General features: G+C 31.5%; 48 protein-coding genes and 1 pseudogene (1 of these 49 running past the window's edge). 6 read left to right on the top strand and 43 right to left on the bottom strand.

The window, feature by feature from the left end; all coding sequences use genetic code 11:
* The 6 genes in view from ribB to tpx are tightly spaced (at most 32 nt apart) and all read right to left on the bottom strand, a layout consistent with a single transcriptional unit that may run on beyond the window.
* On the bottom strand, positions 1-118 hold the start of the coding sequence (ribB, locus tag NHF47_RS13695; protein ID WP_252765464.1) for a 3,4-dihydroxy-2-butanone-4-phosphate synthase. Its footprint begins 1,016 nt before the window's first position; 118 of the gene's 1,134 nt are visible here — the first part of the coding sequence; its start codon is at positions 116-118; its stop codon lies beyond the left edge, outside the window.
* A gap of 9 nt (positions 119-127) precedes the next feature.
* A complete protein-coding gene (locus tag NHF47_RS13690; RefSeq protein WP_252765463.1) occupies positions 128-1,561 on the bottom strand; it encodes an LptF/LptG family permease in 1,434 nt (477 codons plus the stop codon).
* Positions 1,562-1,564: 3 nt separating this feature from the next.
* Entirely contained in the window at positions 1,565-2,209 is a 645-nt protein-coding gene (locus NHF47_RS13685) for an outer membrane lipoprotein carrier protein LolA (protein ID WP_232338097.1), read from the bottom strand.
* A 10-nt stretch (positions 2,210-2,219) separates the two neighbouring features.
* The gene (locus NHF47_RS13680) at positions 2,220-4,703 is read right to left on the bottom strand and encodes a DNA translocase FtsK (protein WP_252765462.1); all 2,484 of its coding nucleotides are present in this window, start codon (positions 4,701-4,703) and stop codon (positions 2,220-2,222) included.
* 32 nt (positions 4,704-4,735) lie between these two features.
* Entirely contained in the window at positions 4,736-5,110 is a 375-nt protein-coding gene (locus NHF47_RS13675) for a diacylglycerol kinase (RefSeq protein WP_252765461.1), read from the bottom strand.
* Between the two features lies 1 nt (position 5,111).
* Positions 5,112-5,609 (bottom strand): thiol peroxidase, encoded by a 498-nt coding sequence (tpx, locus tag NHF47_RS13670; protein WP_252765460.1) that lies wholly within the window; start codon positions 5,607-5,609, stop codon positions 5,112-5,114.
* A 143-nt stretch (positions 5,610-5,752) separates the two neighbouring features.
* On the opposite strand from tpx, the gene NHF47_RS13665 reads away from it, so the two are divergent.
* On the top strand, positions 5,753-6,319 hold the full coding sequence (locus NHF47_RS13665) for a fasciclin domain-containing protein (protein WP_252765459.1): 567 nt from the start codon (positions 5,753-5,755) through the stop codon (positions 6,317-6,319).
* A 41-nt stretch (positions 6,320-6,360) separates the two neighbouring features.
* On the opposite strand, the gene NHF47_RS13660 is transcribed toward NHF47_RS13665, so the two are convergent.
* From NHF47_RS13660 to NHF47_RS13605, 12 genes are all read right to left on the bottom strand, one after another.
* Complete coding sequence (locus tag NHF47_RS13660; RefSeq protein WP_252765458.1) at positions 6,361-6,972, bottom strand: hypothetical protein; 612 nt, start codon at positions 6,970-6,972, stop codon at positions 6,361-6,363.
* Between the two features lie 3 nt (positions 6,973-6,975).
* Positions 6,976-7,620 (bottom strand): alpha/beta hydrolase, encoded by a 645-nt coding sequence (locus tag NHF47_RS13655; RefSeq protein ID WP_252765457.1) that lies wholly within the window; start codon positions 7,618-7,620, stop codon positions 6,976-6,978.
* A 261-nt stretch (positions 7,621-7,881) separates the two neighbouring features.
* Positions 7,882-8,700 carry a peptidoglycan-binding protein gene (locus tag NHF47_RS13650; RefSeq protein WP_252765456.1) on the bottom strand — a complete coding sequence of 273 codons (819 nt, stop codon included), beginning with the start codon at positions 8,698-8,700 and terminating at the stop codon, positions 7,882-7,884.
* Between the two features lie 167 nt (positions 8,701-8,867).
* Positions 8,868-9,428 carry a ferritin-like domain-containing protein gene (locus NHF47_RS13645; protein ID WP_252765455.1) on the bottom strand — a complete coding sequence of 187 codons (561 nt, stop codon included), beginning with the start codon at positions 9,426-9,428 and terminating at the stop codon, positions 8,868-8,870.
* Positions 9,429-9,651: 223 nt separating this feature from the next.
* A complete protein-coding gene (locus NHF47_RS13640) occupies positions 9,652-11,943 on the bottom strand; it encodes a T9SS type A sorting domain-containing protein (RefSeq protein ID WP_252765454.1) in 2,292 nt (763 codons plus the stop codon).
* A 282-nt stretch (positions 11,944-12,225) separates the two neighbouring features.
* On the bottom strand, positions 12,226-12,408 hold the full coding sequence (locus NHF47_RS13635) for a hypothetical protein (protein WP_252765453.1): 183 nt from the start codon (positions 12,406-12,408) through the stop codon (positions 12,226-12,228).
* A gap of 11 nt (positions 12,409-12,419) precedes the next feature.
* A complete protein-coding gene (locus NHF47_RS13630) occupies positions 12,420-13,169 on the bottom strand; it encodes a hypothetical protein (protein WP_252765452.1) in 750 nt (249 codons plus the stop codon).
* Positions 13,170-13,193: 24 nt separating this feature from the next.
* Entirely contained in the window at positions 13,194-13,520 is a 327-nt protein-coding gene (locus NHF47_RS13625) for a DUF4870 domain-containing protein (protein WP_252765451.1), read from the bottom strand.
* A gap of 131 nt (positions 13,521-13,651) precedes the next feature.
* Complete coding sequence (locus tag NHF47_RS13620; protein ID WP_252765450.1) at positions 13,652-14,905, bottom strand: dihydroorotase family protein; 1,254 nt, start codon at positions 14,903-14,905, stop codon at positions 13,652-13,654.
* Positions 14,902-16,830 (bottom strand): VWA domain-containing protein, encoded by a 1,929-nt coding sequence (locus NHF47_RS13615; RefSeq protein ID WP_252765449.1) that lies wholly within the window; start codon positions 16,828-16,830, stop codon positions 14,902-14,904. Before NHF47_RS13615 ends, NHF47_RS13620 begins: the two co-directional genes overlap by 4 nt.
* Positions 16,831-17,417: 587 nt before the next feature.
* The gene (locus NHF47_RS13610) at positions 17,418-17,849 is read right to left on the bottom strand and encodes a DUF1456 family protein (protein WP_252765448.1); all 432 of its coding nucleotides are present in this window, start codon (positions 17,847-17,849) and stop codon (positions 17,418-17,420) included.
* Positions 17,850-18,034: 185 nt separating this feature from the next.
* Entirely contained in the window at positions 18,035-18,820 is a 786-nt protein-coding gene (locus NHF47_RS13605; RefSeq protein ID WP_252765447.1) for an alpha/beta hydrolase, read from the bottom strand.
* Here NHF47_RS13605 and NHF47_RS13600 point away from each other — a divergent pair.
* The gene (locus NHF47_RS13600; RefSeq protein WP_308219275.1) at positions 18,792-19,268 is read left to right on the top strand and encodes a TerB family tellurite resistance protein; all 477 of its coding nucleotides are present in this window, start codon (positions 18,792-18,794) and stop codon (positions 19,266-19,268) included. The genes NHF47_RS13605 and NHF47_RS13600 overlap by 29 nt on opposite strands.
* 56 nt (positions 19,269-19,324) lie before the next feature.
* On the opposite strand, the gene NHF47_RS13595 is transcribed toward NHF47_RS13600, so the two are convergent.
* Positions 19,325-23,506 carry a T9SS sorting signal type C domain-containing protein gene (locus NHF47_RS13595; RefSeq protein WP_252765445.1) on the bottom strand — a complete coding sequence of 1,394 codons (4,182 nt, stop codon included), beginning with the start codon at positions 23,504-23,506 and terminating at the stop codon, positions 19,325-19,327.
* Between the two features lie 272 nt (positions 23,507-23,778).
* On the opposite strand from NHF47_RS13595, the gene NHF47_RS13590 reads away from it, so the two are divergent.
* Entirely contained in the window at positions 23,779-24,213 is a 435-nt protein-coding gene (locus NHF47_RS13590; protein WP_252765444.1) for an Hsp20/alpha crystallin family protein, read from the top strand.
* A gap of 70 nt (positions 24,214-24,283) precedes the next feature.
* Here NHF47_RS13590 and NHF47_RS13585 read toward each other — a convergent pair whose 3' ends face one another.
* The 21 genes and pseudogenes from NHF47_RS13585 to uvrB all read right to left on the bottom strand — a co-directional run bounded on the left by NHF47_RS13585 (position 24,284) and on the right by uvrB (position 50,880).
* Positions 24,284-24,868, bottom strand: a complete 585-nt coding sequence (locus NHF47_RS13585; protein ID WP_252765443.1) for a hypothetical protein — start codon at positions 24,866-24,868, stop codon at positions 24,284-24,286.
* A 25-nt stretch (positions 24,869-24,893) separates the two neighbouring features.
* A complete protein-coding gene (locus NHF47_RS13580) occupies positions 24,894-25,790 on the bottom strand; it encodes a hypothetical protein (protein ID WP_252765442.1) in 897 nt (298 codons plus the stop codon).
* 176 nt (positions 25,791-25,966) lie between these two features.
* Positions 25,967-27,256 carry an OmpA family protein gene (locus NHF47_RS13575; protein WP_252765441.1) on the bottom strand — a complete coding sequence of 430 codons (1,290 nt, stop codon included), beginning with the start codon at positions 27,254-27,256 and terminating at the stop codon, positions 25,967-25,969.
* 17 nt (positions 27,257-27,273) lie between these two features.
* Entirely contained in the window at positions 27,274-27,765 is a 492-nt protein-coding gene (locus NHF47_RS13570; RefSeq protein WP_252765440.1) for a DUF6252 family protein, read from the bottom strand.
* 35 nt (positions 27,766-27,800) lie between these two features.
* Positions 27,801-28,829 (bottom strand): hypothetical protein, encoded by a 1,029-nt coding sequence (locus NHF47_RS13565; RefSeq protein ID WP_252765439.1) that lies wholly within the window; start codon positions 28,827-28,829, stop codon positions 27,801-27,803.
* A 130-nt stretch (positions 28,830-28,959) separates the two neighbouring features.
* The gene (locus NHF47_RS13560) at positions 28,960-31,860 is read right to left on the bottom strand and encodes a response regulator (RefSeq protein ID WP_252765438.1); all 2,901 of its coding nucleotides are present in this window, start codon (positions 31,858-31,860) and stop codon (positions 28,960-28,962) included.
* Between the two features lie 183 nt (positions 31,861-32,043).
* A complete protein-coding gene (locus NHF47_RS13555; protein ID WP_252765437.1) occupies positions 32,044-33,153 on the bottom strand; it encodes a hypothetical protein in 1,110 nt (369 codons plus the stop codon).
* 8 nt (positions 33,154-33,161) lie between these two features.
* Positions 33,162-34,427, bottom strand: coding sequence for an OmpA family protein (locus NHF47_RS13550; protein ID WP_252765436.1), 1,266 nt, complete (start codon positions 34,425-34,427; stop codon positions 33,162-33,164).
* Between the two features lie 4 nt (positions 34,428-34,431).
* The gene (locus NHF47_RS13545; protein ID WP_252765435.1) at positions 34,432-36,051 is read right to left on the bottom strand and encodes a T9SS type A sorting domain-containing protein; all 1,620 of its coding nucleotides are present in this window, start codon (positions 36,049-36,051) and stop codon (positions 34,432-34,434) included.
* A 16-nt stretch (positions 36,052-36,067) separates the two neighbouring features.
* Positions 36,068-36,844 (bottom strand): hypothetical protein, encoded by a 777-nt coding sequence (locus NHF47_RS13540; protein WP_252765434.1) that lies wholly within the window; start codon positions 36,842-36,844, stop codon positions 36,068-36,070.
* Positions 36,845-36,855: 11 nt separating this feature from the next.
* Positions 36,856-37,608: a hypothetical protein gene (locus NHF47_RS13535; RefSeq protein WP_252765433.1), complete on the bottom strand. Its 753-nt coding sequence runs from the start codon at positions 37,606-37,608 to the stop codon at positions 36,856-36,858.
* Between the two features lie 300 nt (positions 37,609-37,908).
* Positions 37,909-40,812 carry a response regulator gene (locus tag NHF47_RS13530; protein WP_252765432.1) on the bottom strand — a complete coding sequence of 968 codons (2,904 nt, stop codon included), beginning with the start codon at positions 40,810-40,812 and terminating at the stop codon, positions 37,909-37,911.
* Positions 40,813-40,945: 133 nt separating this feature from the next.
* Entirely contained in the window at positions 40,946-42,229 is a 1,284-nt protein-coding gene (locus NHF47_RS13525; RefSeq protein WP_252765431.1) for a hypothetical protein, read from the bottom strand.
* An 89-nt stretch (positions 42,230-42,318) separates the two neighbouring features.
* Positions 42,319-43,062, bottom strand: coding sequence for a leucine-rich repeat domain-containing protein (locus NHF47_RS13520; protein ID WP_252765430.1), 744 nt, complete (start codon positions 43,060-43,062; stop codon positions 42,319-42,321).
* Between the two features lie 4 nt (positions 43,063-43,066).
* Positions 43,067-43,555: a hypothetical protein gene (locus NHF47_RS13515; RefSeq protein WP_252765429.1), complete on the bottom strand. Its 489-nt coding sequence runs from the start codon at positions 43,553-43,555 to the stop codon at positions 43,067-43,069.
* Between the two features lie 4 nt (positions 43,556-43,559).
* Complete coding sequence (locus NHF47_RS13510; protein ID WP_252765428.1) at positions 43,560-43,715, bottom strand: hypothetical protein; 156 nt, start codon at positions 43,713-43,715, stop codon at positions 43,560-43,562.
* 146 nt (positions 43,716-43,861) lie between these two features.
* A complete protein-coding gene (locus NHF47_RS13505) occupies positions 43,862-46,618 on the bottom strand; it encodes a response regulator (protein WP_252765427.1) in 2,757 nt (918 codons plus the stop codon).
* 81 nt (positions 46,619-46,699) lie between these two features.
* On the bottom strand, positions 46,700-47,725 hold the full coding sequence (locus tag NHF47_RS13500; RefSeq protein WP_252765426.1) for a hypothetical protein: 1,026 nt from the start codon (positions 47,723-47,725) through the stop codon (positions 46,700-46,702).
* 236 nt (positions 47,726-47,961) lie between these two features.
* Positions 47,962-48,426, bottom strand: coding sequence for a DUF4375 domain-containing protein (locus NHF47_RS13495; protein ID WP_252765425.1), 465 nt, complete (start codon positions 48,424-48,426; stop codon positions 47,962-47,964).
* Positions 48,427-48,430: 4 nt separating this feature from the next.
* Positions 48,431-48,889 (bottom strand): YciI family protein, encoded by a 459-nt coding sequence (locus tag NHF47_RS13490; protein WP_252765424.1) that lies wholly within the window; start codon positions 48,887-48,889, stop codon positions 48,431-48,433.
* Positions 48,890-48,891: 2 nt separating this feature from the next.
* Positions 48,892-50,880, bottom strand: a pseudogene (gene uvrB / locus NHF47_RS13485) (excinuclease ABC subunit UvrB).
* 161 nt (positions 50,881-51,041) lie between these two features.
* Here uvrB and NHF47_RS13480 point away from each other — a divergent pair.
* A complete protein-coding gene (locus NHF47_RS13480; protein ID WP_252765423.1) occupies positions 51,042-51,623 on the top strand; it encodes a C40 family peptidase in 582 nt (193 codons plus the stop codon).
* Positions 51,624-51,701: 78 nt separating this feature from the next.
* Positions 51,702-52,880 carry a M28 family peptidase gene (locus tag NHF47_RS13475; RefSeq protein ID WP_252765422.1) on the top strand — a complete coding sequence of 393 codons (1,179 nt, stop codon included), beginning with the start codon at positions 51,702-51,704 and terminating at the stop codon, positions 52,878-52,880.
* A 27-nt stretch (positions 52,881-52,907) separates the two neighbouring features.
* Here NHF47_RS13475 and NHF47_RS13470 read toward each other — a convergent pair whose 3' ends face one another.
* Genes NHF47_RS13470 through NHF47_RS13460 form a run of 3 tightly spaced genes read right to left on the bottom strand, consistent with a single transcriptional unit; the run spans position 52,908 to position 56,808 of the window.
* Positions 52,908-53,570: a thiamine diphosphokinase gene (locus NHF47_RS13470; protein ID WP_252765421.1), complete on the bottom strand. Its 663-nt coding sequence runs from the start codon at positions 53,568-53,570 to the stop codon at positions 52,908-52,910.
* Between the two features lie 42 nt (positions 53,571-53,612).
* The gene (locus tag NHF47_RS13465) at positions 53,613-54,437 is read right to left on the bottom strand and encodes a DUF4249 family protein (protein WP_252765420.1); all 825 of its coding nucleotides are present in this window, start codon (positions 54,435-54,437) and stop codon (positions 53,613-53,615) included.
* Between the two features lie 4 nt (positions 54,438-54,441).
* A complete protein-coding gene (locus tag NHF47_RS13460; protein WP_252765419.1) occupies positions 54,442-56,808 on the bottom strand; it encodes a TonB-dependent receptor in 2,367 nt (788 codons plus the stop codon).
* A 141-nt stretch (positions 56,809-56,949) separates the two neighbouring features.
* On the opposite strand from NHF47_RS13460, the gene NHF47_RS13455 reads away from it, so the two are divergent.
* Positions 56,950-57,630, top strand: coding sequence for a hypothetical protein (locus NHF47_RS13455; RefSeq protein ID WP_252765418.1), 681 nt, complete (start codon positions 56,950-56,952; stop codon positions 57,628-57,630).
* Positions 57,631-57,671: the final 41 nt, after the last annotated feature.

The raw sequence follows: 57,671 nt of genomic DNA, 5'->3' as shown, positions 1-57,671 counted from the left end.
CTGCGAGAAAATCACCTTCGTTTTCTCTATCTTCATCATCTACGACTATAATTACTTTTCCTTGACGGATATCTTCTATAGCTTCTTCAATAGTGTTGAGTTGTATGTTGTTAGACATGGTAGTTTTTTAGTTTTTTGAGAATCTTGAAAAAAGTTTTTTTATAGGATCAATTAACCAATCAAAATTAATCATAATTCCTATGTCGTTTGTGGCTCTATATGTTAAAAATAAAGCTAAAGGGGTTAAAATAATGGAAGACATCCACATTCCTAAAGCAACAGGAATTGTGTCTTCTTCTGCAATTTTTTTACCAAATGTATTCATGAAATGAAAGGCAATAAAAATGACAATAGCAAAAACAATAGGTAAACCAATTCCTCCTTTTCTAATAATGGCTCCTAAAGGTGCCCCAATAAAAAACATTAAAAGGCAAGAGAAGGCAATAATAAACTTTTCATGTACAACTACCCAATGTGAATTGATATTTTTCTTTTTGTATTCCAAGTCATTTTGGCTATTTTGAATACTGAATTCTGTACTCGAAGTATTACTAATTGCCATTTCTAAAATTTTTTGTTTTTCAGTATTTGAGAAAACGGTCAATATATTGTCGACTTTTTTTTCTTGATCAATATTTTGAACGCGATTTAACTGAAATACATAATCGTTTCTTTGAACTGTATTTTCAGCAAAAGAAACAATATCTTTATTGTAGTTATTTTGAAGGGAATCAATAGTATAATTTAATTCGTTTAATGTCAACATTTTCTCAGAAGTGATGTCTGCATTATCTCCCGTATTTTCATTTAATTTGGTTAAATCAATATTTAAGATATACTTTTTAAAACTACTTTTTGCAAAAGGTTGTTTGTTTCTTTCTTCATATTTTTTGGGTATTACATTTTCATAATAATTCCCATCAAGTAATTCTAATTGCAAATAGTTCGAATTTTCATCACTTCTTAAAACGCCATTTTTAGCCTTGATTACTGTATTGGCACCTAATCCTGCACTAGTATTTTTAATGTGCATGGTTACATCTTCTAAAAATTGACCATTGGCACCTGTTTTTTTCTCTACTTTTATATTTATGGCTGGGCCAATTGGATTAAATTGTCCTTCTGCAATAGCCATAGCAGGTCGTTGCTGAATAATAGTTTTTCGTAGATTTAAAAATTTATATTGTGCTTTTGGAATCACATTATTAGCAAAAATAAAAGAGATAATGCTTAATCCAAAAATAAATAGGGTAAGCATTCTCATGGCGCGTTGCAAAGAAATACCAGATGATTTCATAGCAGCGAACTCATAATTTTCAGCAAAACTCCCAAAGGTCATTATCGAGGCTAATACAACTGATAGAGGCAGCACAAGTGGAACTATGGTAGGTGCATAAAAAGATAAAAATTTAATTATCGTAAAAAAATCTAAGTCTTTACCTGCTAATTCAGAAATAAAAAGCCATATTCCTTGTAAAACGAATATAAAAAAAAGGATTACAAATACCGAAGTAAATGTAATCGTAAAAGATTTAATAATGTATTTATCTAAGATTTTCACCTTTTAGTCTAGTCTATTGATATAATAATTTGGATATTTTGACTCGGTAAAGGTAAAATGATTATCTGATAAAGGTTGGTTTGTTTTAAAAGAATTAACAGTTAATGTAGTTCTTGTTCCATTTTTTCCAACTTCGATAAGGTTATATATATTTTTGGTTTGAACATCTATACCTAAAAGGATTTCTTTTCTTTGGTCTTTTGAACTGATAGGAATCAATTTTATATATTGAATTTTTCTTCCTTTTATATCTTGTAAAATATCCCAAGAATATTTGTATCCCGTATTAAAAAAAGTAAGCATTTTTGATGGTGTTACTGCATTTTCATCTTTGTCATCAAATTTAGAAATTGATATTTCTTCATCTTCTGGAACAATAGTATATACTTTCTTACCATCAAATATTTTAGTAACTCCCATAAAATTTAAATTGTATAAATTTCCTTTCAAAGTTACGTTTCCTTTACTTTCTTGATTAATGTTTTCACTAGGGTTGTTTAAAGCATACTTAAAATCAATAACTATATTTTCATAAGTTTTAACTTTAGCCGAAACTTCATCTAAAAGACTTTTAGCTTTTGCTGCATCCTGCGCTTGAATTGAAACACTTACTAAAAGAAAACATACTAATTTTAAAATTTTACTCATCTTATTTAACTTAATTATTGTTTTGTTCATTGTTTAAAAAATGTTCGAGAGCTACTAAATCAGCAATTAAAACCGATCGGGCTTTACTACCTTCAAAGGGTCCAACAATACCAGCGGCTTCTAATTGATCAATGATACGACCCGCTCTATTATAACCTAATTTTAATTTTCTTTGAATTAATGAGGCACTACCTTGTTGTGCAGTCACAATTACCTCGGCTGCTTCTCTAAATAACGTATCTCGATCCGAAATATTAATATCAAGAGTCGTGCCACTTTCTTCACCTACATACTCTGGTAATTGATACGCTTCAGGATAGGCTTTTTGACTACCAATAAAGTCACATACTTTATCTACTTCAGGAGTGTCGATAAAAGCACACTGAACACGAACCATATCGTTGCCATTAGTGTATAACAAATCTCCTCTTCCAATAAGTTGATCTGCACCACCAGCATCTAAAATAGTTCTTGAATCGATTTTAGACATTACCCTAAATGCAATTCTGGCAGGGAAATTGGCTTTAATCATACCCGTAATGACATTTACAGAAGGTCTTTGTGTGGCAATGATGAGGTGAATACCAATTGCACGTGCTAATTGTGCTAAACGGGCAATAGGAGTTTCTACTTCTTTACCAGCTGTCATAATTAAATCCGCAAATTCATCAACTACTAGTACAATATAGGGAAGAAAACGATGACCGTTTTCGGGGTTTAGTTTGCGTAGTTTGAATTTCTCATTGTATTCTTTAATATTACGCACCATTGCATCTTTTAATAAAGAATAACGGTTGTCCATTTCAATACATAACGAGTTTAGGGTATTAATTACTTTGGTATTATCAGTAATAATAGCATCTTCTGTATCGGGTAGTTTGGCTAAATAATGTCTTTCAATTTTATTAAATAACGTTAGTTCCACTTTTTTAGGATCGACCAATACAAATTTTACTTCAGCTGGATGCTTTTTATAAAGTAAGGATGCTAAAATGGCATTTAAACCAACGGATTTTCCTTGTCCTGTTGCTCCAGCCATCAATAAGTGAGGCATTTTTGCTAAGTCAACTACAAAGGTTTCATTGGAGATTGTTTTTCCTAAAGCCACAGGCAATTCCATTTCTGCTTGTTGAAATTTAGGAGAACTAATCACACTCTTCATGGGTACTAAAGTTGGATTGTTATTTGGTACTTCAATACCAATAGTACCTTTTCCAGGAATGGGAGCAATAATTCGGATCCCTAAAGCAGCTAAAGATAAGGCAATATCATCTTCAAGATTTTTAATTTTAGAAATACGAATTCCAGCATCAGGAACAATTTCATAAAGCGTAACAGTAGGTCCAACGGTTGCTTTTATTTGAGAAATACCGATACTGTAGTTTTTAAGTGTTTCTACAATACGGTTTTTATTTTCTTCTAATTCAGCTTGATTAATAGTTATTCCACCTGTTGAATATTCTTTTAAAAGATCTATAGGAGGGAATTGATAATTGGATAATTCTAATGTAGGATCAAATTCTCCAAAATCTTGAACTAATTTAGCAGCCAAATTACTGTCAATAATTTCTTCTTCTGCTGCTGTTTCAATGACGAAATCATTATCGTCTGAAATAATGGTAGTTTCAGGCTGACTTATTTTTTCAGTAATGCTAAAATCTTCTTTTTTAGGTTTAGGATCTAAATTGAGTTCGGAAGGATTTGAAATTGTGGGTTTTAAAGCTTCTTTGTTGATTTCAAAAGGAGATGTTTTTAATTCAATTTTAGAGATAGCTTCTTCATCTTCTCTAATGATAAAATCGTCATCATCGGCAACTGTAATCTCCTCTAAAGTATTTACAGGGGTTATAGTAGGTTCTTTATCAACTGCTTTTTCTTTTTGTAAGTCCTCATGGAAAGAAGTATTGGATTTTTCGAAAGCTTGTTTTACTCGATCTGGAGAAACTTTTATTTTAAAAATAAGATAAATAACGATGCCAAAGAATAACGTTAAACCTGTTCCGATTTGACCAATATAATCTTGTACATACGTGTTAATTTCAAAGCCAATAGTTCCCGCTAATTCGGGTAAATAGTCCCAAAAAAATCCAAATAGTACAGAAAGAACTATAATGAGATATAAATCCCAAAAAAGGGTCTTTTTAAGTTTTCCTAAACTCAAATCTAAAATAAGATAAGCACCGGCTAAGAATAAAATACGTACAAAAACAAAAGAGGCTACTCCAAATCCTTCATAAAGAAAGAAATGGGCTAAATAAGCACCAAATTTACCCAACCAGTTTTTGGTTTGGATACTTCGGTCTAAGACATCGTTCACTTGACTTTGATCATAATTTCCCGTTAAGAAATAAGAAATAAATGATAGTAACAAAGCTACAGCAAGCAAAACAAACAAGACACCAATGGTGAATTTTTGCTGCCTTGACAGTCGCCACGATTTCTTTTCTTTTGTAGTTGTCTTATTTTGTGATTCTTTTTTGTCTTTTTTAGCCATGTAGCAAACACTATTTTACAAAAATAGAGAATTTAAAATAAATATGGTATATATATTATACTTCCAATAACGATTGCGGTTAACGCAGCAAAAAATACGGCACCAGCAGCAATATCTTTAATAAAACCAATTTTTTTATGATAGTCAGGATGAATAAAATCTGCAATTTTTTCTACCGCTGTATTCAAGCCTTCAATCCCTAAAACCAATCCTGTTGCAAGTGTTTGAATTAACCATTCTTCTTTGGTAATTTTAAAATAAAAACCTGCTACAATTAATAACAATCCAATACTTAACTGGACCATTACGCTATGTTCTGTAGTGGCTAATTTAAAGGCTCCTTTTACAGCAAATACAATACTTTTTAATCTTCCTTTTACGAAAGTATTATCTTTTTCAAAACTCATTTTATAATGACGCTAACGCAGATTCATAATTAGGTTCGTCTGCAATTTCAGCAACTTGTTCTGTGTATTTTACCGTTCCGTTTTCATCTAAAACGATAACCACTCTAGAATGTAACCCAGCTAAAGGACCGTCTACGATTTCTAAACCATAGTCTTTTCCAAAACTTCCTGTACTAAAATCAGATAAATTAATTACATTTTCTAAACCTTCTGCACCACAAAAACGTTTTTGAGCAAATGGTAAATCACGTGAAATGCATAACACTTTGGTGTTTTCTAATTGGCTTGCTTTTTGGTTAAAAGCCCTAACAGATGCTGCACAAGTTCCTGTATCTACACTAGGAAATATATTTAATACTAATTTACTTCCAGCAAAATCAGCTAAATTAATCGTGCTTAAATCTGTTTTTACTAATTTGAAATCAGGTGATTTTGATCCCACTTTTGGTAATTCTCCTGAAGTATGTATTGCGTTTCCGCCTAAGGTTACTGTAGCCATAATTTGTTTTTTTAATGAAGTTCAAAAGTAATAAATTATATTGAAATGCTATTTATATAATTTTTCTTTTGCATTTTTTTATGTTTTTTAAAACCAAAAAAACATTTTTCTCGTAAATGACATTATAACATAAAATATAAAACATGAAAACCAGAAAAAAATTAGCTTTTGCATTTGTTCTTATTACTTTTTTATCAGGAATTGAAATGAATGCCCAAAAAGAAAAAACAGTCGAAGTAGGTGGTGCTCCTATGTATCCAAGTAAAAACATAGTTGAAAACGCAGTAAACTCTAAAGATCATACAACTTTAGTGGCAGCCGTAAAAGCAGCTGATTTAGTAGACGTTTTAGCTTCTGATGGACCTTTTACTGTTTTTGCACCAACGAATGCAGCATTTGAAAAACTACCTAAAGGGACTGTAGAAACTTTATTACAACCAGAAAATAAAGCCCAATTGCAAACCATTTTGAAATATCATGTAGCTGCTGGAAAATGGAGTGCTGCAGCTATTGTCGCAGCTATAAAAAAAGGAAATGGAAAATATAGTTTTCAAACGGTTAGCGGTGGTACTTTAACCGCTTGGATGAAAGGGAAAGATGTCTATATTACAGATGAAAATGGAAATAGCTCGAGAGTTACAATTGCTGATGTGAATCAAAAGAATGGCGTTATACACGTGGTAGATACGGTTTTACTACCTCGTACATAGTTGTTTAGTTTTAGTTTGTTTTTTTGGGGAAGGCGCTACTGTTAAGTAGCGCCTTCTTTTTTATTTAAAAGTATTTTTTCAATAACTGAAAATAAAACTGCAGTATTCCAATCTTCGTTATATTCAAAAAGGCAATAATCATTCTTATTGGATTTTGATGCGATACTGTACTTGGTAAAATAATTTTTAGTATATAAATCTTTCCAAAGAATTGTTTTTTTGTTTTTTAATTCAACTCCTTCAGGTTTGATTTTAATTGGTCCAAAATTAAATTCTTCTTTATTTTGATATAATTTGATAAACTTTTCAGCTGTAGGAATAAAATATAAATCTTGTAAAGAATTAATTATAGATGCATATTTTTGAAATAATTCTTTTTTTCTTATTCCATAAATTGATTTTAATTTGAGTCGTAATATTTTACCTTCTTTATTTCTAATTTCAATTAAATATATTCTCCCAAATGTAAAGGCATAACCCTTAATCCATTTAACTCCATATCTAAATGAATCAATATCTTTTGTTTCAAATTTTGTATTTGATCCATTAGCTAAATCATTATCTTCAAATTCAATATAATTTGGTGATAGAATTAGTTTTCTTTTACGGTCATAAAAACTAGATTTGATACTATATTCAATTGGTTGTTCCATTAATTACTTCGTACTTTCCAACCAATTTTTAAAGTCGTAAAAGTTTTGAGGAGAAACGCCATGGCCAATAGGATATTCTTTGTAAGTTACTGAAAAACCAAGATTTTCTAAAAAAGGTTTTGCTTTTCGTGCCCAATCTACAGGAATCACTTGGTCAACCGTACCATGTGAAATATAGAATTGTAAATGTTGGTTTGCTTTCTTTTGATACTCAGTAACCAATATGTTTTCGTTTAAATAACCGCTTAATGCAACAACACGACTAATTTTTTCTGGGTAACTCAATGCGGTTGCATAACTTAGAATACTCCCTTGACTAAAACCAATTAACGTTACTTGTTCTTTTGCTATAGGATATTTTTCCAGTACTTCATCAATAAAGGAAGCAATTAAATCTCTGGATTGTTGTGCTTGAACATCATCTGAGAATTTATTTTCATCCGCATCAAAATGGATGGCATACCAAGCATGACCATATGGCTGTAAATTATAAGGTGCGCGTACCGAAATGACATAGTATTCCTCAGGTAGTTCACTGGCAAATGAGAACAAGTCTTCTTCATTACTGCCGTAACCGTGTAATAATAGTAAAAGAGGATTTTGTGCTTGTATGTTTTTTGGTTCTCTAACGAGATAATGTAAATTCATGGTTGTGTATTCTGATTATTGGATGTCAAAAATAGCACTAATATTTATTTTTCTGGTCTTAAATTGAAAAAGTTGTAGGTTAGCCCCGATAATAGTGGCATCCTTTTTATTTTCTTTTTTTCCTCTTTTAGGTGAAAGAAAATAAAAAGATAGAACGAATAGCGGGAGGATTTTGCTGCGAATTCGATTTAGGTGCTCCTAAGAGTTCTCGATACACCACAATTGAAATTGAGACACTCGAAGTGAGGATTTGATTTTTAATTATACCAAAGATTCGATGGAGAAGAAATCGATTTTGGATTGTTTGAAATTTCGGATTCTATTGAGTACGGCATTACCGTTGCTAGAGCCATCTGCATTGGTATTGCCTTCAATGGTTTCGATAGTATCACCTTGCACGCTAATTACGATACCCGTGTGAAACCAATCGTAAGTAGATTTTTGCAAAAGAAACAGGTCACCAGGTTGAATTAGACTAGGGTTGGTTCTGGCAGTTTGATAGCGTGTCAAGATTTTCTTTTGCAATCCGGTTGTACCAATGGTGTCGCAACTGTAGGATAACGGCATGAGGGTTTTGAAATTTTTTCCTACTATAGAAGCGGCTTGATCAATTATGGTTTGTGCAAACCCCATGCACCAATACCAATACGTGCCTTCGTTGCCATCCATATAAGCACGTACCCAAGGACCTGAGTTGCTCTGATTTCGAATGATTAATTCGAATGGGTTGTATTTGGCGTGATTTTTTGCCGTGTTGATTACTAATTCTCTTAAGTTGTTACCCGTAATAGGAGCTTCAAATGCATTTTTAAGAGGCGCTGTTAGTTGCGCAAACAAGTGGGTATCTACAATTCCTGTGGGTCTTTCCCCAATTGCCGTTTGGAAGTTCATGACGGCTTTTTCAGTAGCGGGACCAAAATCGCCATCGATACCAGTAGCTGTTCCAGCGTTTGGATTTTGCATGGCAAAGAGGGTGAGCCACGATTGAATTTTTTCAACATCTTTTTTAATCTTAGTAGTTCCAAATCGTTGTTGGGTACTACTAATGCTGATTTCTTTAAGGTATGATTTTTTTTGCATGATTCGATTTTTTAGATACTAAAAATAATCATACTTAAAGAGGTGATTTCGGGGAAAAAGCCTGTTTTCTTTGGGATAAATTTCCTGTTTTTTTGGTTTAAATAAAAAACCTGCTTTATAAATCAATATAAAGCAGGCATCAAAAAAAAATAACTCACGAGGGGTTTTTATTCTTCTTCTTCTTCTTCTTCTTTTGCATCAAAATTGATAGAATTGTACGCGGCATCTGTTAAGGCATAATCTGCGTCTTTCTCTTCTTTAAGCGTTTCTAATAATAGTTTTAATGCTTTTTCTTCTTTTAGAGTTTTGGCAAAAGAAGCAAGTGTACCATAAGTTGCTATTTCATAATGTTCAATCTTTTGTGAAGCTGCAATTATTCCCGCATCTCTAACAGCTCCAATTTCCGTTTCCTTTACAATTTCTTCTCCTTCTTTGATTAAACCATCCATTGCTTCACATTTCTTAGCACTTGCTTTTTCGCCAATACTTTCAAAGACTTTTTCTAGTCTTTCTATTTGATGATGGGTTTCTTCTAGATGACTATCTATGGTTTTAATTAATGTTTTGCTTGTTGCATTTTTAGACATTTTAGGAAGTGCTTTAGAAAGCGCTTTCTCCGCCCAATAAATGTCTTTTAGAGAATCGATAAATAAGTCTCTTAATCCTTCCGCTGCATTTTTTTTAGGAGTTGCTTTGGTTGTTGTTTGTTTTTTTTCTTTGGTTTCCATACTGTTTATTTTTAGTAATTATTAGTAGGATAAAGGTAGTTGCAGTTTATAACGAAGGAGTTATAGGATTTGGAGAAGATGTTATATAATTATTGGGTTTTGAAAATTAAAGGTTTTGAAAAGGGAATATGAATTACTAATTTGTAGCGTATTGTTATATAAAAAAGAAACCAGAGATTCTTTTTCTCTGGTTATACTTTTTATGTTTGTTATAAGTTAAAGATTAGTTTTTAACTATTCTTTTAACCAAAACACTTCCAGATTCATTATCTATGATGTTTACAAAATAAATCCCATTGGGATAAGAATTTAAATTTAAACTGATATGATTTTGAACTTTTTCATATTTTTTAGAAAAGACTTCCTTGCCTAAAACAGTATTAATACTAATATTTAAATCTAAAGTTTTTACTCCAAGGTAATTTATATTTAAGATACTTGTTGTAGGATTTGGGTAAACATTAAAGATTTGATTATTGCTAAAATTGTTAGCGTTTAAAGCGTCACAGTCTGATCCAGAAAGCCTAGTTACTGATATTGGATTAGATAAATCAAAACAACCATTTAATTGACTAACGTTTGTAGCAGTTCCTAAGCCAATATCACCATAATAGCTTAAATACCATATATCACAGTTTCCTGGAGGAGCAGTTTCTAAATTAAAAGGTCCTGAAGCAGGTGTTGCCAGAATATTACCTGTAGCTTGATCTGTTATAACAAAAGTATAATACTCTCCATTCAATAGGCCAGTATCTACGAATTCAACATCAATTAAATCATCCACACCTTCGCCTACGCAAATAGTTGTTGCAGTCTCGGTTGTCCCAGTAATTTGTAGCGTCCCTGCTTCTGCAGTTACTGGATTTATTGTAGTTATATTACTACTTATTACACAAGAACCATTAGTAATGGTAACGTTGAATGTTGTTGTTGCGGTTATTAGACCTGTTGTATATGTGGTTGACGTCCCATTTTGGACACTACTTCCATTAACGAAAAACTCGTAATTTGAATATCCTGAAATAGGAGTAATGTTTAGTGTTGAATTTGAACATACCGTACCATTAATGGATGAGTTTGCCACATCAAAGCCTCCGAAAGTAAATGTAGCTTCAATCATTAAATAACCAAGTCCAGAACCTACAGGATTTGGAACTCCACCATTTAATCCGAATGTAGCAGCAGCGTTAGGGTCTACATACGAATTATTTTGGTTTGCAAAAGGAAAATATCCTGAGGTTGTATTTGCAACTTGTCTAAAACCAACATAGATGGTTTGTCCAGCAACATTTATATTACCATTAATAAAGTCAAAATCTTGTTTTGTACCTAACATTGCTGGAGTTATTGTAATTACTGCAGTAGAATCTATTTTAACACCATTTGTGTCAAATAATAGTCCTTTTATTGTATTACCAGAGTTATTTGCTGTTACCGGAAAATAATTTGAAACCGTTTTTACATAGGTTTCAATTGTATTAGGAATTTCGTGTTTTACGGCAATCACTCCTGCACCTGTATTGAATCCAACGGCACCTGTTTGTGTGGTACCTTGTGTATATCCAATTTTATCGCATAGCACATTTTGATTGAATGTCTGACTGTTATTGGCTGGATTTTCATCAGAAGGAATAGAAACTGTAATGGTTTGTGTACCAAGATTTATTGTAGGTACATTAGTAAATAACAATGTAATCGTTTCACCAGCATTAATAGTTGGAATACTTTGACTTGTGGTATACGGATTTGCACCTGTAATTGTTAACGTTACTGGAATATTTGTTAATGTTACAGATGAAGTATTTTTAATAAGAGATGTTACGGTTTGATTTTGACTTATTGTATTGTTGAAAACACCTTTTTCTCCTGCAATACCAGTAACAGCTAATTCATTTGTAAAAGGGTTATCGTATGAAAAACGAATTGAAGGTCTAAACGAAGAAGATTGCGTTAATGTTGCTGGGGGTGTTGTTGTAGCACTTACATCACCTTTCCATCCACCAGAAAGAGAATTGTTTGCACTGTATATACCTCCTGTTGTTGTAAAAGTAGCTCCTAAGTAATCATAGGCTACATAAATAGATCCTCCAGTATATACAAAAGGGGTGGTTAAGGTAACATCAACCGAGCCTGCTACAGAAGGGATAGTATAGGTGCCATTGTACACACTAGTCATTGTAGAAATAGCGGTTGCCCATGTTGTTGATTTTAGATTGGTCACATCGGTTGTGTTTTGAAGATACATTTGTATGTTTCCTCCAGATGGGCCTGGTGTTGCAGCAGCAGATAAAATAAAGCCTAATTTTGAAATTGTTGTTCCATTAGGAATTTCAGCTAGTTCGGCTGCGGTTACAATGATAACACCACGTACGGTTGTATGAGCCGTTGTTCCATTTGGAGCACGAAGCCCAGTTGTGGAATTTGCAGATGGAGCCGTTGTGGTTAATTCTGCTTGAGAATAACCCATGATTAACCCTAGAATAAGAGTTAATAGCGTAAGTAATTTTTTTGTCATAATTTATACGGTTATATAACTCAAAGTTAAATAAAATTTAACTTGAAATTACATACTTGTAAAAATTAGTTTTTTTGTTTTTAATTTGAATTATTTGTTGTAAATCAGTTGATTATAAGTGTGTGAATGTTTTTTTTAATAGGTAGCTCTATATTTGAAAACTGTTGTTATTTTTTCAAAAGTTACCGATGCTTTTTTGCATTTGTACGATAGGTTTTTGAATTCTTCCCATTGGTTTTTGAAGAATTGCGGTAGGTTATTTCAAAGGTTTTAGAATTCCTTTTAGTTGTTTTTAACGTTATTTACGTAGAGGGTTAATCCAAAATAAAAAACAGTAGTAAGTATGATTTTCAAAATAAGATACGATTGTGTAGTGTCGTTATCTTTTACAAGTAGAGAGATTACCATATTTGCGGCAAAAAAGCCTAATAGGATTCTTGTGAATGTAATTTTAAGGTATTTCATTGGGTAAGAATTTAATGTTTATAAACTAATTTTCCATAAAATACGGTGGGTAGTAAGGTCATCCAAATCGAATTGGATGCATTTACTTTTTGTATTTGACACAGTTCTTTATTGATTTGATAGAACCAAAAGAGTCGTAAAATGGGTATCATTAAAATAAAAATCCAATAAATGGGTAATTTACAAATTCTTAGAATGATTATGAAGTCGATTACAGGTAGTAAACTTAAATAAGGATTTTTATGATTTTCTTTAAAAATCATAAAAAGCGAAAATTTAAAAAATACAATAAAGCTTATAATGTATGGAGAAAAGATAAATCCTGAAAGAGACGAAAACGTATAATTCTCAAAAAAATCTTTAATACAATAAATTGGAGCTTCGAATAAGTAATAAAAATTCAAAGTGGTTGGAAAGGGACAATTAGTCATTTGGTTGACTAAATTTATCAAGCCATTTTCGTTTGCATTATTTGTTTCTTGTGAGCAAAAATGAATAAAAATTGAACCTAAACCGAATTGAATAAATTGAATTAAAATAGGATACATTAAAACGACAAGAAGAACAAAACTATATTTTACTTTAGTTAGGTATAACTCTTTTAAAAGGAAAATAAATAGTATTAACCGAACTAAAAGCAGTATATATGAAAATTCTAATTCTAGAATTGTTGCAGGAATTATTAGTTTTAGTATATCCAATAAAAGTTCAAAGCTTATAAAAATAAGTAGGAATTTTAATAAAATTTTTTGTAAGCTCATACAATGAAATTTTTGTTGTTTGTTTTACAAACTCTTAAACAAATTCTGATAGAATTCACCCACTAAAGGAACCAATTTCTTTTCGCCATTTAAAGCTCCTAAAAAACCATATATCCATAAGATAAAAATAAATAACCAAAAGGCTGAAGTGACCATCCAACTATTGAAATAACCAATTGGATAACCTAGTAAAAAGAAGGTTAAAAATATGCCTAAACCTTGGCGAATATGAAAGCTAGCAAATTCACTTTTGTTTTCGTCTTGATTCATAAAAATAGCAATTACACTACCAATAATGGTGATGTAACTTACGATAGCTGTGTTTTTTCCTTTTTCGATATCGGTATTCATTTTTGTTTAAAAGTTTAAAGTTTATGGTTTAAAAGTTTAATGGTTTAAAAGTTTAAAGTTGTTGACTGTTAACTGCTATTTGTTATTTGTTGAAGGTCTTTTTTTACTTTTTCCTTCTTTCTTCTTAATTTCTAGATTGCCAATTTCCCGTTGTTGTAAATTCCGTAGGCTTTTCCTTTTACTTTTTGTCCTAAGAACGCTGAATTTTTGGATTTGGATACGATGTTTTCTTTAGTAAACGTACTTTCGCCTGTTGGTGTAAAGAAAGTTAATTCGGCTGTTGTGTTTATTTCAATAGCCTGTTTTGGTAAACCAAAGATTTTTTTTCCTGCGGTTAATTTTTCGAGAACCACTTCTAAAGGTAAAACCGTAAGTAAGGTTCCAAAAGCACTTTCTAAACCAATGGTTCCGTCTTTTGCCATATCAAATTCCAATTTTTTATGTTCAATATCCAATGGATTATGGTCGGAAGTGATGCAATCTATCGTATTGTCTAAGACCGCTGCTATCAAAGCTTTTCGAGTAGCTTCATCGCGTAAAGGTGGTGCGACTTTGTAGCGAGAATCGAAGCCCGTTAACACCTCTTCGTTTAATACTAAATGATGTACCGTAACACTACAGGTAACCTGCAAACCTTTGGCTTTGGCTTCTTTAATCAAAGCAATTGATTTTTGAGTGGAGATGGTAGGGATGTGTAGTTTACCACCAGTATATTCTAATAAAAATAAGTTGCGAGCGATATGTAATTCTTCCGCTAAGGTGGGTATTCCTTTCAAACCTAATCGGGTAGAAGTGATGCCTTCATTTACAATTCCTTTTCCTTTTAAGGAGTTGTCTTGGCAATAACTAATAACCAATCCGTCAAAATCTTGAACATATTGTAGTGCAATTTTTTGAATATTGGCATCTTGAATGGCTTTGTTGTAATCTCCAAAAGCGATGGCACCTGCATTTTTCATATCGAACAGTTCTGCTAAATCCTGTCCTTCGCTATTTTTGGTTAGTGCGCCAATAGGAAACAAGGAAGTTGCTTGCTCTTTGGCTCTTTCCAAAACAAATTTTACTTGCGCTTGATTATCGATAACCGGAGTTGTGTTTGGTTGTAATGCAATAGCGGTAAAACCACTTTTAGCGGCTACTTGTAAACCGTGAGCAATAGTTTCGCGATCTTCATAACCTGGTTCACCCAAGGATACAGAAGTGTCGAACCAACCTGGAGATACATGTAGGTTTTCTTTTTCTACTACTGTTGCACCTTCAGGAATGGCTATGTTTTTTGCCATTTCTGTAATGGTTCCGTTTTCAATTTTAATATCTACGGTTTGGTTGTGGAACGAACTGTTTTGATCTTGTATAGTTGCTTGTTTAATTAAAACGGTTGTCATTTTACAAATTTTTGTATTAGTAGTTCAATCAATAAAAATAGGAGAGTTCCTAGAATAAACCATTTCCATAATGCGGTATCAGTTCGTTTTGATTCTAAATCGTTAAGAACTGTGGTTACATCATTTACGCTGGTGGCTTTATCAAATAGTGTGTTGTTTTCGTTGTTTAAATCGCTTTCTGTACGTGCGTAATTAAAGCTAATTTCTTGAATATCGTTTTCGGCTTGCTTTACCGAGTAATTTCCTCCTTTTTCAGGATAATCTCCAAAAGAAAGTTTCACTTTTGCGCTTATGATTTGCTGTCGCGGAATAAAACTATACGTAGCATTGGTTACGCTCACTACTTCATCTTTGGATAAAGCAGCCTCAATTACTAAAGTTTCATTTTCGCCAATAGTAAAGGTATTTGTTTTCGAATTATTCTTGGCTTGTGCCATGTTATAAATAGTAGGTACAATTAAAGGAGAATTCTGAAAATTAGAATTTTGCTTGTTTAAAGGTGCTGTAAAAACATATAAGTTTCCTAAAGTATTGGTAACCGAAAAGGCAAAATTAGCTTGATCTTCCAATTGTAAAATAGGCAATCCTTTCCCAGAAGAAGGAAAGTATTGGTTTACTTTTGGATATTGAAAATTAGTGATTTTCTTTTCAAAAACATTCTTATATAACGGATGATTGAAACTGATTTTGGTAATTTTTTTTTCAGTTTTGTTGATTGGAGCCAACTGTAACGAACCAAAATTTTTCAAAAAATTATTGCTGTTTTGAACATTGGTTTCTTCAGAAGGAATGAAAATGATAGCACCACCTTTGGAATAAAAAGAAGCTAAAGTAGTTGCTAGAGCTTGCGGAATTTCTTTGATTTCGTTAAGAATGATGGTTTGTTGGTTTTCAATGGCATTGTAATTCAGTTGTGTTAATTCGGTATTGTTTACTATAAATTCTTTATCCGTTAGTATTTTATTTAAGAATTTATTTTTTTCGGGAGTACCAATGCAAATTACATTTTGTTTTTTGGGTTGGGAAATACTAAAATAATAAGCATTGTCATACGCTAGGCTGTTATCTTCTAGGATTACTTTGCCGTGAAAAGCCGCTTTAGGAATATTTATTTTTATTTCTTTTTCAGATGTCTCAAAAGTCACTTGTGATTTTGCTATTACATTTTCTTGATTATATACGGCTACAGAAATAGGTTCTGTGTTTTCACCGTAGGATTTCAGCGCAATTGTAATTTCATAAAAAGTTTCTAAAACTTGTGATAATGTTACTTTTTCGATACTAATATTGTTTTTATTTTCCGCTTTCGGATGCATAAAATACACTTCGTTTTCAGCAAGCACACGTTCCATTTTTTTAGATCCAACCCCTACAGCATCTGTAATAATGATAAAATCTTTTTTAGTATTGGGTTTTTTAGTAGCCACTTGTGTGAGTAAATAATCCAATTCAAAAGGTAAAGCCGAATAGTCTATTTTTTGAAGTTCCGTTTGGATAGTTTTCCGATCTACGTCCCAAAAAGCAGTATTTGTAGTAAGAATTGAAAAGGTTTGATTTTCAGGAAAAGCTTCTAAAATATCTTGAATGCTTCTTTTCAACAATTCACCGCGACTTCCTTTGGCTTGCATGGAAAAGGAATTATCTAGTAAAATAATGAGTTCGTTATCTTTACTTTTACTTTCTTTAGCGGTAAAAAAAGGTTGGGCAAAAGCCAAAATTAAAAATGCTAAAAGCAGTAAACGCGTTGCTAGCAGCAGCCATTTTTTTATTGTACTGCTTTTTCGAGTTTGTTGTTGGAGTTGTCGCAGCAGTTTTACATTGGTAAAATATTCTTTTTTAAAGCGACGTAATTGAAATAAATGGACTAAAATTGGTATCACCAATAGGAACAAAAAGTATAAAATCTCAGGATGTTTAAACTGCATGTATGTTAGGTTTATTTCAGGACCATCAATTTACGGTGTTCAAAAATACAAAAATGAAATGGTTTTTAATGAAAAGAGTTTATTGATGTTTAATTTTTATGATACTTTTTCTTTAATAAATTCTTTAACAGTATTTAGTTCTTGATTTTTATTTTTGAAGTTCAATTCTATTTCTGTTGTAAATTTAATTGGTTTTTCTATTATGGTATGAAGCTTTATTTTGTAATTGCAATATACTACTCTTACAAGTTGATGATTTCTTAAGACACCATTATACTTCTTTTAATTTTCATTAATTGATATTTGTATAATGGGTCGGTATAAATTTATTAAGCCTCCTAGATAAGATATTTTTAATAAAATAAATATGCTGTCTTCAAATAAAATAATTTCGGAACAATAAGTTCCCCAATTTACAGTTAAAAGATGTTTGGAAAATGTTTCCGTCTTAATTTTTTTTATTTCTATATAATTTTTGATAGGTAAAGCATAAAAAAAATCTTTTCTATTCTTTTTAAACAAATTATTTATGCCTAGATTAACGATTAGAAATATAGAGAAAAATAAAATAAAAACTGTAATAATCATTACTCTTTCGACTTATTTTTTCCGTTTTTAAAGCGTACTTTTTCAACTATAGGTTCTTTTTTAGGAAACGGTTTTTTCTTTGGTTTGGGTTTAAAACCCGTTTCTGATTTCTTAAAATTTGTTTTTTTGGGTTGTTCTTCAGTTTTTATGGAGCCTTCTTTAGGAGGCGTATTTTTGTGGCTTTTGATGACCTCCATAGGGTTTTTTGGGTTTTCTTTTGTGCCTCTTAAATGAATGACTAAACCGTTTAGGAAGTTACGTAATAATTGGTCACCACATTCTACATAGTTAGGGTGATCTTCATTTCTGAAAATGTTACCCAGCTCTCCTTTAGACACTCTAAAGTCTACCAATTGTAATATTTCTACAATTTGGTCGTCTCTTAATTGTAGGGCTACGCGTAGTTTTTTGAAGATATCGTTATTTGTCATTTTAATTATTTTTATTGTTTAATTTAAGTTCTCGATACATTTTTTATTCCATTTCATTCCATAAAAAACACTCGAACTGACGCATGTTGTTATGAATATAGTATTTTCTCTTCTATTTATTATAAAAAACACTCGAACTGACGAATGAATATCCCACTTAAACTAATTAAATTATATTTTTTTATTTAGAAAAGCCAAAGATACGCTTTTGCAAATTCTTTTGACCAAAGTTTTTCATTGTGTTTCCCGTTTGCGACAATTTTAGTTTTATGTAGGTGCAAACAATCGCATCTTTTTTGTCGGATAAGGTGAATCATTTGATTCATATCGTCGACCATAGTTTCACTTTCACTGTCACCACACATAAAATAATATTTGGTGTCAATTTTTTTAGTTTGTTCGGTAAGGGTGTATATGTCATTGGTAAACCAAAAAGAAGGCGAAAAAACACCCACTTTCCCAAAAACATCAGGATATTTTAAACTCGCATAAAAGGAAACCAATCCGCCAAGTGAACTTCCCATTATTCCTGTATTTCTTGAATTTGTTTTGGTGCGATATACCGAATCGATATGTGGTTTTAAAGTGGTAACGATAAAATCTAAGTAGTTATTAGCGTTGCCACCACCATATTTTTCATTTTTATAAGGGGTGAGTTCGTCTATTCTTTTTTCATTACCGTGTTCAATTCCTATGACAATAATTTTAGCTTGTAAACTATCTAAGGTTTCATCGACTTTCCATTCTCCTGAAAATGCTTTTTTTTCATCAAAAAGGTTTTGCGCATCGTGCATGTATAAGACAGGATATTTCTTTTCAGATTGATTGTAATCTAAGGGCAAATAGACCCAAATACGTTTAATGGTATCGAGTTGAGGTGCTTTAATTTCAAATTGCGTATATCTTTTTTGAGCCCAAAGTGATACGGATGTTAAAAAAAAGATACTGAAAAGAAAGCCAAGTTTTTTCATTTTTAGTTATATTTGGATTATAAAACTTAATAAAAGTACTGCTTTGATGGAAACCTACCAAGAAAAAATAAGTTTGTTGCAAGAAATGATAGCCTTTGCCTTAGTCGATGGTGAATTGCATGATAGAGAGTATGATTTTATAGAGATGATTTCTCTTGAATTAGAAATTGACAAAGAAACGTTTCATAAATTATTTGAAAATAGATCGGAAGTTAAGGTTATAAAAGATGAATTCAATCGTATTTGTCAGTTTTATCGTTTGGCTTTATTGATGCATGCTGATGGTGTTTTGCACGAAAGAGAGCAAATAAAAATTAATGAAATAGGTATTAATATGGGCTTGAATCCCTATGCCATGAAAAGGGTATTGCATATGATGAAAAAGTCACCCAATAGAATGATTGATGGTCAAACCTTATTATCTGTTTTTGCAGAGCAACATAACTAAAAATAAAAAAGCCTTATTACAAGGCTTTTTTATTTTTGAAATCATTTCTGATTCCACTAGAAAATTATTTTTTTCGTAGTTACTTGGTTCTGGTAATCTGTTACTTTTACAAGTACTACTTGTGCATTTTTGGTTATGCTATTCACCACAAAAGTTGATGCATTTACATTTTGGTTTTGATATAATGTTTTTCCTACTATATCATAAATCGTGATGTCTTTAATTTTTTCTGTCGACTTTACATTAATTCCGTCATTGTCAGAAAAGATAGTAATTGAATTGATTGAAGTTACACTACCATTTGATAGTAGTGTATTTCTATATACAATTTCGAAGCGATCTTCAAATGTTCCTGAATTTGAATAGAACGTGTAGGTGTTGTTTTTGATATCTGTAAGTGTATTCAACAGCTTGTCTTTAACAAAAATATCTTGAGAGTTAAATAAACCTTCTACATTTTCTAATGCAATAGTGTAATTACCTGCATCGATTACTTTATAGCCTAAAGGAATTATATCTTCTTCATTGAAAGGCAATCCTTTACCTTGGATTACATATTGCGTTTGATTAATAATACTATACATTGAAGGTTTAGACGTGTCAATCATTTTTCCATCGATAAGATTGTCAACGCCATCTGTAGCACCATCTGTATATCCAATTAAGAATTGGTTATACGAAACGTTTTGGTCATTAAAATTGAGTCTGTAAAGATGTCCTTCTGAAGGATTTTGATTCAATTTAAAAAATTGAGTTGAAACGGATGCATTTACTCTTTGTGTATTTCTAAAGAAACAATCTTGATAAGCTGTAGACTGTACATAAAACCCTTGTCCTGTTTGAATGGTTCCATTTGGTATTTTAGCACTACCAAAAGCAGCCACACCACCTAATTTAGTATAGGAAGCAAAGTTGTTTTGAGGGTAAGCACCACCAGTAGCTGGAGTTGTATTTGTCCAAAAATAAAGTGTACTAGCATTTAAATTATCATCTAAAAAAGTGTCTGCGCTTATAGGTGATGCATAAGGGTTACCTAAAACATTGAAGCCCATACCCACTCTTTGTGCTACATCACCATTAAACGGAACTCCTTCAAATTGGCCATTATACGCTGCTGGAGTAGAAGAGGACCAATTGTTATCCACTCGTATCATGTATCCTTTTCCTTTTTGGAAGTTAGTATTAGGATCTACAGATTGATATGCAGTTGGAGTTGTTGTACCTGTATACAAATATTCGTAAAAACGAGATGGTATTGTATTTGGAGAAAAAGCCAATAGTTGTTGGTTAGCTACTGGAGAAGACCATGCGGTATAGTCTTGTCGAATCATAGGAGAAGATGTTCTTTTTACTACAATAGAACCAGAATTATCGTCTTTATTTATTTGTCGTAAGGCTGCATTGTTTTCGATAACGAGGTTTGCACCAGTATCTACCGTTAGACCACCTCCAATAATAAAGGTATGACCAGCATTAAAAGTAACCGTTGCATTATTGGTGATGGTTACTGTACACGCTTCTAAATTAGCTGTTGAGTTATAATTTCCGGTAAAAATGGCTTCTCTTGTTGCAGTTGGAACTCCATTTGACCAAGAAGAACCATTCCAAGTTGTAGAGATACCATCACAAAGTGTAATTTTCGATTGGTACATTCCGTTACCATGCGTTCCAATTAGTAGTGTACCATCATTATGTCTATACGCTAAGGAACTTACTAGAGCATATCCAATTTCATTAGCGCCTTGTCTTACCCAATCGGTAGTTAAAGGATTGGTAGTACTATAAAGTCCTCTTGCCGTTCCGACATAAAATAAAGTTTGACCATTAACTTGCGTAATAGCTGCAGAGCGAATGGAATGACTTGCAAGATTTCGTTCTACTAGCGTCCATGTTGGTGAAGCAGCTGTTGCATTGGCGGTATAAAAAATACTTTGCGTTCCATAATTTGAATAGGTTGCCAAAACAATATCCCTGTTTGTTGGGTGAATGGCTAAGCCTGTTACAATTGAAGGGAAAGCAATAGTTGCTCCTGGAGGCGTAATGTCTACTGCTGCTGAAAAGCTAGTAGCATTTCTTGGGTCATTCAATCTATAGATGTGACCTTCATCTCCACCTAATAGCAAATAACTAGTTGCGGCATTATAAGTGCCTCTAGTGGTAGAAAAAGTTTGAAAATAATCGTTATGTCCTTTTAAAGCAGTTGAGCCCATGTTAGTCCAAGTACCTGAAGTTACAGTAGAAGAGTTATTTGTTTTCCAAAGGACGTTTTGACCTGCATAATATAAATTACTATTGTTATCTGGATCTAGATAGAAATACGTTACGAATTCACTTGTAGAACCAGTAGGTGTTATGGTTGCTGCCGTAGGGCAATCGCGATAAATTCTTCCACCTTGAGAACCCATGAAGAAAGGTACACAAGCATTATCTCTTGAAATAGCAGCGGCTACACCATCTCCACTAAAGACACTACTCATATTAGTTAAATTGGTTAAACCAAATATGGTTCCTCCAGCTGTAGTTCCGTTGTCTTGTGCTCCACCGATAACGCCATCAGATCCTGATTGAGGATCCATATTTACATGATAATATTGATAGGTTTGGTATTTGTTATTTAGGTTTATCCAACTAACAGAAGCAGCATTAATATCATTTGTTTGATGAATTCCTCCGTCCGTTCCAGACAATAAGATGTTTGAATTGTTAGGATTAAAGACTAGCGTATGTACATCAGGATGATGCGTTACACCACCCACATTCCATTGTGCATAATTATTAGGATTTCCATATCCACCAATTCGCACAAAAGATCCTGTGTTAATGTTGCTTATTTTGTAAGCATTAGTACCACCAATTACTACAAAGTTCTCATTATCAGGTTTTACATTGACTACTAAATCATAAGCGCCTTGAGAGTTAAATGGGTCATTTCCAGCACTTCCGCCCGGTTCATCGGGAATTTTTGATGAAAAGTTGGTCCAAGTAGTAGAAGCTTGATTCCATCTCCATAAATCACAATCGCCAGGTGAAGGTGTTGTGCCTGTTTTTAAATATAAGGCATATAAAATATTTTCATTAGATGGGGCAAGACCAAGGACAACTCTGCCACTCATAGACCATCCTGTTGGAGTACCATTGTCTGCTATTCTCGACCAACCACCAATACCTGTTGCAGAAGACCATATTCCTCTGATAGAAGCATCGGAGTTACCAGAGAAAGCACAATACACTCTTCCTGTTGAAGTAATAATAACATCTACTAGTTTATTACCAGATGCAGTAGCATCATTTCGTTCTGCTGTCCAAGTAGTTCCATTATATCGCGCTAATTGTCCAACAATGCCTGCATATACATCACCTGTAACTGGATGAACTGCGAGTCTGTGTACAAAGTCAAAACGGTTGTCAAATGTTTCTTGAACAGAGTTAGAGCTAGCTATTTGCGTCCAAGTTAAACCACTATTTTCCGACTTCCATATTCCTCTTCCATAGTAAAATGCACCGTTTAAAGAAGCACTATTCCCTAATACTTCTCCTGTACCATAATACCAAATATTTTGAAAACCAGGTCTAGGATCTTGTGCGATGGTAGTTACATTATGAATTTCATCTTGAGAAGATACTTTTGTCCAGCTTGCTCCTCCATTTGTAGTTCTAAATACGCCACCACTAATCGCTCCAGCTAGGATGGTATTACCAGTTGGGTCGCTTTTATCATAAACCAATGCTCTTGTTCTGCCTCCGAGGTTTCCAGGGCCACGATTAACATAATTTGGTGCAGAAACTCTTGAAAGGTTACTGTCATCTGCTAAGGGTACATTTTTAGATTCTTCTTTTTCTAATTCTTTATCTCTTACAGAAATTCTACCTGTATTTGGGTTTACTTGTCTATAAAATTCATATAGTAATCGACCCTCATTAAACTGAGCTCTTTCTTCTAAGGTTTTCTTTTTTCCTTTTTTAGTAGCGTTAATAACTTTTCTAACTAGTTTAGGTTGGTTACTAGCCAATTGATTTTTGGAAACACTGTTAATAATTTTTGTTTCTTTTTTTTCAATTTCCTTAGTCTTTTCAGTGCTGTTGATTACATCACTTGAAGTTGTTTTGTTTTTAGAGTTGCTTTGTGGTGTAGCAATTTCTTTTTGTATACTTTCTTGGGAATTGTTATTTTTAAAAAAGTAAAAAGAACCAACGCAAATACTTAAAAACAAAAGAAATACGAGTATATTTTTTTTCATTGAGTGAAAGTTTATTTTTACAAATATATAAATATCTACTATTTATTACTTTTATTTCTTGTTTTGACGCTTACAAAATTCCATAAAAAAAATCAGATCTTGTATCTTTAAAATTAAAGAGCTGAAATTTAGTCAGTTAATTTGCAAATAAAATCTTAAATATAGGTCAAATTGTCTTTTGAAAACGTCCATTTAAAGACATTTTGGCTTTTTTTTATTTTGGAATAAATTTTGAATTTTATGGAGAAATGTTTAATCAAAAATTTAAAGATATGAACTTAGTAAAAACAAATCCAAAGTTATTTTTCCCATCAGTAATGGAAGATTTTTTAAAACCCGATTTTATGGGAGGCGTACAAAGTTTTTCAAATACAATTCCTGCCGTTAACATTAAAGAGACCGAAACGGATTTTACCATTGAGTTAGCTTCACCAGGATTGAAGAAAGAAGATTTTAATATAGAATTAGATGAAAATGTGTTGACTATTTCCTCTGAAAGAAAATTAGAATCGGAATCTAAAAATGAAAATGGGAAATATACTCGAAAAGAATTTAGTTTTTCTTCTTTTAAACGTTCTTTCAATTTACCAGAAACGGTTAAAGAAGAAGCTATTAAGGCCAATTATGAAAATGGAGTTTTACAGGTAATGCTTCCCAAAAGAGAAGAAGCTTTACCAAAGCCAAAGCGTTTTATTGAAATTGGTTAATTAAGATGTAAAAATTAAAAAAAGCCTAATGGAAACATTAGGCTTTTTTTGTAAAAAACTAACTCAAATTTTAATTTGTTATATTGAAGAAGTCACATATTTCATCGTAACTCATATTAGAATAATCCATAGAACTATTTCTGCCTGCACTTACACCACCAGGAATTATTACGTATCTGAATTTAGCTCCTAAAGCTGGACTTATTTGTTGATCAATAAGACTACCACTAAGCGCTTTAGCAGTAATGTTAATGTCTGAGGCAGAGATGCTTCCGCTACCAAAGCCACAGGTAAATTGAGCACCTCTAAAATCTAAAACGGGTAATTGGTAAACATTTCCATCTCCATAACCAGTAAAATAAACGATGATAGTATGTGTGTTTTTAATACTAGAAGCAGATGGCATTCCAGCAGGAAAATCAATGCCCATGTATTTTACAGAAGTAGAAGTGCCAGTAAAGTTTGCAGGAATCCAATTGGAGTAAATTACATTTGCTGTTCCAGCTGGACCTTGTGGTCCTGTAGCGCCATTAACCCCATCAATACCATTTATTCCATCGACACCATCGATACCATCCTTTCCATCTTCTGCTGAGCAAGAAAGCATCATAATTACTACTAATAGAGACCAAATTTTTAAAATTGTTGTTTTCATTTGTTTGATTTTTATTTAATTAAAGTTATTTACGAGTATAAAAAAAGTTTTGTGAGTAAGTACCACCGTCTTCATCGGTAATAATTACTTTAGTAGGTAAGCCATCTTCGTTGTAGGTATATTCGTAAGTTGCATTACTAATTTCTCCAGAAGCAGACACAATAGTAATATGCGTAAGATTATTATTGCAAGTCCAATTTAAAGCATAGGCCGCGAGATAATTGAATTTAATGGTTTCAAATAGTGAAAAAGGGTAAGATGGGCAGAGATAAAAATTTCCAAACGAAAGCAGCTCAATCACTTTTTTTAGTGGATTTACTTTTGAATCATAAGTGTATAATCGAGTTTCTAAAAGATTATAGGTGCTATTATCTGAACTTGAACTGAGGTTCGATTCTTTTATATTATTTTGCGAATCATAGCTAAGATTATACTTGTAATACTCATTAATAGAACTACTTACGATATGAATGATAATTTTGATAATCCTATTGTTAGAATCATATGTTAGATTTTTTGTTTCTGTAATACTACCACTAAAATAGTTAGTTCTTTGATTAATCAGTCTTCCAGAAGTATCATATTCTAGTTCGGTTTGTCCATTTCCTGTACCATCATTTATAGAAGCAATTTGTTTTAATGAATTGTACGTAAGAGTTGCGTTACCAATACCTGTTACGACATTATTATTTCTAGTAATTTCATTATTCACTTTAGTTAACTTGGAGCTACTAGGATCTACTGTTTCAAAGCCTGTTACTTGATTTTCTGAATTGTATTGCACCTGAAACTCTTCTGTACTGAAAGAAAAGTTATAACTGGTTAAGTAGTTTGAAGGGGTGCTATTGTCATCGTCTTTACTACAAGAAATTAGACTTGTGAGTAGTATTAAAAAAACGATTATTTTATTATTTTTTTTCATATGCTCCATTTTATTTTTTTTTAAAAGTTGTTTTTGTTAAAAGCTTATTTTTATGAATAATATTTAATTCATAGTCTCCTTTTTCTAGGTGATTGATATTTAAATAAATTTTTTTGGAAGGGATATTTTCAATTTTTGCCTCATATTTTGTAGGTTTTTTAGGCATATCACTTTTGCTATTTAATTACCATAAATTCAACTCTTCTGTTTTGTTTTTTACCTTCTTCGGTATCGTTACTTGCAATGGGATTGCTTTCTCCTTTTCCTTCTGTCAGCATTCTTGATTTTTCAATGCCAAAATTCGTACTCAAATAATTTTTCACACTTTCTGCTCTTTGTGCTGATAATTTTTGATTATCTGTTTCTTTTCCATCGCTATCTGTATGTCCTGTAATTTTAATTTTTACGGATGAATTTTCTTGTAATGCCTTTCCTAAATCTGCTAAAACTGTTTTGCTTGTACTTTTAATGGTAGATTTATTGGTATCGAAAAGAATTTCGTTAGTTGAGAAAGTACCTGTTTCAATAAGTTTATGACGTGTATCTGCACCCGCTTCAGCTAATTTTAAGTTAGAGATATAATATTTATCTTCAGGATTTCCATACGTATGTAGGTAAAAAACAATACTGTTGTAAGTCACGTCTTGAAAAGCATTGGGTAAATCCCAAATTTTCTCGCCATTCACATACATTCTGAGTCTGTTTTTTTGTCTCCAAAATTGTACTTTTGCGGTGTTATTATCGTTATTAAAAGATTTTAAATCCACATTGTTTTCCGTGGCAAGCGCATGATTGGTGATTATTTTGAAGCCAGAAACACCTATTTTCCTACTTCCTGCTCCTTGTGGATGAAGGCTAACAATGACACCTTCTTTTCCGCTTTTAAAATCTCCCCATTGGGTATAATCTGTTTTCTTTTGGGACGATACAAAGGCGATACTTAAACCACTAGAGTAGAATGAAAAATTTTCGGTGCTGTAAATGTCTACTTCAAAAGTGCAATTTTCAGGAAGTTTTGAAAAGTTTACAGGAGTATAGTTGCCTTTATCACTTAATTGCAACCATTTTTCATTGGAATCGGAAAAAGTAACTACTTCACCACTGCTGTTTGTGTTCCAATTTACGGGAAAATCGCCAATAGCATCCTGATTGAAATTTTCAGTAGCGATTATTTTTGTTCCTGCTATAAAATCTTTAGCACTAGTAATTGTTGTTTTTTTATTTCCTGTTTTTGAATTCGTTTCTTCAGTTTGTGAATTATTTCCCTTTGTTTTTTTCTCTTTCTTTTTTTTCTTTTCAAAAACTTTATCTATCGATTCATCGGTTGTTTCTTCCGATTTTTTTTCTACACGTCTTTCTACAGTTCGTTCTGCCGCTTTTTCTGCTTTTTCACTTAATTTTTTAAAGAACTGTGCCTGGGATGGGGTTACCAATAAAAGTAAGCCAATGGTTAGTATAAATTTCATATAAATAGTATTTTATATTATGGAAAAGTAATTTTAAAAGACCCTTCAGTTATGGCTTTAGTTGAAGGATTTAAACATGATTCTGACATAGAACTTCCTGTAAAACTAAATGTACCTGTAACCGTTTTGCCATTTATAGAAGTAATGGTTAAAGTCCCATTTGAAACAGAACAAAAACCGCTTGAAAAATTTTCACCAGTTAATCGGTAATTTAATCTACCTTGAGTAGTAACATTTGAGGAACTAAAATTGTAAGTGCCTTGTGACACATTTCCAATGATATAAAAATCCATACCTGTTCCGTTGGTATCTCGACTGTCAATATCTAATCCTTCTTCATCGAAACTTCCATGTAATCCTGAACCTGTGGCTTCGTAAGAAACACCGTTAATTTTAGCTCTAATAAAATTATCATTTGTAGTTGAATTTGAAGAATCATCATCACTACTACAAGAAAATGATGTTACTATAAAAAGTAATATCATAAATGGTTTCATAATTGTTTTCATATGTTCTTTGTTTTAATTGTTTTTACGAATTTCTTTTATTTGATGAAAATAGAATATACTTGTTGGTCATTTAAAATGGATTCATCAATAGCAGTTGCAGTACTATTTTTCCAGAATTTTGCTGCATTTTTTGTTCCGTTAAATTCTGAGCCACCAACATAAATATCTGTTTGAGAAATGAATATGGAAGAAGCATATGCATTATTTATACCATCCGTTAAATTGGTTGCTATTCCATTTTTCCAGACTTTTGCAATATTTTTTGTGCCATTAGACTCATAGCCAGTTACATACACATCATTATTAGATACAGCTATAGAATTTCCATAGGAAGTATTTATACCATCTGTTAAAGTTGTTCCGATACCATTTTTCCATACTTTAGCGACAAATTTTGTCCCATTAAAAGCATATCCGCATGCATATATATCTGTACCCGATATTGCAATTGAAGAAACGGAATTATCATTGGAGCCATCACTTAAATTAATGGCAGCGCCATTTTTCCATATTTTTGCCACTTTTTTGGTGCCTATTGTTTCATAGCCACCTACATAAACATCAGTTTCATTTACAAGTACACAACTAGCTATAGCAGATTTTGTTCCGTCGGTTATATTTATTGCAGTTCCATTTTTCCAAATCTTGGCTACATTTACGGTTCCATTGGATTCAAACCCTGCGACATAAACATCTGATCCGGAAACTGTAATAGAATACGCATAAGCAAATTCACTACCATCGCTTAAGTTAGTCACAACACCATTTTTCCAAAATTTAGCAATTCTAGAAAGACTGTTTTCTTCATAACCAGCAACATACACATCATTACCAGAAACAAAAACAGATCGTGCTATGGTATTTCTTGTGCCATCTGTTAAATCGGTGCCTATTCCATTTTTCCATACTTTTGCTATATTATAAGTACCATTAGATTCTGTGCCACAAGTATAAATATCTCTATTAATAGGATTTTGAATCACATTACTATCATCATCACTACTGCAAGAAAATAATGCGACTATAAAAAGTAACATTAAAAATGGTTTCATAATTGTTTTCATATGTTCTTTGTTTTAATTGGATAAGACAAATTTGAACATAATCAAACAAAGGTGATAGGAGAATTGTAACAAGGGCTATGACATATGTAACACACTTTTATATGTCAGTAAAATAAAGGGTTTAAGAGGGTTATGCGTTTTTTTCAAGATATTCAGAAGGCGTGCAATGATACATTTCTTTGAAGCATTTTGAGAAATAAGACACATCATTAAAACCAACGGAATAGGCAATTTCGGAAATATTTCCATTCCCTTTTTTGAGTAATTCAACAGCAGTTTTTAAGCGTTCTGTTCTTAAAAATTCGGTGGCACTAACACCTAAAAGTGATTTTAATTTACGATGTAATTGCATGCGACTCATACCTACAGCTGATGCAAAATTATCAGATGAGAAATCGGCATTTGCTACTTCTTTATGTAAAATTTCTTGTAGTTTTTCTAAGAATTTTTCATCTACGGAATTAATGACGATGTCAACAGGTTTTAAAACCAGTTCTTGGCTGTAACGTTCTTGGAGCTTTTTTCTTTCTTTTATAAGTTGGGTCACCGTAAGTTTTATAATTTCGTGGTGAAAGGGTTTGGTAAGAAATGCATCGGCGGTACTTTGTAAACCTTCTAAATGAGCTTCTTCAGCTGTTTTGGCTGTAAGTAAAATTACGGGTATGAAGGAAGTAAGTTCATTCGATTTTATCGCTTTGGTAAATTCATAGCCATTCATTTTGGGCATCATAATATCCGAAATAATACAATCTGGAATCTCCTTTTTAGCAATTTTTAGCGCGTCTTCACCATTTTCCGCTTCCAATATTTGAAAATCTCCATTTAATAAATCTTTTAAAACCGTTCGTATATCAGCATTATCATCTGCAATTAAGACAATTGGTAAATCATTTTCTTGAGTTTGATTTTCTATAATAGGAGTGGCTTCTTTGGTCACAACCACAGCATTTTCAGGAAATTTTTCGAGTGGAAGTAAGATTGTAAATTGAAGGTTTTGATTGGTAACTTGTGTTTGTATTTCCCCTTCGTATAATTCAATTAATTCTTTAACCAATGCCAATCCTATACCAACTCCTTTTTCGCTTTCATTTTTTTGATAAAAGCGTTCGAAAAGTTGGTTTATCTCTTCTTTCTTTAAGGAAATCCCAGAATTACTACATATTAATTTTAACTTTTTATTTTCGATGAACGAATGAAACTCTATTTTCTCTCCAGAAGGCGTATATTTGAAAGCATTGGATAAAATATTGGTTACAATTTTTTCGAGGATATCTTTATCGAAATACTGATGGGTTGTATTTTTTTCAATGTGGGTTTCAAATTTCAAATTGTTTTCTTTGGCTTGAAATTCAAATGGTTCTGTTAGAGTATGTAAGAACGAACTAACATTTCCTTCTTTCAGTATTAATTTCAATTTGCCACTATCTATTTTGGAAAGCGCTAATAATTGATCCACCAGTTCTAACATTCGATTGGCATTTCTGTCAATAAGTTGCAATTGTTTTTTTTCATCCTCATTAGAAATAACTTTTTGCAGACTTTGAACAGGACTTTTTATCAGGGTAAGAGGAGTTCTAAATTCGTGAGAAATATTAGCGAAAAATTTAGACTTTAAGGTGTTTAATTCTTTGATTTTTTGAGCTGTTTTTAATTGGTTTCTATATATAAAAAATAAAGTAAAACCAACTAGAAAAAGGAATCCAGCTAAGCCAATGTAAATATATTTTTGCTTTTGGGCTAATTTGTTTTCGGCAGATAATAGTTTAATTTCTTGTTCTTTTTTTTCCGTTTGAAACTTCTTTTCTAATTCGGCAACACTTACATTGGTTTTCTCATCGATGATGCTATCTCTGTAAGTATAATATTTTTTTTGAGCTTCCAAAGCCGCTTTATAATTGTTTTGTAGTGTATACGCTTTCGTAAGATTTTTATAAACTTCAGATATATTTGTTTTACTGTGAATGGCTTCACTTATTGTTAAAGCTTTATTATAATACGAAATGGCTTCTTCTGGATTTTTTTTCAAAGCTACTAAATGCATTCCTATAGCTATATAACGAAGTGCAAGCAAACTGGGATTGTTGTTTTTTTCTTCTAGTATTTTTACGGCTTTTTTTTCAAATTCGATTGCTAAAGTTCTGTTTTCAGCATCGCTAGCAATTAAGGCAGAAGTCATATATGCTTGTGCTATACGGTCTTCATTTTTGGATAATTCTGCATATTTGACACATAATTCTTGATATTTTTTTGCTTCTTTAGCATCAATTTGACGGTACAATTGACTCATGTTGCAATATCCTAAAGCTAGATTATCAATATCGCCATGTTTTTCCCTGTAATAAATCGATTTTTTAGCATATTCAATCGTTTTGTCATTATCTTTCAATCGGTAGTAAACTAAAGATAAGTTGTTATAAACGACTGCTAATTCTCCATTATACATTTCGGGAAGGCTTTCGTATATTTTAATTGATTGGATCAAGCACTTAGTTTGATTAATTAAGTCATCTTGTAATCCATACGTGTAACCAAAATCATTATAGGCTAAGGCGGCATGATAGGAAGGATGTTGATCAAAATAATTTTTAGTACATTTTTGAAAAAGAGGAATTGCTTCATTCATTTTATTTTGATACATTTTTATTTGAGCTGTATGTAAGGTAGCATAAGCAATGATTTTTGAATCATTCAGTTTTTCTCCAAGTGCTGTTACTTGTTTGTTTATAATTTCTGCTTTATCTAATTCATCATAATTGATAAAAATATCTTCTTTTTTAAGTAAAGCATGAGCATAACCTATTTCATATTTTTTTTCTTTAGCTAATTTTTCAGCTTTAGTGGTATAAAATACAGCCGAATCATATTCCGAAAGATTATAAAAATCTTCTGCTTTTTGGATATAACTGAATATTTTTATAGAGTCTTTTTTTGTAAATGTTTGTGAATGAAGTGTAACTGGTACAACTAATAGTAAGCTAAATAAAAGGAAATAGCCATATAAAACAGCTCGGTTTAGTCGTTCTTTTTTCATAGTTTGTTTACTTGTTATGTAAATTTAGACAATTATAATAAGAAAAAACTTTTTTTTATAAAAGTATTGTAACATAGTTTGTTACATGTTTTTCAAAAGTATTATAAAAATAAAAGTACAAAAACAGCATCCTTTATTTTAGGCTTGTTTTTGTACTTTTTAAATAACTTATAACAAAGAAACTTACTTCATGGGTGGCATCATTTGAGTTGCTAATTCTTGTGCTCTCGAAGCAATTTCATCTTGTACTTCCTTAATTCTCTTTTCATAATTTTTTCTACAATCGCTTCCAGCTTGATGAGAGGGACAGTTCTTTCTTGCCGCTCTTAATTGGGCGATTTCATCTTGCTTCGTTTTAAGCCAACTGACCATGTTTTCGGTTTTAGCTTTACCAGTTGGTAAATGAAAATCAAAAGATAGTATTTTATAACCGTCTGTATTAATTCCCCATTCTTCAATTTGTTCTAAATGTAATAATTTAGAAACGCCATCTTCAGCCTCGGTTACCGCTAAAAATTTTTGTTTTTTTTCTAATACATCTTTAAAAACACCGACTCCAAATCCCATTAGAGGAATACCTGTTGGAATTTGAGCTTCCTCTTTGGCAAACCAAAAGGTAATTCTTTTTTGTGAACCATCATTATCTGTAAATGTACCTCTGTAAGGTTCTAGCGGACTAGTATTGGTAATGGTGTTTGCATTCGCTTTGGCACTATTTAAAACTTCCAAACTTTTACTGTAGGTATCTGTAAATACATTTGAAAAGGTAAAACCAGAAGGCATTTTAATACAGATTTTTCCTTTTTCCTGATGCTCTACAAAAGCATACCAATCATTTTGAGCATTACGAATGATAAAATTAATTTTATACTGCTGCACATACGGATTGTTCTTTAAAGGTTGGAACAAGTCATTGTTTTCAATATCTGTTCCGTGAATGTACATGGAGTTATCATTACTATTTACCTTATACGTAAAATTTCCAGATTGATTATTAATAGCAATGTATTGCTCCATTTCATAATCAAATTTAAAAAAACCGTGAGGTTCAATAGGATTAATGGCAATTTTTGCTTTTAAATCAAAATATTTAGAATCGTCAAAAGGAGTTCCTTGTTCTATAGTTGGAATGGATTGCTGTTTTCCATCGTAATTCCATACCACTTTCATTTCGTGTTGTAAATGGAGTGGAACATCTGTAGGTGTTTCAAAAGGGTTTGGAATAACTCCAATAACCATTCCTAATGCAGCTGTTGCACTTAAACCGAGAATAATTTTGACAGCTAATTTCATTTTGGAGATTATATTTTTTGAAACTCTACACGTCTATTTTTTGCTTTTCCTTCTGCAGAATTATTTTCAGCAACGGGTTCATTTTCACCTCTACCTTGAAACATAAAGCGAGATTTGTCTAATCCTTTGTTATCAATAAAATAGTTCATTACTGAAGCTGCTCTCGATTTAGATAAAGTCATATTTTTTACCGAATCTCCATCACTATCAGTGTGACCAATAATATTCAAACGAAGGGTTTTGTCATCTTGTAATACTTTTGCCATTTTATCTAAAAATTCATACGATTCTTTTTTGATTTTATCCGAACCAGAATCAAATAAAATTTTTGTAGTTGAGAAACCTCCTTTTAGAATTAAGGAACGCAAGTCTTCTCCTTCTTCCGTTATTTTTACATTCGCAATAGCTGCAATATGGTTTTCTTTTGGATCCGTTCCTTTTAAATAAAATTGAATGTAGTTCCCCAAATTATTACTTAAGAATGAAGGTAGATCAATTGCTTTTTCATTATCAATAAAAACGCGCAAACGATTCCCATTTACAACTACTGTAAAATGTGTGGTCGTATTGAATTTTTCTTGCATTTTAAAGGGAATGTTATTGTCAATTTTGGCATTTGTTTTTCCCCAATTTTGAACGTTTATTTGATTGCATATGTTAGAACCTTTCCATAGAGAGAAGCTGAATTTACCACCGTTTTTTGGTCTGTTTAGAGTTTGTTCACTGGAAAAGTTAATACCAAATTGAGAACCGGATAGCCCTTTGTAATCCAAATTTTCTGTAACCAAATCAAATTCTAAAGCATAATTTTCTGGTAATTTATTTGTTTTAGCAGCATAGGTTCCGTTTGGATTTAATTTGAAAGCCTTGTTTTGCCCCACTTTTATAATTTCTCCACCCGAATTCGTGTCCCAATTCGCTGGGAAATCACCAAAATTATCTTGGTTAAAATCATCAGAAAATAGGATATCTCCATTTGGGAAAAAACTACTTCCTGTAACGATATCTTGCCCTTTTTTAGTTGAAGAAGATGAAGAAGATCCGGAACTTTCTTTACTTGATTTTTTTTCTTTTTTAGTCTTTTTTTTATCGGATCCAAAAACACTATCCATAGCTTGATCTGTCTTTTTTTCCGTTTCTCTTTCTACTCTTCGCTCAACTGTTCTTTCCGCTGCTCTTTCCGCTTTTTTCTTTAACTTATCGATCAATTGTGCATTACAAATATGGGTACCTAAAAGAAGCAGCAATGCGATACTACAATTTTTAATTTTCATAATTCTAGATTTTTAAGATTTTATATGTTTGTTTTTTTTGTTGTTTAATGGCTTGAATTTGAATATAGTAGACTCCTTTTGAATACGCATCAAAAGGAATGGTTACTTCGTTAGAAATTAAGAAGATATTCTCTTTTGAATACACCAAGTTTCCCAAGGAATTATAAATCATTACATTCATTCTTTCATTGTTATTCGATGTATTAAAGATAATAATATTTTTATTTATAGGATTGATTAATTGTAAATTCGCATGTTTTTCGTTAAAAAAAATAGTTTCTTCTAATAATTCTGGAGTTAACAATCGGGCTACAGCAAAATCCAAACTACTATTGTTATACCAAAAACCTCCTAAAATTATTCTTCCTTGTGAGTCTATTGCCATAGTACTGCTTTGGGTGTATAAATAGGTAGCATTAATATCGAAAGTTATGGCACCATTTACTCCAAAAGTGGCATCGAAATTGCCGTCTGCATTCAAACGGCTAACATAAAATTTACCTTCGGTATCGGCTCCATTCTGTGAGAAATAATCACCAGATACCAACCATTTTCCATCTTCTTGAGAGGCTATACTAAATAACGTATTAGCATCTCCATTATGATCCCAAACATGATAGCCATTTATTGAAAAAGTGGGGTCGAGTGTTCCATTTGCTTGTAATACAAAGAAAAGATAATCATAGTACGTATCGGTTGCTGTAAAACCAACAACACCAATTTTGCCATCAGTTGAAACGGCTAAATTAACAGCACTATCATAACTATATAATGAAAGTGCTGTATTTAAATCGAGTGTAAAAACGCCATTATTTGCAAAAGTAGTATCTAATGAACCATCTAGATTAATTTTTGCAACAAAAGCATTATCATCATTGGTAACATTTGAAGTATAGGTACCACAAAATACGATTTTTCCATCATTCAGTTGTACTGCTTTATCTGCATAGGAATAATTATCATTGCCAATATTAAAAGTAAGATACCCATTGGTTCCAAAAGTAACATCCACTGAGCCATTAGTAGTAAAAACAGTCAATAAAGTATATACAGGAGTAGTAGCTGTATCTTCTTCATAAGTACCTACTACTAGAATTCGGTCATCTGCTAGTTTTAAAATTCCATAACCTGCTTCATTATCTTCGGGATTTGTATTTATCCCAAAAATGGTGCTTCCATTGGTGCCAAAACTAGTGTCAACAGTTCCATTAGACAGAAAACGAGTAAGGACAATATCTGTAGTATTATTTGCATATTTTAGAGAAGAAAGAACAACAAATTTGCCATCAGATTGCAAGAAAGCATCCGTTACTGTATTTTGTTCATTTTGAATATCTAATATCGTAATTCCATCCACACCTGCTGTTCCAAAGGAAGGATCCAATGTTCCATTTTCTAAGTAGCGTGCTATTCCTATATCATAAAAATTAGTTGCATTTCGGGTGTTTCCAATGGCAATAATTTTTCCATCGGGTTGTGTTAGTAATTTTTGAATTTCATCTAAACCGTTTAGTGGAAAATTAGTGGTCACAATTCCATTCGTTCCAAAACTAGCATCCATCCATTCTTGAGCTTGTAAAGTAAAACTACTTACTACCAATATAGTTATAAGGAAATTTTTCATGTTGTTAGTTGTTTCATTAGAATTTTTTTTCTTGATACGTAATATTCTTTATCAAGAAAGGGTTGGTGTCTGTATTTATTCTGATTTCAGTCTTAGAAATATGATTATGAGTATCGAAAGTATGTGTAAAATGCGATTCTATGACATCTGATGAAACTAAATCTTCAAACCGGGTTTCTTTTACTGGTTTTGTACTCAGAAAATATAAATCTTGAAAAAAATTTTCTCTAAAATAACTATCTAAAATAGCTAAAGCAGGTTGAGATTTCATAAAATGATTGAAGCCATTTCCCGATTCATAGGTTACTTGTAGCGTTTTATCACTTGAGAAAAAATAATATTCGAAATTATTTTCGGCATTGAATTTCCAAGTGTAAGGAAAGTTGTATCGATAAAGATTCGAATTACTATCATAATCAATGTTATATTCAGTAGCAGCACCAGACGGATTTACCGTAATTTTAGTTACAATTCCATTAGTATATGAAATTTGATAATTGGTTTCTTCTCCAGAAGGCAAATCTGTAATTTTCAAATTGGAAAGTAATTGAAGGTCATTATAAGCACAATCGTAACTTATTTTAGTGCCTCCAGAAAGATTACGGGTTACATTTTGAATTAAAAATTCATTGGTATAACTGATATCTAACGTTTGGTAAGAGGCAGCTGAAGCTGGATAAATGATTTCCATGTTTACAGGTAACCAAATCGATTGGCTATCATCGTCATTATTACAGCTCATTAATACAAGCGTTAAAACAAAGAAAAGGGATTTATAGATATACTTTTTCATAACTCATTTATTTAGAATCTATTTCTTTTTTCGTAGGTAATATCTAATTGACTTCCACCGCCGCTAAAGTTATACACTACAGTTGTAATATTGTTTTCAGAGTCTCTTGTATGAACAAAGTCGAAATCTTGTACTCCAAATTGGAAATGATTGATTTGCTTTTGGTTGAAAAAATAAAAGAGATGGCCAACATATAAACCTAAATCGAATTGAAGCGCAATTTGAGGTGAAACATTTTTAAAAACACCTGAGTTATTGCTATCTAATGTTAGGATTAAATCAGAAGCAACAAAAGTGTTTGAATATACTGTTGGGTTATCACTAGCATCTAAAACAACGGTATTGGTATCGCCACCATCAGTAAGTGTATACGTATTTGTAGAAGAATTGTAAGTAATCGGGAAAGTTTCGGTTGTTCCACTCACATCATCAATAATTGAAGACAATTTTCCAGAGGCATTATATACAAACGTACGAACATCTGGTCCAGAAAGAAAGCCAGAATTGGCTACACTGGTTATTTTTCCATTGGTATACGCATATTGTTTGGTTTTTAGTCCTTGATTATCTTGAATAGTAATACTTGCAATAGTGTTATCATTATTGTAAGTTAGAGTCACCGTTTTATTGTTAACGGCATTGGTATAATCTGTCAGTTTAAGTTCGGTTGGGTAAGCATCTTGTGGAGTAGCATCATCATCATTATTACAAGATAATACTATTAAAAAGCAACATGCAAGGAAAAATGTTTGGAATGTTTTCATGATCATTTTTTTTTAAAATTTGTTTTCTTTAAGACTTTGTTTTTGTGAATAATATTTAATTCGTATTCTCCTTTTTCGAGATGGTTAATGTTTATTAGAATTTTTTGAGAAGGTATTTTTTGCAATTTACCTTCGTAATTATATTTCTTTTTATCAGCCATTTTTGTCTCAGTTTGTTTTCCAAAAGTACAGCGTAATTCAAAAGTTGTTTTGTGATAATGTAACAGGCTTTTGTAACATTGTAACAAATAAAAAAGCCTCTAAAATGAGGCTTTACGGGGGTTTTATAGATGGTTTTTTTTATCTTTTATAATATTCGGAAGGGGCTTTTTGATACAAATCTTTAAAGCATTTGGAGAAATAATAGACATCGTTAAAACCAACGGAGTAGGCAATTTCTGAAATAGAAAGTTTTTCGTTTTTTAATAATTCTACTGCTATTTTTAAACGTTCATTTCGAATAAATTCTGTAGTGGTCACTCCAAATAATGATTTTAATTTTCGATGCAATTGCATACGACTCACATGCATTTTTTCGGCAAAGGCTTCTGTATTAAAATCTTGATTGGTTATTTCAGCATGAATTACTTCTTCTATTCGAGAGATGAATTTTTCGTCTACAGAATCGATAACAATTTCGGTGGGTTTTAAAATCAATTCCTGACTGTATCTTTTTTGTAGTTTTTTTCTTTCGTTAATTTGTTGGTATACCAATTCTTTTAACAAATCATGTTGAAAAGGCTTAGTTAAATAACCATCTGCTTGATTTTTTATCGCTTCTAATTTTGTTTCTGGAGTCGTTTTCGCAGTTAGTAAAATGACTGGAATAAAAGAAGTTAATTCATTTGTTTTAATTTGCTTGGTAAATTCTAATCCGTCTATTTTTGGCATCATAATATCTGAAATAATACAATCTGGAATTTCTTTTTCAGCTATTTTTAATGCTTCTTCTCCGTTTTCAGCTTCATAAATTTTAAATTCTTCTTTAAAAATATCTTTTAAAACATTTCTTATCGAAGCGTTATCATCAGTGATTAAGAGGATTGGAAGTTCATCACTATATTCATTAGTGTCTGACGAAAATGATGCATCACTTACAGGTTCATTAGTATTGGCATAACTGACAACGGCATTTTTAAGATTGGTGTGTAATGGAATTTCGAAAGTAATTGTCAAAATACCATTTTCTAAATTTGTATGAATAGTGCCTTCATATAAAGTAATGAGTTCTTTTACTAGTGCTAATCCAATTCCAGCACCAGTTTGATTGGTGTTTTTTTGGTAAAAACGTTCGAAAAGTTTTTGTAAATCGGTTTTTGTAAGAGACGAATTATAATTACGAATACTTACTTTAAGAGTTTGGTTATCAACTGAGAGTTGTCCATTGACGATTGACGCTTCATCACTGTATTTGATGGCGTTATGAAGTAAATTTGTTGTAATTTTTTCTAATATATCTTTATCAAAGGGATAATTTTCGTTAGGAATATCGAAATCAAGTTCTAGTTTTTTATTTGATTCTTGCGCTAAATAGATAAAAGGGTCAGCAATACTATGTAGAAAATCATTCAGATTTCCTTCTTTTAGAATCAATTGTAATTGACCGCTGTCTATTTTGGAAAGTGCTAATAACTGATCTACTAATTCCAGCATTCTATTCGCATTCCTGTCAATTAATTGAAGTTGTTTTTCTTGCTCGGTTGTAGCGTCTTTTTGAAGTTGTTGCACCGGACTTTTAATAAGGGTAAGTGGTGTTCTAAATTCGTGCGAAATATTGGCAAAAAAGCGAGATTTTAAGGTGTTTAATTCTTCTAGTTTTTGAGCCGTTCTAATTTTGTTTTTGTAACCAAAAAACAGAAAGAATCCAGTTGCTAAAAGTAGTAAAGAAATGACGATATAAATATATTTTTGTTTTTCTGCTACTTGATGTTTAGTAGTTAGTAAAGCAATTTCTTGTTCTTTTTTTTCAGATTCGTATTTTTTTTCCAAAGACACAATTTTTTCATTTAGGCTCAATTCACTTTGTTTTTCCGACTCTTGTGAAGCCTTAGCAGCATAAGAAAGTGCAGTTTCAAATTCTTTTTCTGCTCCTTTAATATTTGCCAATCCTTTGTATATTTTTTCTAAAGATTCGGTATCTTTTCTTTTTTTGGCTTCCGTTTCAGCGAGTAAATAATTTTCTTCAGAAAGAGCATATTTTTTTTCCTGTCTATAAAAATCTCCCAAACTGATATAAGCATTTGTTAAATGATGGCTATTTTGATCCAGTTTTGCTAAACTGATTGCTTTTAAATAATCTTTCTCTGCTTGTTCTGTTTTTCCTATTTTCCCATAGCAATAAGCTCTTTTTAAATAAGCACCTAAATTGACATTCTTTTGTACATTATAGGTATTATTATATTGAATGGTTTTGTTTAAAAAAGGGATTACTTTTTCGTATTCTTTTTTTTCAAAATATTCTTCAGCTATATTGGTTTGCATGTTGGCAATATGCTTGGCATTAGCATTTTTTTCATAAATTTTCATACTTTCTTTAAAATAATAGATGGCTTTTTGATGCTGTTTTGTACGTTGCATCACATAACCTATATATTCTAAAAAGCTAGCATGTTTGATGGAATTGGTTAGTTTTTCATTTTTTCTACAAATTTCTTCACCTTCAATATAAAGGGCTAAAGCTTTCTCAAAGTCTAAGTTGTAAAAGGCTCTATTTCCTAATGCTAACAAGCCTGTAAGAATTACATTGTCATCTTTTGCTTGTTTTGCTAAAACCACTCCTTTATTGATAAATAAATTGGCTGAGTCTTGATTCGTGGAATTATATCGATAGCCTAATCGAATATAATGATTGGCAATACCAGATTTAAAATCAAATTTTTCCAATTCGGCAATTGCACCTAAATGTTCGTTTACAGAAGCTTGTCTAGAGACATAATTGTTATACCAATTGGAAAGGTTAACTCTTGAGTTTGAAATGTATTTTGGAATCTTTGCTTTTCTAGCAAAATCGAGACTTAATGATAAATTTTTAAAGACAGAATCTTTTTGTTTGTGACGATTTGCAATTTCTAAATATTCAATCGCTTTTAAAGAATCGGATTGCGAACCAATAATTCTTTGTCTAATAGAATCTATTTGCGATCCTCCTTGCGCAATTGTTTTAAAACTAATAATAAGAGTTAAAAAAAATACTATTTTTTTCATGCTGATTGTTTGTGAATGACAAGTATACAAAAAAAAAAATTTGATGCATGGATTACTGTAACAAGTTAAAGTTACAAATTTTTAATTTTCTGACAATCAGGTTTTAATGTGAAAGCACTTTTTTTTAACCTACTTAACAACGTTTGGCTACAATATTTGGAATGACATTAGAAATATAGTAGTTCATTTTTTCTACATTGGCTTTGTGGGAATCATTTGTATTGCGTTCTTGGATTTGATCCATTTCTTCTTGTGCGTTTTTATAATCTATTATTTTGGTCTCCAAACAAGCTTTTTCATCTTGAAGTTTATTGAAATCAGGATTTCTATTCGTCATTCGATCTAATTTTTTCTCAATGATAAGAATTCTTTTTTCGCATTCTAATTTTTTAACTTCAATGTCATCTTTGGGATCAAAACCTTCTAAAGCATAGCGACTATTTTGTTCCGCTGGAGCACCATCTTCAATGTATTTATTCATGGCTCTTTTGCGTTTGGATTCCATTACCGATTCTGTGTTTAAAATTTCTTGTTCTTTATTGGCAATTGTTCGTTCTGAATGGGTAGCTCTATTAATATTTTCTTGTTTTTTCGCTAAATAGTCTTCTTTTACATTGGTAACCCGCTCGTGGTCCTCTGCTACGATATTTTCTCTTTTGCGATAATTACTTCCATCAAAGCGAATGGAAACATTTTCAATATTTTCTATTTCTGCCGAACCCTTTTCATTTTCAATGCGTGTAACCAATTGGGTTTTGTTATCATTGTAAATATAGCCTAGACCTAAAAAACCTGCTGTTTTAGGATTGGAATTAGGGTTGAGTTGGGTTTCGTTTTGATTCGACAAATACACAAAATTTTCATGACCTGTTGCATCAGAAACATTGTGATATTCTTGCGAATTATAATTCTGACTGCTTACATTTAAGTTGTTTCCAGTAGGAGAGAAGTTCCGATTAAATTTTGCAACAGACATATTGGTTTGATCTACCGTAATTTCATTCATGGGTAATCTATTCACCACTTGTTTTACACCATTCAACTCAATATAATAATAGGTCTTTCCATTAGTATGGGTTAATCTATAATAAACTTTTACATTTTCGTTGTGTGGCAATTCGATGCCAATCATGGCTTCCATCATTTCTTTGTCCATGCCCATGTAACCTTTATTTGTATTCAGTAAAAAAGAGGTTGTATATGAGGTTCCCGAATTGGAATTAAATGAAAAAGTAATTTTTTTATCGAATGTAATTCTTTCGTTCGGATTAAAATCAGAAAAAATAACAGGAAGATTTCCAGAAGGAGTATGTACTGTATCTTTTACTGCTTCTTCTTCGGGATTAAAAAACAGATTGTTTTGGGCTTGAATATAACTCAAACCTAAACAAAAACAACATAAGAAAAGTCTTTTCATAACGTATATGTTTTTTTAAATGAACGGTTTATTGGTAAATAAAAATAAGTAAATTAAAAATACAATCCATTTTTTATGTCATTTTAGAGTTAATTACAAGTAGTTGTTGCATCTTTTATGATGGTGGTTCCTGTTGTTTCTAAATCACAAACACTTTGTGGAATACTAGTGATAAAATTATCGGAAACATCTAAAGTTGTTAAATGGGTTAGATTACTCAATTGCGAAGGAACTTGGGTTAACGAATTAGAATAGAAACTGAGATAATCTAATTGTGTTAATTGTCCTATACTAGAAGGAATTGTGGTAATTGTATTCGCACCAAAATCCAATCGCGTTAAGGTGCTTACTTGCCCTATTTCATTAGGAACAGTGGTTAAACTATTATTATATATAAATAAGCGATCTAAACTTTCCATCTGAGAAAGGGTAGTGGGTAAACTTGTAAAATGATTGTTGTTTAATCCTAAATAAGTGACTTTTTTTAAATTGCCAATTTCTGTAGGAAGTTGTTCGATAGCATTATTTCTCAGTTCTAAATAAGTAAGTTCTGTTAGAAATTCAATCGCAGAAGGTATCGTTGTTAATCCTTTGTCTATTAGGTTTAGACTGGTTACATTTCCTTCACTGTTTACACCTACATGTTCCCAGGAAGTTATTTCTGTTGCAGTAGTATCCCAACCTAAGGTGTTTCCAGGGTTTGCATTATAAATGGCAAGTAATGTTTCTCTTTGAGATAAGGTTACTGGTTGCGGACTTTCATCATCATTATTACAACAAATTGTAATTATAAAAACTACTACTATTGCGAAACGAGTTACTATATTTTTCATACTTTTAAAATAAAGAGTTAATGGTATTTCCTGCTACTATCAAAGTATTATTATTCATGTTGGCATCATCATTATTGATATTACCATCTATAAAAATATCGGGATCATAATTAATTCTTAGTATAATGTCATTTTGAAATTCGATAGTAGTGTCCCAATTTCGAGTATAGCTAAACGTAATTTCTCCGTCTACATTTATCACAGTTGGTAAGTTAGCAGTTGCCATGGTAGTTTCATTTGTAGTGCCTAAAGGACGTTCAATTAGATAAGCCACTTGTTGCCCTAAGGAAGAATTGAAATTGGCATTCCCTATATTTTTTATATGCCCTCTAATTCTCACTTCTCCAGTTGTGGCAGAGGTTTGTGAGACCATTTCATAGGTAATATCATCTGCTTTTAAATCTACAATTGAAGTAGTTGTTGTGTCATCATCTGAATTACAAGCTATTGCTAAGTAACACATACTTAGCAATATGGTTTTCATTTTTTTCATAGTTTCATTTTTTAAAAGTTGTTTTTTTTACGATTTTATTTTTGTAAATAATTTGCAATTCGTACCTGCCTTTTTCAAGATAATTGATGTTGAGATAAATCTTTTGAGAAGGAAGATTTTCTAAATGTCCTTCAAAATAATATTTTCTCTTCTTCGACATTGCTAATTGATTTCAATCAAAGGTAAACCCAATACTAAACTTATGAATGAACAGATGTAACAAAAGCATGAATAGATGTAACATAGTATTCTTACTCCTTTGTTTAAAAGAAATTCAAACTTTATTTAAAATTTTTAAAACAAGAATTAAGGCTGTTTTTGAATAGAAGAAGGTGGAACTGAAAAATAGTCTTTAAAACATTTTGAAAAATAAGTGATTTCATTAAAACCTACAGCATACGCTACTTCAGAAACCGTTACGTTAGGTTTTTGTAGCAATTCATAAGCTAGTTTTAAGCGCTCATTTCGAATAAATTCTGTTGCGGAAACACCAAACAAAGATTTTAATTTTCGGTGTAATTGCATGCGGCTGATGTTGGCTTCATTGGCAAAATCTTCAGTTGTAAAATCAGGATTGGATAGATTATTATCTAAAATTATTTCCAAACGAGCAATGAATTTCTCATCGTACGAATCCATTACAATTTCTGTAGGTTTTAGAATTAATTCTTGACGGTAACGTTCTTGTAACTTTTTGCGTTCTAGTAGGATTTGACTTATTGTCTCTCTTAAAATTTCATTGTGAAAAGGTTTTGTTAAAAAAGCATCTGCAGCACTTTTTACACCTTGTAGTTGTGATTTTTCTGAGGCATCAGCAGTGAGTAAGATGACAGGTATAAATGAAGTTAATTCATCTGATTTAATTTTTTGAGTCAATTCATAACCACTTAATTTAGGCATCATAATATCAGAAATAATACAATCTGGAATCTCTTTTTGTGCAATTTCTAAACCTTCAATTCCATCTTTTGCTTCTAAAATGGAATAAGAATCTTGTAAAACGGAAATCAGTAATTTTCGAATGTCTGCATTATCTTCTACGATTAAAAGTAAAGGTACATTCGATCCAGTTGTGTTTTCGTGAAGATGTAGTGACATTTCTTTTTCTTCAATAAGAATAGCGTTGTCATGTTCTTTCTGTAAGGGTAAGGTAACTTGGAATGTTAAAGTATCTTTGAGAACCTGAACTTGTATTGTACCTTTATATAAATCGACTAGTTCTTTTACCAAGGTTAAACCGAGACCAAAACCCACATTAGTTTCTTTTTTTTGATAAAACCGTTCAAATAATTGAGGCAATTCTTCTTGCTTAATTTGGGTTCCTGTATTGGAAACAATTAGTGTTAGAATTTCATTACTAATTATTGCTTCAAAAGTTATAGTATTTTTTTCTGAGGTATATTTGAAAGCATTTGACAACAAATTACTTACTATTTTTTCTAACACATCCTTATCAAAATAATAAGAATTGCTGTCTTCAGTAAAAATGACTTCAAAATTTTTCTTTTTTTCATTAGCTTCAAAGCGAAAGGGTGCAATTACATTTTGGAGGAAATCAATAACAATTTCTTTTTTGAAAAGTAACTTAAGGTTGCCAGAATCAATTTTTGAAAGCGCTAATAATTGATTGATTAATTCTAGCATTCGATTCGAATTTTGATCAATTAATTCTAATTTATCCAATTGATCTTTCTTTTTGATTTCATTTTGAAGACTTTGCAAAGGACTTTTTATAAGTGTTAAAGGCGTTCTGAATTCATGAGAAATATTGGTAAAAAAACGCGATTTTAATTCGTTAAGTTCTTGAATTTTTTGAGCAGTTTTAATTTTGTTCTTATAATGATATCCTATAAATAATGTTGAAATTAGCACTAACAACATCAAACTTCCTACTGCATATAGTTTGTTTTTTTCTAATCTGTTTTCGGTAGCTAAAAGTTTAATTGCTTGTTCTTTTTTATCAGTTTGATATTTCGTTTCTAATTCTAATACTTGTGCATCATTCAGTGCAATTATGGTGCTATCATTTTTTTTGGTAGCTAAAGATAAAGTTGCATATGCTTGAACGGGTTGATTGTTTTTCGAATAAGCTTTAGCTAAAGTTTTTAAGGTTTTGATTTCTAATTCGTTTCTTTGATCCACCTTTTCATTGAAGATATTTCGAGCCCTTTCTAAGACAGCTACTGCTTCTGGAAATCGCTCTTCTTCTAAAAGAAATTCCCCCATATTTAGGTATGCAAATGCCAATTCTTTTTTTTGTGTGGATGTTCTAAGTATTGCTATCCTTTTTTGATAGTAAAATAAAGCGGAATCTTTTTGTTTTTTGGCTTCTTGAATTCTTGCCAAACTCAAATAAATACTCGATTCTCGAAGCGTATCTTTTACATTTTGAGACGCTTTTAAACCTTTAAAAAGATATTTTTTTGCTTGATCATACTCTTGTTTAATCGCTTGCAAATGCGCATATTTTTCATATACGGCACCTATTGCGGTATCATTTTGTATTTCTTCTGCTATTTGTAACGCTTTTACAACATACTTTTCTGCTCTGTCAAAATTTCTAGAATTAGATATTTTTTTTGAGAAAATTAATAATTGAGCGATTCCCGTTAAATTAGAAACCACTGTTCGATTTTTAATTTGGTAAGCCGTATTAATTTCATCTGCTTTTAAGCGAAATTGCATCGCTAAATCATCATTTTGAATATTATAGTAATAGGTTCCTAGTTCCATGAAGACCTTGCTTACTATTTTCTTATTGGATGTTTTTTTAGCTTTTTCTTGAATAACCTTTAGGTAATAAGCGTTCTCGTTTTGATGTATTTTTGAAGTTATTTGAACCAATAGTTTCGTAGCTAGAAATGATAAAGAATCCTTTTTTTGAGATTCGAAGGCTTTCCAACTTTTTGTTCCGTAGTAGTAAGCACTATCCAATTTTGTTTCATGATTTACTAATTCTTGCGCTTTGGTAAACCAAAATATAGGCAAATTGTCATTTGTTTTTTGGGTAAAAGCCAAATGTATCCCTACAGAAAATAAAAAAAAGAAATATTTCAATTTCATGTTGCCAATGCTTAACGTAAAGTTAAACAATTTTACTTTGATTTTTTTTCTTTAACGTATTCTTATGTAACAAAATGAAGGTTACATTATTTCATCTTTTAGAATGATATAACCGGGTTGTTTATCTATTTTATATTGAATAGTAAATTTTTGTGTTGTTTTTAAATCAATTTCTTTTTTAAGTAATATTGGAATCGTTAAACCACTTTCATTGATGGCTATTTTTTCATTTTCAAAAACGGTAATTCTTGTTAATAATGCTACATTATCATATAAAGACATTTTATCCATGGGTAGCATAATTTGTTTTTGCGCTAGTATTTGAGTTGCTGAAGTATTTAAGTCTAATTGAAATTGTGTAGCAGCCTTATTGGTAATTTCAATTACACGTTCCAAAACAGAACAGAACGATTCTTCAGGAGTATTTTCAGTTCTGTTTTTTAAACCTGCATAATTAAGTAAACAAATGTCTAAAGCTAAACTTTGAGGAATTAAAATAGTATTTTCTGGAACTTGTTGTAATAAGTTAAAAGTTATAGGAATTTGTTGCTCTTTGATTAAACCACATTGTAAGGTTTCACTCAAAACAATATCAATTGTTTCTGGATTTTTTAGGCGAATAGTAGTCGCGTCTTCATTTTCATAGCTTAGAATATATTGGTCAAATCCTAATTTATTGATGAGACGTTTCATGTTTTCAAAACTTTCCGTATTAATTTCAATTACAGTAGCCTGAACTTCCTCAGTAGTAAAAGAGGCAAAAATGGGTAATAATAAGGTAGCATAAGGTCCCGTTCCAGCATACAAAATGTGAATGGGTTTTGTACTTTTCTTTCGTAATTGTTCAATAGCTTTAAAAACCCCCTTAATAAACATCTTTGTTCGTAAAACATCATCTAAACATAAAGCTGCCCAAGTAGTACCTAAAGCTTTTCCATTAGTAAGAAAAAGACTTTTTCGAGCCGTTTCATTTTCTAAATCTAAAGTTGAAAGTTCATTAACTAAATTTTTAAAAATGGATATGGTATTCGATAGTTCTGCAAAATTATTTTCTTCTTTTTGAAAAATGCGACCTATTTCTTGTAGTGTTGAAATTGAATTTGACATTACATGTAAATAAAAGAGTCATAAAGAAAGAAATAGATTTTGGAAATAAAAAATTTAAAGGTAAAAAAAACACAATTCCCGTAAGCTTTTTGCCTATTTGCTTGATTTAAAGGGAGTGAATTCCTAATTTAAATGGGAATTGTGTATGAGTTATGAAATTATAGAAGCAAAAGTAGAAAAATATTTTACTTATGAGTTAGCAATTTTTCTTTATTTTAAGATTTTATTAACAAATTTTATTGATAATTAAATTGGTTTGGATTACTTCTAATGTAATTTATAATTAGTGCCACTACATCTTCTTCTTGTTCTTCATTGAAGAAAAGTTCATCTAAATCTTCCCAACCTGAAAATACTTTTTCATCCAGTTTGGCCATACTTTTTACTCTAGGTTCAGTAACTTCGTGATATTTATTCATCCCAAACAAACCGATAGCTTTAGAAATTAACAGTGCTGTTTTAGGAGCACCAATTTTTTGATAAGCAGTCATTATTTCTTTCGCATAATCACCAGCTTCTTTGCTAAAAAAGAATGAAAAACCACCTTCATTCATAGCGCCTTCAAAAATGTCGATCAAGACAAAATTCGTTTCTCCCTCAGTCAGAGTTTCGTCTTCGTCTTTTTTGTTCCAAATGATACTTCCAATAGCTTCAATGATTTCTATTTCATCGTTTAACTGAAGAATTTCTTGTGTTTTCATTATTTTAAGGTTTAATTTTCCAAATTTTGTCCGAAATTTCAATGTATTCAGATAAAGCTGCTGAGCCATACCAATTATAAAGTTCGACTGTAAATAGTTGCTCTTTTATTGCTTTGTCATTTTGAAGTAGCGTATTGGCTTCGTCAAAAGTGGCTACATCTAAAATAAAGATACCTCTTATGCTTGCCTCGTTTTTATTCATAGGACCAGCGACGATTAATTTTTTATCTTTTACCATTTGACGTATGTTATCCATATGACTTTTGAAACAAGAAGCAATAAAATCTTTGTCTGTAGTGCTATTGCTTCCGGTTTTTAGAACAACAAACACATAGGATTTCATGCCATACTCATCGGCTTTTAATTTCTCAGCTAATGTAGCATCATAATTTGGATTTGTTGTTTGTGCATTCGTAAAGAAAACTAAAAATAAAAAAATGAAAAACAGTTTTTTGTATAGCATACTTATATTTTTTCTTGTAATACTTTTATTTCATCTCTTAGTTTAGCAGCTTGCATAAAATCAAGTTCTTTGGCTGCTTTCTCCATTGCTTTTCTTTTTTCGCGAATTTTCTTTTCAATTTCAGGTTTAGATAAGTATTCGCTTTCTGATTCAGCCGCTTTATATTCTAAATTTTCATAATAATGAGTAGAAATGGAATTGCCACTAAGCGCATTACCTAAACTTTTATTTAGCGCTTTTGGAACCAAATTATGCTCTTTATTATAATTCATCTGCTTTTCTCTTCTGTAATTGGTTTCATCAATTGTTTTTTTCATGCTTTGTGTTATTTTATCGGCATACATGATTGCTTTTCCATTCACATTACGAGCCGCTCTACCTACAGTTTGAGTTAACGAACGATGGCTTCTTAAAAAGCCTTCTTTGTCAGCATCTAAAATGGCAACTAATGAAACTTCTGGCAAATCCAAACCTTCTCTTAATAGATTAACTCCAATTAATACATCAAACAAACCTTTACGCAAATCTTGCATAATTTCGACACGTTCTAGAGTGTCTACATCTGAATGAATGTAACGACATCGAATAGCTACTTTAGTTAAGTATTTTGTTAATTCTTCTGCCATTCTTTTGGTTAAAGTAGTCACTAAAACACGTTCGTCAATTTCACAGCGAACTTGAATTTCTTCAATTAAATCATCAATTTGATTAGCGCTGGGGCGAATTTCAATGATGGGATCCAATAATCACGTTGGGCGAATAATTTGCTCCACATAAATTCCTTCTGATTTTTCTAATTCATAATCGGCTGGAGTTGCAGAAACATATACCACTTGATTTTGAAGCGCTTCAAACTCTTCAAATTTTAAGGGACGATTATCCATTGCTGCGGGTAATCTAAAACCATATTCGACTAAATTCTCTTTTCTACTTCGATCACCACCATACATGGCATGAACTTGAGAAATAGTAACGTGACTTTCATCGACCACCATTAAATAATCATCTGGAAAGTAATCGAGCAAACAGAATGGTCTTGTGCCTGCTTCACGACCATCTAGATATCTGGAATAATTTTCAATTCCAGAACAATAGCCTAATTCTCGAATCATTTCCAAATCAAAATTAGTACGTTCTTCTAAGCGTTTGGCTTCAAGGTGTTTACCAATTTCTTTAAAATAATCGACTTGTTTTACTAAGTCTTGTTGAATCTCCCAAATCGCTTTTTGCAAAACATCTGGAGAAGTTACAAACATATTTGCAGGATAAATATTCAGTTTTTGATATTTTTCAATCACCTGAGCCGAACGTGCATCAAAGGATTCAATTTCTTCAATTTCATCTCCAAAAAAATGAATGCGAAAAGGTTCGTCTGCGTAGCTTGGAAAAACTTCTACGATATCTCCTTTAATACGAAAAGTTCCTGGAGTAAATTCTCCTTCGGTACGCGCATATAAACTTTGTACTAAACGATGTAAAAATTTGGTACGAGAAATCACTTGATCCCTTTCAATACTAACTACATTTTTTTGAAATTCCACAGGGTTACCTATACCATACAAACAAGAAACGGATGAAATAACAATAATGTCTCTTCGGCCTGAAAGTAGGGCAGAAGTAGTACTTAAACGCAGCTTTTCTAACTCCTCATTAATAGACAAATCCTTTTCTATATAGGTTCCTGTTACTGGAATAAAAGCTTCAGGCTGATAATAGTCGTAGTAAGAAACAAAGTATTGGACGGAATTATTTGGAAAAAACTGTTTGAATTCAGAGTACAATTGGGCGGCCAATGTTTTATTATGTGCCAAAACTAAGGTAGGTTTTTGTACTTCTTGAACGACATTGGCTACCGTAAACGTTTTTCCCGAACCGGTAACTCCTAAAAGGGTTTGATATTTTTCTCCACTGATAATTCCTTTTGCTAATTTTTCAATGGCTTGTGGTTGATCTCCGGTTGGTTGATAATCCGATACGACTTCAAATTTCATGTATGTTTTTTTTTGCAGTGGTGTTTTCTAAAATAGTGTAATTAAAAATATTTTTATATACAATCTTAATAACAAAGATAATGAATTGTATGCTTTTATTTTATTTTAACAAAATTCAAATTTGAAATCGTTATTTTTGATTGTATCCAAAAATGAATGCCATGAAATTGAATTTTTTAGTCGTAATAGCCTCTATTTTGTTGAGTTTTCAATGTTTTGAAAATAAGGAAAAAGATTGGGTAGAGGAATCAAAACCAAAAACAGTAACTTTTGTAATTGAAGAGGATAAAACGAAAATAGTATCTCCCAAAGAGGAAACTATAGAAGAGGAACTTAGTCAGGAAACCAGTCGAGAAGCTTTGGTTAATTTTGCCAAAACCTTTATAGATGTACCTTATGTATATTCTTCCCAAGATCCCAAAAAAGGTTTTGATTGTTCTGGGTTTGTGAATTATGTTTTTAAAAATTTTGACATTCAAGTACCCAGAAGTTCAAGTGGTTTTAAAGATTTTGGAAAACCAATTTCAATCGAAGACATTGCTTTAGGTGATGTTTTGGTTTTTACAGGATATCAAGATAGTACTTCAATTGGTCATGTAGGTATCGTGTGTGAAGCAAATGGAAAAAATTCTAAATTTATTCATGCTTCTTCAGGAAAGGCAATGAAAGTGACCATTAGTGAATTAAATTCTTCTCATTATACCAAACGATTTTATCAAGCGGTAGATGTTATTAATCCATAGAAATACGTTGTAAATGTATTTTTCATTGTATAATTTCTACTATTTTAGTATTATTGTTTTTACAAACATAAACAAAACATGAAAATTAAATCTATCTTTTTAATAGCAGGATTCTTTCTTGCTAGTATGGCCTCATCACAGTCTTATATTCAATATTATGCTGATGTTTCCAATCAAGTTTCTCAAACTAATATTACGACTTATTTAACCGAATTTGAGAATTTAGGAGTGAAAAGAAGAGGAACGCAACCGTTGGAAGACACTTACAATTGGTTACGAAATAAATACTTAGGATTTGGCTATACAAATGCACAATTTCAGGAAGATACCTTTATTAATGGAGGTTATACGTGTAAAAATCTTGTTGTGACAAAAGTAGGAACTCTTTATCCGAATACTTTTGTTATTATTTGTGGTCATTACGATTCTATTGTTGGTACTGGAACAAATGATAATGGAAGTGGTATTGCGACTATATTGGAAGTAGCTCGATTACTTCAAAATATACCAACAGAATATTCCATCAAATTTATCAATTTTAGTGGAGAAGAAGATGGATTAGTAGGTAGTCAACATTATGTAAATGCTGTTGTTAATGCAACCAATCCTAAATTAGATATCAAATTGGTTTTTAATTTAGATGAAGTAGGAGGAGTGGCAGGAATGACGAATAATACCATTACTTGTGAAAGAGATACAGGTACGCCAACCACCAATAATGCAGCATCAAATACCATTACTAACGAATTGATAACATGTGTAGGATTATATTCTCCTTTAAATACTTATTTATCCTATGCATATGCATCAGATTATATGCCTTTTGAAGATAATAATGAAGTGATTACTGGTTTTTTTGAAACGAATGAAACTTCTCATAAACATTCTGCTACCGATTTGTTAATCAATATGGATCCTGTATATAATTATAATGTTGCCAAAGCTGCTACAGGAGCTATGATGCATTTTGCAGTTGCAGCAACAACCTTAGATGAGACTGCTTTTACTAATATTGCTTCTATTCGTTTTTTTCCAAATCCTGTAAAAGATAATTTATATATTGATTTTGGGATATTACCTGCAAAGGAATATGAAATTGAAATTTTGGATGTATATGGAAAAAAAGTTTTTAATAATTTGATTCAGTCGCCTAAACAACTTGTAAATATAAATATAAGTCATTTAAACAGAGGTATTTATTTGGTGCAATTATCTTTTGAAGGAGCAACAATAAGAAAGAAAATAATTATTGAGTAATGATTTTTGGGATTATTTCTAAAAGTTTTAATCCCAACATTCCATTAATAATAAATCTCCTTTTAGATGTTCTATGATTACAATACCATCTTCGCTAACATGATTGCTACTTCCCGTTCGGTATCCAATCGTTAAAGTGTCATTTTGTAAGGGATAAAATAAATTTTTAGATGAAATTCCAGAAACTTCACCTATAGGAATTAATGATAGTGGTGTGTTTTTTGGGTACCACTTTTCGAACTTATTTGGAAGTAAGAAAATTTTGGAATGGTCGTCTAAAATTACAATTTTTAATGTATTTCTAAAGCGCACAATATTTGTAACATTCGTAATGGTATGATCCGCTCTTTTTCCGGTTGCCCAAACTACATTAACAGCTGGAATACCTCGTTCAATTAAATAATCAAATGCTTTTTCCAAATCAGTTTTGTCTTGATTGGGCGTGTGAATAATTTCAATAGGATATTGACTTTCTTTATAATATTCAGCATTAAAATCACGATCGAAATCACCTAATAGAATATCTACTTTTATCCCTAATTCCAATACACGATCAATGGCTGAATCTAATACAATTACCAAAGGAGACCATTCTAGTAATTGTCCTAACAATTCTTCACTACAAGAAGCACCATTTGCAATGATTAATGCAGGTTCTTGATCATCTCTAACAATATGGTGTGAGGACATAAAATGGGTTTATATTAAAGTACGAATATAAGAAATGATCTTTTATTGAATGGTATAATTTTCTATATCTACTTCACCTAAACTAAAATAGCCATACGGGAAATTATTTGGATTGGTTTGATTGACCATATTTCCTCTTAAAGTTGCTGGAGCTGTAGTAAAGGGATTACCTCCGTCTGTACCTGCAATATTTAATAATTTATCCATATAATTGGCATATCTTGAGGATACACCTTGTAGTGATAAAAGCAATTGATCATTGGTTTCTAATTCGTCTATATAAAGTCCAAACATTTGATTTCCTTGAAAAAATTCGTCATCTACAACACCATATTCTGGAAAGGCAACGAGACTATTTTTAAAACCAATTAGATAGAAATTATCTTGTGATCCATCATCTTGAAAAAAGAATTTTACTTGTGTGTTTTCTTCTCCTCCAAAACCTGTAGTAACGGTTTGTTCAATATTGTCAATATCTGGTGTTGGATATAAAGTTTCTGTACCAATATAGGTTTCACCCTTATAAATTACAGTTAGCGTATAGGTTTCATTTAAAATAGGATTGAAATTAGAGCAGGTATAAGTATTTGTCCCTATATTTTCAACAAAAGTATAGGTTTCACTACCCTGGGTTATAAAAACAGTGGCACCTGAAGCTATTGGAGTTCCATTTTGGTAAAAATCCCCAGTAGTGGACAATCGAATGATTTGTTCGTTTCCTGCAGTTCCTTTTTGCCATTTAATTGAGGCATCAATTACTAATTTTGGTGCTGCCGTATCTAAATCAATATCAACTACATCTTCACAAGAAAGCATCGATACTAAAGTTATAAGTAGAAGTGATAATTTTAGAATAATTCGTACCATGTTTTTAAAATTTAAAATTATATGTTACACTCGGTACAATCCCGAATATAGATAAGCGAACCGCTTCATTATTTCCTGAATCTGCATTTTGTCTAAAACTAATGGAGGCGGCATTTTTTCTGCTATATACATTGTAAATACCAAATACCCATTCTCCTTTCCATTTTTTATTCGCATTATTTCTAGGCGTTAAGGTTGCAGAAATATCTAAGCGATGATAAGCAGGTAGATTATTCGCATTTCTTGCGCCATAACTAGGTACTGAAATTCCTTGATATATATATTGTCCGTTAGGATAGGTTACAGGTTGTCCAGTTTGTAAAGAAAAAATGCTTCCAAAACTCCATTTTTCATTTAATTCATATACACCCGTAACAGATAAATTGTGCGTTTTGTCCCAACCAGTCTTGTACCAATTTCCATTATTGATTCCCGTTTCTTCAGCAGTGCGTCCTTGCGTTTTTTGCTCCGATCTTGAAAGGGTGTAAGAAATCCATCCGTTTAACTTACCTTCATTTTTTCGAGCTAAAATTTCCAAACCGTATGCTCTTGATTTTCCCGCTAAAACCACTTGTTCAATCGCATTATTAGCTATTAAATCAGCTCCATCAATATAGTCTAAACGATTTTTTACATATTTATAGAAGGATTCAACTTCAAAAGAGTATTTGCCGTTTTTTGTGTTTTTTTGGTAACCAATGGCAAATTGATCCAAAATTTGAGGTTTTAAAAAAGCATCACTTGGAGCCCAAACATCTAGAGGAGTAGGAGATTGTGTATTGGAAATAAGATGTAAATACTGTGTCATTCGATTATAACTGGCCTTAACCGATTGCTCTTTGTTAATAATGTAAGCCATAGAAAAACGAGGTTCTAAATTGCTAAAATTGGCAATCACTTCATTAGTGCCATATTTTTTAGTGCCTATTGGAGTTGCTTTTTCATATATTTTTAACTCATTATCATAGGAAACTGCTTCATTATTTGCGTATACATTTATTTCTTGTGAGCCTAAACGATAGAAAAGACTATATCTCAAGCCATAATTAATAGAAAATTTTTCTGAAAGCTTTTGTTCAGCATCGATATAAAAAGCAGGTTCAAAGGCATATTTTTTATCTAATTGATCTGGATTTATAGAAGATTCGTCATTATTGGGTTCAATTTTGCCTGGATTGAAATCATAATATACTGCATTTAAACCATACGTCATTTTTGTCTTATCGTTTAAATAATGTTTGAAATCATATTTTATATTGTAATTTTTAATGCCACTATCCCAATTAAATCCTACAAAATCTAGAGTTAATCCGTAATAATAATCACTATATATAAGAGATAGATTTGAAAATAATTTATCGTTATATAAGTGGTTCCAACGTAAATTTAACACCGAGTTACCATAGGTGTTTACAAAGCTTTTGTTTAGACTAAAAACGTCTCTTCCAAAATAACCAGATAGGTATAAATTATTATTATCGTTTAGTTTGTAACTTAATTTCGTATTCAAATCATAGAAATAAGCAGAATTCTCATTATCCGTTAGTTTTAAGAATAAATGTGCATATGAACTTCTGCCTGCTACTAAAAACGAACCTTTATCTTTTACAATGGGACCTTCCGCTAAGATTCTACTGGAGATAAGCCCAATTCCACCATTAACATGAAAACCAGTACTGTTACCATCTTTTTGATAGATATCTAAAACGGAAGCCACTCGTCCACCAAATCGAGCAGGAACTCCGCCTTTATATAATTTTAAATCTTTTATCGCATCGGCATTAAAAACAGAAAAGAAACCAAATAAGTGTGACGAATTATAAATTGTAGCTTCATCTAATAAAATTAGATTTTGATCGGCAGCACCACCTCTCACATTAAAACCCGATTGTCCTTCACCAGCATTGGTTACACCTGGTAATGTTAAAATGGATTTTAAGATATCGGTTTCCCCAAGTACTACGGGTAGTTTTTTAATTGTATTTACCGAAATTTTGTTCACACTCATTTCTGGTTTTTCTATATTCGGTTTTTCAATGTTTTCCGAAACTATAATTTCATCTAATTGATAGTCCGTTTCTTTAAGACTTATATTTTTACGAATGTTTTCTGTTAAGTTAATTTGTTCAACGATGTCTTGAAAACCGATATAGGTGTAGCGAACCGTATAATTTCCTTTGGGAAGCGTAATAGAATAAAAACCATATTCGTTGGTTGTTGTTCCTGTTTTTAATTCTTCAATAATTACAGTAACACCTATTAATGTTTCATTGGTACTTATGTCTGAAACGGTGCCGTTTAAGGAAAATTTTTCTTGTGAAGAAACACTATTAAAAAAGAAGAAGGAGAAAAATAGTAAAACTAATTTCATAGATTTGCCCATGGTATGATTTTTGTTTTACAAAATTGAATATTTTTTTTTGTACTTTTAGTATAAAATCTGTTAATGTATGGTTAATTGTCATGCTAAATTAGTTTGTAAATAATACGTTTGTTGAAAAAGAATTTTGTGATGAAAAAGTTAGTAATAGTATGTGTCTTATTTTCTCTCAGCTTACAGGCGCAAGTTGATAAGAAGAAACAAGCGTTTAATTTACAACTTAATAATCCTTTTGATTCAAACCCTTCTAGTACCTCACCTTCATCATTACCTTCTTTACAGTATAAAAGTATTTTAGATAAAGATGATAATTATTTAAAAAAATACTCTGATTTAAATAACACAACACCTAAGAAAAGTGTGTTAGAATTAAATAATGATAAGAAATTTATCAATCCAGGAGATGAAATTAGAGATAAACTCAATAAAGAAATAGCCAAAGAAGGAAATTGGGAAGATGTTTTTTTTGGAAAGTACAAAGTTTCTACGCCTATTATAAAAATTATGACACGAGACTATGCTGACCCTGATGGAGACAAAGTCCAAATTTTAGTAAACAATATCACGGTTGTTACCAGTTTACTTCTAGATACTAGTTATAAAACAACCTATGTGGATTTAAGAGAAGGTGATAATTATTTAGACATATTGGCTTTAAATCAAGGTCTTGCTGGACCAAATACCGCTAATTTTGCCATTTATGATGGTAATGGAAACTTATTAACCAATAATGATTGGAGTTTGAATACGGGTGTTGCTGCTAAATTTACCATTGAATATATTAAACCAATTGAGGAGAAAAAAAATAAGTAATAAGGATAGAAAGTACACAATTTAGTTTATTATAAAAAAAA

This window comes from Flavobacterium sp. NRK F7 (genome assembly GCF_024054195.1).
In the GTDB taxonomy this organism is placed as follows: Bacteria; Bacteroidota; Bacteroidia; order Flavobacteriales; family Flavobacteriaceae; genus Flavobacterium.
The sequence above is the reverse complement of the archived record's forward strand: the minus strand, read 5'-3'. Positions and strand labels throughout refer to the sequence as shown.

Excerpts from the sequence above, each read along its gene's own strand:
- NHF47_RS13565 (WP_252765439.1), bottom strand. The coding sequence starts at position 28,829 with ATGAAAACAATTATGAAACCATTTTTAATGTTACTTTTTATAGTCGCA.
- NHF47_RS13515 (WP_252765429.1), bottom strand. The coding sequence starts at position 43,555 with ATGAAAAAAATGAAAACCATATTGCTAAGTATGTGTTACTTAGCAATA.
- NHF47_RS13630 (WP_252765452.1), bottom strand. The coding sequence starts at position 13,169 with ATGAGCTTACAAAAAATTTTATTAAAATTCCTACTTATTTTTATAAGC.
- NHF47_RS13635 (WP_252765453.1), bottom strand. The coding sequence starts at position 12,408 with ATGAAATACCTTAAAATTACATTCACAAGAATCCTATTAGGCTTTTTT.
- NHF47_RS13470 (WP_252765421.1), bottom strand. The coding sequence starts at position 53,570 with ATGTCCTCACACCATATTGTTAGAGATGATCAAGAACCTGCATTAATC.
- NHF47_RS13675 (WP_252765461.1), bottom strand. The coding sequence starts at position 5,110 with ATGAGTTTTGAAAAAGATAATACTTTCGTAAAAGGAAGATTAAAAAGT.
- NHF47_RS13500 (WP_252765426.1), bottom strand. The coding sequence starts at position 47,725 with ATGTCAAATTCAATTTCAACACTACAAGAAATAGGTCGCATTTTTCAA.
- NHF47_RS13455 (WP_252765418.1), top strand. The coding sequence starts at position 56,950 with ATGAAAAAGTTAGTAATAGTATGTGTCTTATTTTCTCTCAGCTTACAG.
- NHF47_RS13655 (WP_252765457.1), bottom strand. The coding sequence starts at position 7,620 with ATGAATTTACATTATCTCGTTAGAGAACCAAAAAACATACAAGCACAA.
- NHF47_RS13520 (WP_252765430.1), bottom strand. The coding sequence starts at position 43,062 with ATGAAAAATATAGTAACTCGTTTCGCAATAGTAGTAGTTTTTATAATT.
- NHF47_RS13525 (WP_252765431.1), bottom strand. The coding sequence starts at position 42,229 with ATGAAAAGACTTTTCTTATGTTGTTTTTGTTTAGGTTTGAGTTATATT.
- NHF47_RS13540 (WP_252765434.1), bottom strand. The coding sequence starts at position 36,844 with ATGAAAAAGTATATCTATAAATCCCTTTTCTTTGTTTTAACGCTTGTA.
- NHF47_RS13555 (WP_252765437.1), bottom strand. The coding sequence starts at position 33,153 with ATGAAATTAGCTGTCAAAATTATTCTCGGTTTAAGTGCAACAGCTGCA.
- NHF47_RS13605 (WP_252765447.1), bottom strand. The coding sequence starts at position 18,820 with ATGAAAAAACTTGGCTTTCTTTTCAGTATCTTTTTTTTAACATCCGTA.
- NHF47_RS13490 (WP_252765424.1), bottom strand. The coding sequence starts at position 48,889 with ATGCTATACAAAAAACTGTTTTTCATTTTTTTATTTTTAGTTTTCTTT.
- NHF47_RS13610 (WP_252765448.1), bottom strand. The coding sequence starts at position 17,849 with ATGACAAATAACGATATCTTCAAAAAACTACGCGTAGCCCTACAATTA.
- NHF47_RS13625 (WP_252765451.1), bottom strand. The coding sequence starts at position 13,520 with ATGAATACCGATATCGAAAAAGGAAAAAACACAGCTATCGTAAGTTAC.
- NHF47_RS13550 (WP_252765436.1), bottom strand. The coding sequence starts at position 34,427 with ATGAAAATTAAAAATTGTAGTATCGCATTGCTGCTTCTTTTAGGTACC.
- NHF47_RS13495 (WP_252765425.1), bottom strand. The coding sequence starts at position 48,426 with ATGAAAACACAAGAAATTCTTCAGTTAAACGATGAAATAGAAATCATT.
- NHF47_RS13590 (WP_252765444.1), top strand. The coding sequence starts at position 23,779 with ATGAACTTAGTAAAAACAAATCCAAAGTTATTTTTCCCATCAGTAATG.
- NHF47_RS13575 (WP_252765441.1), bottom strand. The coding sequence starts at position 27,256 with ATGAAATTTATACTAACCATTGGCTTACTTTTATTGGTAACCCCATCC.
- NHF47_RS13570 (WP_252765440.1), bottom strand. The coding sequence starts at position 27,765 with ATGAAAACAATTATGAAACCATTTATGATATTACTTTTTATAGTAACA.
- NHF47_RS13560 (WP_252765438.1), bottom strand. The coding sequence starts at position 31,860 with ATGAAAAAAGAACGACTAAACCGAGCTGTTTTATATGGCTATTTCCTT.
- NHF47_RS13465 (WP_252765420.1), bottom strand. The coding sequence starts at position 54,437 with ATGGTACGAATTATTCTAAAATTATCACTTCTACTTATAACTTTAGTA.
- NHF47_RS13680 (WP_252765462.1), bottom strand. The coding sequence starts at position 4,703 with ATGGCTAAAAAAGACAAAAAAGAATCACAAAATAAGACAACTACAAAA.
- NHF47_RS13685 (WP_232338097.1), bottom strand. The coding sequence starts at position 2,209 with ATGAGTAAAATTTTAAAATTAGTATGTTTTCTTTTAGTAAGTGTTTCA.
- NHF47_RS13660 (WP_252765458.1), bottom strand. The coding sequence starts at position 6,972 with ATGGAACAACCAATTGAATATAGTATCAAATCTAGTTTTTATGACCGT.
- NHF47_RS13530 (WP_252765432.1), bottom strand. The coding sequence starts at position 40,812 with ATGAAAAAAATAGTATTTTTTTTAACTCTTATTATTAGTTTTAAAACA.
- NHF47_RS13665 (WP_252765459.1), top strand. The coding sequence starts at position 5,753 with ATGAAAACCAGAAAAAAATTAGCTTTTGCATTTGTTCTTATTACTTTT.
- NHF47_RS13645 (WP_252765455.1), bottom strand. The coding sequence starts at position 9,428 with ATGGAAACCAAAGAAAAAAAACAAACAACAACCAAAGCAACTCCTAAA.
- NHF47_RS13480 (WP_252765423.1), top strand. The coding sequence starts at position 51,042 with ATGAAATTGAATTTTTTAGTCGTAATAGCCTCTATTTTGTTGAGTTTT.
- NHF47_RS13595 (WP_252765445.1), bottom strand. The coding sequence starts at position 23,506 with ATGAAAAAAAATATACTCGTATTTCTTTTGTTTTTAAGTATTTGCGTT.
- NHF47_RS13615 (WP_252765449.1), bottom strand. The coding sequence starts at position 16,830 with ATGCAGTTTAAACATCCTGAGATTTTATACTTTTTGTTCCTATTGGTG.
- NHF47_RS13505 (WP_252765427.1), bottom strand. The coding sequence starts at position 46,618 with ATGAAATTGAAATATTTCTTTTTTTTATTTTCTGTAGGGATACATTTG.
- NHF47_RS13640 (WP_252765454.1), bottom strand. The coding sequence starts at position 11,943 with ATGACAAAAAAATTACTTACGCTATTAACTCTTATTCTAGGGTTAATC.
- NHF47_RS13650 (WP_252765456.1), bottom strand. The coding sequence starts at position 8,700 with ATGCAAAAAAAATCATACCTTAAAGAAATCAGCATTAGTAGTACCCAA.
- tpx (WP_252765460.1), bottom strand. The coding sequence starts at position 5,609 with ATGGCTACAGTAACCTTAGGCGGAAACGCAATACATACTTCAGGAGAA.
- NHF47_RS13545 (WP_252765435.1), bottom strand. The coding sequence starts at position 36,051 with ATGAAAAATTTCCTTATAACTATATTGGTAGTAAGTAGTTTTACTTTA.
- NHF47_RS13585 (WP_252765443.1), bottom strand. The coding sequence starts at position 24,868 with ATGAAAACAACAATTTTAAAAATTTGGTCTCTATTAGTAGTAATTATG.
- NHF47_RS13510 (WP_252765428.1), bottom strand. The coding sequence starts at position 43,715 with ATGTCGAAGAAGAGAAAATATTATTTTGAAGGACATTTAGAAAATCTT.
- NHF47_RS13580 (WP_252765442.1), bottom strand. The coding sequence starts at position 25,790 with ATGAAAAAAAATAATAAAATAATCGTTTTTTTAATACTACTCACAAGT.
- NHF47_RS13535 (WP_252765433.1), bottom strand. The coding sequence starts at position 37,608 with ATGAAAACATTCCAAACATTTTTCCTTGCATGTTGCTTTTTAATAGTA.
- NHF47_RS13620 (WP_252765450.1), bottom strand. The coding sequence starts at position 14,905 with ATGACAACCGTTTTAATTAAACAAGCAACTATACAAGATCAAAACAGT.
- NHF47_RS13460 (WP_252765419.1), bottom strand. The coding sequence starts at position 56,808 with ATGAAATTAGTTTTACTATTTTTCTCCTTCTTCTTTTTTAATAGTGTT.
- NHF47_RS13475 (WP_252765422.1), top strand. The coding sequence starts at position 51,702 with ATGAAAATTAAATCTATCTTTTTAATAGCAGGATTCTTTCTTGCTAGT.